The following is a 56162-nucleotide window of genomic DNA, read 5'->3' on the forward strand; positions in this document are numbered from 1 at the left end:
AGCGCGGCCGTGCAGGCCCGCACCTCCCCGAGCACCCCGTGCCCGCGTGCCTCGGCGGCGTGCAGCAGGGCCTGGACGGCGGGCGGGGCGGAGCTGCCCACGCCCTGCTGGGCGACCCGGGCGAGCTGCACGGCCTCGCGTCCGTGGCCGAGGTAGACGGCCTGGCGGCTCATGGTGACCAGCACGTACGCGCCGTACGCCCGGTCGCCGGCCGCCTGTGCCAGCCGCAGCGCCTGGACGAAGTACCGCTGGGCGAGCCCGTGCGCGGCGATGTCGAACGAGGTCCAGCCGGCCAGCCGGGTCAGGTCGGCCGCGGCGGCGAAGAGCCGGCGGCCCGTCTGCTCGCCGTAGGTGCCGCGCAGCATCGGCTCCAGCTCGTGCTCCAGGTACCGCACGAGGGCCTGGCGGGCGTGCCCGCCGCCGTACGCGTCGTCGAGGGTGCGGAACAGCTCGCCGACGGAGCGCAGCGCCGCGATGTCGCCCCCGGTGACCCGGTAGCCGGGCGCGCGGTCGGCCGCCCCGCGCCGGCGGGCGGTGATCTCGGCGGGCGTCACGGGCCGCACCGGCGAGCGGCCCTGGGCGGGCACCCGGACCGGCTCGGCGCGGGCGACCTTCTCGTCGGGCCGTCCGATCAGCCAGTCGCGGCTGGGCACCACGAGCCCCGCCGAGGTGAACGCGATCTTCCGCAGCTCGGCGTGGCTGCCGGAGTCCTTGCGCCACAGCCCGCTGACGATGTCGACGGCCTCCTCGGGGGTGGCCGCGAACTCCAGTCCCGCGTAGACCGGCGCGCAGGCGTCCAGTCCGAGGTCCTGGGCGGTGAGCCGGCGGCCGAGGCGACGGGTGAAGACCTCGGCGATCAGCGCCGGGGTCGTGCCGCGCGGCTGCTGTCCGCGCAGCCAGCGGGTGACGGAGGTCTTGTCGTATCTCAGGTCGAGCCCGTGTTCGAGACCGAGCTGGTCCACGCGACGGGCGAGTCCCGCGTTGGAGAACCCCGCTTCTGCGATGAGCGCGGCGAGCTGGCGGTTGGGGGTGCGCTGCGCGGGTCGTTCCGTCATCTGCGGTGCGGTCTCCTGCCTTCCGGCTGTTGTGTCTGTCCGGATTGCCTGTGAGCAGCCCTTATGGCCTTGGGGTCGGCGCGAATGTAGCGGAGAGTGAACACCCGGTCGCAGAGATCAACGGGCATTCATCCGATCGTGTGAGGATTGATCGGAAGCTGACGGTGCGCGCGCCGGACGGCCCTGGCGGCGGCCGACGGCCGGAGGTCCGTCGAACGGTCGTACAGTGGCGTGGGCGCGTTTCGCGCCTGACGACCTTCGAGGGAGGCGTTTGCCGTGGGTGAGTTGCGGTTCGTCCGGATGGGCTTCGGCGACGAGGCGGTGGACTACCAGGCGGCCTGGGACGAACAGCGCCGGGTGCACGCCGCGCGGTTCGCCGACGAGGTGCCCGACACCGTGATCCTGCTGGAGCACCCGCCCGTCTACACCGCCGGGCGGCGCACCGAGGACAGCGAGCGGCCCCTCGACGGCACCCCCGTCATCGACGTGGACCGCGGCGGCAAGATCACCTGGCACGGGCCGGGCCAGCTGGTGGGCTACCCCATCCAGAAGCTGCCCCGCCCGGTGGACGTGGTCGCGCACGTCCGCCGCCTGGAGGAGGCGCTGATCCGCACCTGCGCGGAGTTCGGCCTGGAGACCACCCGGGTCGAGGGCCGCAGCGGCGTGTGGGTGCTCGGCGACCCGGTCGAGCGGCGCCCGGCGCTCGGAGGCCTCTCCCTGGACTTCGACCCGCGGCTGCACGACGAGGAGTTCGACCCCCGGCTCAACGGCCCGGAGTACGCCCCCTCCAACGCCGGCCAGCGCCGTGAGGACCGCAAGATCGCCGCGATCGGCATCCGGGTCGCCAAGGGCGTCACCATGCACGGCTTCGCGCTGAACGTGAATCCCGACAACAAGTGGTTCGACAAGATCATCCCGTGCGGCATCCGGGACGCGGGCGTCGCCTCCCTGGCCAACGAGCTGGGCCGCGACGTCACGATCCAGGAGGTGCTGCCCGTCGTGGAGCACCACCTGAAGGACGTGCTGGAGAACGCCGACCTGAGGCCGCGGGCGGTCGAGAAGGCCCCGGCGGCCGTCGGCACGTCCGGCGCCTGAGGGCCCTCCGGGCATTCACATCCACGGGCGTACGCTTGAGGACGCCGAAGAATCAATCGCTAGGAGCCGGTCGTGTCCGCAGTCGCACCCGACGGACGCAAGATGCTGCGCCTGGAGGTCCGCAACAGCCAGACCCCCATCGAGCGCAAGCCCGAGTGGATCAAGACCCGGGCGAAAATGGGCCCCGAGTACTCCAAGATGCAGAACCTGGTCAAGAGCGAGGGCCTGCACACCGTCTGCCAGGAAGCCGGCTGCCCCAACATCTACGAGTGCTGGGAGGACCGCGAGGCGACCTTCCTCATCGGCGGCGACCAGTGCACCCGGCGCTGCGACTTCTGCCAGATCGACACCGGCAAGCCCGAGGCCCTGGACCGGGACGAGCCGCGCCGCGTCGGCGAGTCGGTCGTCACGATGGACCTGAACTACGCCACGATCACCGGCGTCGCCCGCGACGACCTGGAGGACGGCGGCGCCTGGCTGTACGCGGAGACCGTGCGCCAGATCCACGCGCAGACGGCGGACCGCGCCGAGGGCCGCACCAAGGTCGAGCTGCTGGCCCCCGACTTCAACGCCGTCCCCGAGCAGCTCGCGGAGGTCTTCTCCTCCCGCCCCGAGGTGTTCGCGCACAACGTGGAGACGGTCCCCCGGATCTTCAAGCGGATCCGCCCCGGCTTCCGCTACGAGCGCTCCCTGAAGGTGCTCACCGAGGCCCGCGACGTCGGCCTGGTCACCAAGTCCAACCTGATTCTCGGCATGGGCGAGACCCGCGAGGAGGTCAGCGAGGCGCTGAAGCAGCTGCACGACGCGGGCTGCGAGCTGGTCACCATCACCCAGTACCTGCGCCCCTCCGTGCGCCACCACCCCGTGGAGCGCTGGGTGAAGCCGCAGGAGTTCGTGGAGCTGAAGGAGGAGGCCGAGCAGATCGGCTTCTCCGGTGTGATGTCCGGGCCGCTGGTCCGCTCCTCGTACCGGGCCGGGCGCCTGTACCAGATGGCGATCGAGAAGCGCGGCGCCTTCGTCGCCTCCCAGGCGGTCTGAGCAGAGCGGGGGCAGGCCCGCCGCCATGCTGTGAATTCACGCACAAGGCCCTACCGGCGGGTAGTGGCCGAGAGAACGCGGTCCCGGCCGTCCTCCCAGTTGAGGGCACAGGCCGGGGCCGCGTCGGCGTCCGGGGTCCCGGCGCGAAGGCTTCATGCCTGTTTGACCGGTCGGTCACGTCCTGGTAACACCAGGCAGTGACCCTGGTATCACCGCACGCCACCATCTGCCCGCCGGCATCGAGGGAGACCGTCACCATGCAGGCCGCGCCCGTCCGCGCCACCGCCATCCCGTCCCTCACCACCGCTCTGCGCGCCGTCGAGTCGCTGCTGATGAGCGGCGGCCAGCGCACCGCACGGCGCAACGCCTGGACGTCCGTGCTGGAGGACCGCCGTCGCGCCAAGGACCGGGTCGAGGCGGAGCGCGTCCTCGGCCAGAGCCTGATCGCCCGCCCCTGAGCCGGCCGCTCCGGGGGCGACCCCGGCACTGCCGTCGAACGCGCTCCGGGGGACACGTAGACTTCATGGCATGGCGAGGAAGGAAACCGCAGCGGACGCTGCGAACCCCGGGCGACTGAAGCAGATCGCCCTGACCTACAAGATGACCCGCAGGGCCGACAAGAAGATCGGTCTTGTACTCGCGGCTGTCGGAATCGTCACCTTCGGTGTCTTCCTCGCGATCGGTTTCTTGATCGGGCACCCCATCTATCTCGGCATCCTGGGCTTCCTGCTCGCCTTCCTCGCGACGGCGATCGTGTTCGGCCGCCGTGCCGAACGGGCCGCCTTCGGACAGATGGAGGGACAGCCGGGTGCCGCCGCGGCCGTGCTCGACAACATCGGCCGAGGCTGGACGACGACCCCGGCGGTCGCGATGAACCGCAACCAGGACGTGGTGCACCGCGCGGTCGGCAAGGCCGGCATCGTGCTGGTCGCCGAGGGCAACCCGAACCGGGTGAAGAGCCTGCTGGCCGCCGAGAAGAAGAAGATGAACCGCATCGTCGCGGACGTCCCCGTGCACGATCTGATCGTGGGCACCGGCGAGGGCCAGGTGGAGCTGAAGAAGCTCCGCACCACGATGCTGAAGCTGCCGCGCGTCCTCACCGGCCCGCAGGTCACCGCGACCAACGACCGGCTGCGCGCGCTGGGCGACCTGATGAGCAACATGCCGCTGCCGAAGGGGCCGATGCCGAAGGGCATGAAGCTGCCGAAGGGCGGCGGTCAGCGGGGCCGCTGAGCCCGCCGGACGTGACACACGAGGACGGGGGCGCCGGGAATCCAAGATTCCCGGCGCCCCCGTCGTCGTATGTGTGCGGGCCGGATCAGACGCGGACCTCGACCGTGCGGGCCAGCCGGTCGTGCAGGCCGCGGCCGTCGCGGTCCCAGACGAGCGCGGGGATCGCGAGGCACAGCAGCACCGAGCGCAGCAGGCCGCGCAGCGGCTGCACCCGGCCGGTGTCGACGCCGACCACGCGCAGTCCGAAGAGCCGCTTGCCGGGCGTGAAGCCGACGGTGCCGACGGTGAGCACGCTCAGCACCAGGAACACCAGCAGCGCCCAGTTGCCGGTGCGGGCGTCGTAGCCGTCGGTGAACAGACCGTATGCGATCAGGAGGCACAGGCCCCAGTCCACGGCGAGGGCGCCGATCCTGCGGCCGGGGCGTGCGATCGAGCCCGGTCCCTGCTCCGGCAGCCCCAGCTGCTCACCCCGGTAACCGAAGTCGGCACCGGCCTCCTCCATGGCCGCGCGCGGGCCGGACAGCCATGATCCGATTGCTTGCCTGTTGTCCACCCGTCCACGGTACTGCGACCGGATATGACCGGGAGACGGCGGGGTGTGCCGGAGCTACCGTGGAAGAGGGGCCGGTTAACTTGCGCGAAACAAACGGGTCACGCCCGAGAAATGACCCGTCCCTAGGGTCGAGTGCAGCGTGTGCCCCCCGCACTGGCCGCACGAACGATCTACCACCCCGGCGGGACGGTCGGGAGTAGGAGGAGCTGGATGTTCCAGAACGCCGACGAGGCCAAGAAGTTCATCGCGGACGAGGACGTCAAGTTCATCGACGTCCGCTTCTGCGACCTGCCGGGCGTGATGCAGCACTTCACGATCCCGGCGTCGGCCTTCGACCCGGCCGAGGAGCTGGCCTTCGACGGCTCCTCGATCCGCGGCTTCCAGGCCATCCACGAGTCCGACATGGCGCTGCTGCCCGACCTGTCCACCGCGCGGGTCGACCCCTTCCGCCGTGACAAGACCGTCAACATCAACTTCTTCATCCACGACCCGATCACGGGCGAGCAGTACTCCCGTGACCCGCGCAACGTGGCGAAGAAGGCCGAGGCGTACCTCGCCTCCACCGGCATCGCCGACACCGCGTTCTTCGGCCCCGAGGCCGAGTTCTACGTGTTCGACAGCGTGCGCTTCAAGACCTCGGAGAACGAGTCCTTCTACCACATCGACTCCGAGGCGGGCGCCTGGAACACCGGTGCGCTGGAGGACAACCGCGGTTACAAGGTCCGCTACAAGGGCGGCTACTTCCCGGTCCCGCCGGTCGACCACTTCGCCGACCTGCGCGCCGAGATCTCCCTGGAGCTGGAGCGGTCCGGCCTGCAGGTCGAGCGCCAGCACCACGAGGTGGGCACCGCCGGCCAGGCCGAGATCAACTACAAGTTCAACACGCTGCTCGCGGCCGCCGACGACCTGCAGCTCTTCAAGTACATCGTGAAGAACGTCGCCTGGCGCAACGGCAAGACCGCGACCTTCATGCCGAAGCCGATCTTCGGTGACAACGGCTCGGGCATGCACGTCCACCAGTCGCTGTGGTCGGGCGGCGAGCCCCTCTTCTACGACGAGCAGGGCTACGCCGGCCTGTCGGACATGGCCCGCTACTACATCGGCGGCATCCTGAAGCACGCGCCGTCGCTGCTGGCCTTCACCAACCCGACGGTGAACTCGTACCACCGTCTGGTGCCGGGCTTCGAGGCGCCGATCAACCTGGTGTACTCGCAGCGCAACCGCTCCGCGGCCATGCGTATCCCGATCACCGGCTCGAACCCGAAGGCCAAGCGCGTCGAGTTCCGCGCCCCGGACTCCTCCGGCAACCCGTACCTGGCCTTCTCGGCGCTGCTGCTGGCCGGCCTGGACGGCATCAAGAACAAGATCGAGCCGGCCGAGCCGATCGACAAGGACCTCTACGAGCTGGCTCCCGAGGAGCACGCGAACGTGGCCCAGGTCCCGACCTCCCTCGGCGCCGTGCTGGACCGCCTCGAGGCCGACCACGAGTTCCTCCTCCAGGGCGACGTCTTCACGCCGGACCTGATCGAGACGTGGATCGACTACAAGCGCCAGAACGAGATCGCCCCGCTCCAGCTGCGTCCGCACCCGCACGAGTTCGAGCTGTACTTCGACGTGTGACCGGACTCCCGCGCGTGTGACGCGTCGGTTCCCGCGCCGCCCCCGTCCCTGGTTCGTCCAGGGGCGGGGGCGGCGGCGTTGTCCGGAAAGCTTCCCTCTGCGCGGGCGGGGAGGGATCCTGGTGATGACACTGCTGTTCGAGAGAAGGTCACGGGGATGTCCGAGCGGGACGACGAGGAGCGCGAGTTCGATCTGAGGTGGGCGGACGGGGCCGCGCACAAGGAGCCCTCGGCCCGCGCGCGGATGCTCGCCGCCCGCTGGAAGGAGAACCCGCCAGGACCGGTGCCGTTCCGCGCCGAGCCCGAGCACCGGGGGCCGGCGGGGCGGTCGTCGTGGGTGTCCACGGCCGTGGTGCTCGGCTGTGTCGTCGCGGTGATCGTCCTCCTCGGGTACGTGAACCTCGGGCGGTACTGACGGGCCGGCCGCCGGGTCAGTCGCCCTGGGCGACGGCGACCGTCGGCGGGGTCCGGGAGGCGCGCAGGGCGGGGACCGTGCCCGCGGCGGCGGTCACCAGGACGAGGGCGGCGAGGACCGCCGCGAGCTGTCCCGCCGGCACGGTGAACGGGGCGCTCGTCTCGGCGACCCGCACCACCAGCCACGAGTACGGCACGCCCAGCGCCAGGCCGAGGATCCCGCCCAGGACGCCGTAGAGCGCGCACTCCAGGGTGACCATGCGGTGCACGGCCGCCCCTGAGAGGCCCAGGGCGCGCAGCAGCCCGAACTCGCGCCGGCGCTCGACCACGGTGAGGCCCGCCGTGGTGGCGACGCCCGCGACCGCCACCAGGACGGTCAGACAGAGGAGCAGGACCACCGTGGTGGCCATCGTCCGCAGGTCGTCGTCCGTTCCCGTCCGGGTGGCCGCGTCCTCGGCGACGACCCGGCCGTCGCCGCGCCCCGGCCCGGTCAGCGTCCCGGTGACGGCCCGGTGCGCGCGGGTGCGGCCCTCGGCCCCGTCCGCCGAGGCGTTGGCGGTGATCAGGGTGGGTGCGGGGTCCGCCCCCATACGGGTGAGGTCCGCCGCCGTCACGAAGAAGTCGCCGCCGTACGGTCCGGCGCCGGGCAGCGTCGCCGCCACGGTGAGCCGTATCGGACGGCCCTCGGACTCCAGGGTCACGCGGTCGCCCGCCGTCACGCCGAGGCGGTGCGCGTGCTCGGCGTCCACGACGACGTGCGCGGGGCCGAGCCGGCCTAGGGCGCCGGTGCGGGCGGTCAGGCCGGTCCCGGAGCGGACGGTGGTGAGGTCCAGGTCGGAGACGGTCGCGCTGCGGCCGTCCTGGACCACCTCGGCGGTGCGGATCGCGGTCACGTCGGCCAGCTCGGGGCGGGCGGCGAGATCGGCGGCGAGCGTGCGGTCCAGCGTCCCCCCTTCCCTCGCGTACAGGCGGAAGTCCGCGGGCGCCTCCAGCGTCTCCTTGTACCGCTCGTAGGCGTCCAGGCTCGCGAGGCAGGTCAGGGTCGAGCCGACCAGGCAGACGCCGAGCGCCACCACGACCGAGACCGAGGCGGCACGGGCGGGCGCTCCCCCGACGCCCGCGACGGCGAGCCGGCCCGCCGCTCCGGTACGGCGCAGCGGCACCGCGAGGGCCGACAGCACCGGCCGGACCAGCAGGGGGCCGAGGGCGATCAGCGCGAGGAAGGCGAGTCCGCCGGAGACCACCACGAGGGTCAGCGCCGTGAACCGGTCGTACGCCGTGTCGCCAGGATCGGGCAGTCCTGCGTACTGCTGCCGGGCGAGGAGCACGGCGCCCGCCGCGCACAGCACGCCCAGCACGGTCCGCCCGGCGCCGCTCACCGTGCTCTCCCCCGAGGCGGCGGTGCGCAGCGCCTGGAGCGGGGAGACGCGGGAGGCGGTGAGGGACGGGGCCAGGACCGCCAGCACCGCGAGGAGTCCGGTGCCGAGCACGGTGAGGGCGGCCTGCGCCGGCGGGAGCGCGGCGGGGGCGGACAGGTCGTGCCCGAACCGGCCGGCGACCGGGGGGACGAGGTGTGCGCAGCCCCACGCGGCGAGCACACCGGCCGCGCCGGCCAGCAGGCCGACCACCGCGCCCTCGGCGACGAGGGCCGCCGCGAGCCGCCTCGACGTGGCGCCGATGGCGCGCAGCAGCGCCAACTGCCGTACGCGGCGGGCGAAGACGATACGGAAGGTGGAGGTGGCGACGAGCACGGCCGCACCGACCGCGACGGCGAGGAACACGCCGGCCAGCTCCAGGGTGTCGCTCGCGTCCGCGACGGCCGCGCGGGCCTCCTCGTCGCGCACCTCGTCCCCGGACCGTACGACCGCTCCGGGCACCGCCCGCCGGATCCGTTCCGCCGCCTCCGTGGCCGCGGCGGGCGCGTCGGTGCGGACGTCGACGCGGGAGTAGCCCTGCGTGCCGAGCAGCTTCAGGAGGTCGGGGCCGGGCGCGTACCCGGTGGGTTCCGCGGCCGCGGTGGCGGCGGAGCGGACGATGCCGGTGATCTCGACCGGGACGCGCCTGGTGCTCTCGCCGTCGGGCGCGGGGAGCAGCAGGGTGAGCGTCGATCCGGGGGCGAGTCCGTACGCCTCGGCGGCGCGGGTGTCGACGGCGATCCGGCGCGGGCCGGAGGGGTAGGCGCCGTCGACCGGCCGGACCTGCGCGAGGGGACCGGCGCCGGGGTCCGCGGCGAGGGCGAGGTAGCGTTCGGCGGCGCTGCCGCCGACCGGGGTGCCCGCGTCGACCCGGCCGACGGCCTCGGTCACCCCGGGCGTCCTCCTGATCGCGTCCAGGCCGGCCTCGCCGATGTCCGCCGCGTCCTTCGGCGTGACGACCAGCGACACCGCGTCGGGGGTGCCGCGGAACCGGTCGACGACGGTCGCGGTGACGATCTGCTGGGCCATGACGGCCCCGAAGACCACGAACGCGGCGATCAGCAGCGACAGCCCGGTGGCCGCGAACCGGCCCGGTCTGCGCAGGAGTTCGGCCGCCTGGGAGCCCAGGACGGTCGCGCGCCACGGGCCGTTCACCGTCGCCTCCCGGGGGTGTCGTCGGGGGTGGTGTGCTCGTCCCGTACGACGCGTCCGTCGGCGAGGGCCAGCACGCGGTCCGCGTACCGGGTGGCGGCGGGGTCGTGGGTGACCATCACGACCGTCTGGCCGAGTTCGTCGACGGCCCGGCGCAGCATGGTGAGCACCTCGGCGCCGGCCCTGGAGTCGAGATTGCCGGTGGGCTCGTCGGCGAAGACCACGGCGGGGCGGGCGACCAGCGCGCGGGCGACGGCGACCCGCTGCTGCTGCCCGCCGGACAGTTCGGCGGGGCGGTGGGACAGCCGGTGGGCGATGCCGAGGACCTCGCACAGGTGGTCCACCCGTTCGCGGTCCGGGCGGCGGCCGGACATGGTGACGGGCAGCACGATGTTCTCGTAGGCGGTCAGCTGCGGCAGCAGGTTGAACGACTGGAAGACGAACCCGATGCGCTTGCGGCGCACCCGGGTCAGCTGCCGGTCGGAGAGCCCGGTGAGCTCCGTGCCGTCCAGGACGACGCTGCCGGAGGTGACGGTGTCGAGTCCTGCGACGCAGTGCATGAGGGTCGACTTGCCGGACCCGGAGGGGCCGACGACGGCGGTGAACCGGGCGCGGCGGACGGCGACGGACACCCCGTCGAGGGCGCGGACCTCGTCGGTGCCCTGGCGGTAGGTCTTGACCAGGGCGGTGGTGGTGATGACGTCGTCGGGTGCGGGGCCGCGTGCGGCGGCGTGGGCGGTCATGAGGTGCGTCCCCCGGTCCGGTCAGGAGCCGAGCGGCGGCAGGGTGAGGGTGACGCCGGAGTCCACGCAGTGGCCCCGCGCCTCCTCCTGAACGCTCTTCACGTCCTTCGCGGACGGCGTCTCCGCGGACTTCTTCGCGGTCTCCAGCGCCCAGCCCTCGTAGCGGGAGATCTTCGCCCCGAGGTAGCCGTCCTCCATCGTGGCGCGGCGCTCGTCGCCGGTCTCCTTCCACCACTTCTCCGCCTCCGGAACCGGGCCCGCGGCGATCCCCGCGGCCTCGGTGACGATCCGCTGCGCCAGCCGGCAGTCCTCGGCGGACGCCTGGCTCAGCTCGTCGCGGTCCTGCCACCAGTACGCGCCCCCGGCGGCCAGGGCGGTGACGACCGCGCCGGCGACGGCGCCGAGGATCAGGCGGTTGCGCGTGCGGTTCGGTCCGGCCGTGGGCGTGCTGGTGATGGTGGCCATGGGGTCCTCCCGTGTCTTCTCGGCCGCGTCCTGCGGCACTGAGAAGTCTGGATCCGGGGGCCTTGAGGCGGATCGGCCACGGATCCGAGATCGGAGGCGGGTGATCCGATACGCCGGGCGGGGCGCGCTCTGCGCCTGAGGGGGCAGAGGGCGGACGCGCCTCTGCCCCCTCAGGGGGATGCGGCTCAGGAGGAGGGGCGCACCAGCCCGGACTCGTAGGCGAAGACGACGGCCTGGGCGCGGTCCCGCAGATGCAGCTTGGCCATGAGGTTGCCCAGGTGCGTCTTCACCGTGGCCTCCGCGACGTACAGTTCGGCGGCGATCTCGGCGTTGGACAGGCCCCGGGCGACCAGGCCGAGCACGTCCCGTTCGCGGCCGGTGAGCAGGTCCAGCCGCTCCGACTGCCCGTTCGCCGGGGCGAGCCGGTCCGAGACGCGGTCGAGGAGCAGCCGGGTGATGCGCGGGGCGACCACGGACTCGCCCGCGGCCAGGACGCGGATGGCGTGGACGACCTCGTCGGCGGGGGCGTTCTTCAGCAGAAAGCCCCCGGCCCCGGCGCGCAGGGCGGCGAAGGCGTCCTCGTCGTCGTCGAAGGTGGTGAGGACCAGCACGCCGGGCGGGTCGTCGCGGCGCATCAGCCGCTCGGTGGCCCGGATGCCGTCCATGACCGGCATGCGGACGTCCATGATGACGACGTCCGCGTCGACCTCGTCGAGCAGGTCGAGGGCCTGCTGTCCGTTCTCCGCCTCGCCGACGACCTCGATGTCGTCCTGGCCGGCCAGCACCATGGAGAAGCCGGCCCGGATGAGCGGCTGGTCGTCCACCACGGCCACCCGGATCGGCCTGTCGGTCCCCGTCATCGCTCCGTCCTCACCGAAGTCTTCGTCGTCACCGGGGCCTTCGTCGCCGCCGGAGTCTTCGTCGTCACCGGCGTCTTCGTCCTCACCGGGATCGAGGCACGTACCTGCCATCCGCTGCCGAGCCGGGGGCCGGCCTCGAAGGCGCCCCCGGCGAGTTCCACCCGCTCGCGCATGCCCACCAGCCCGTTGCCCCCGGACGCCCCGGCGACGGCCCGGCCCGCGAGGGCGCCGGCCCCGTCGTCGGTCACGTCGATCAGCAGGGTGCCGTCCTCCTCGCGGACGCGGATGCCGACGCCCGCCCCGGACCCGGCGTGCCGGAGGGTGTTGGTGAGGCACTCCTGGACGATGCGGAAGGCCGTCATCTCCTCCGCCGGCGACAGCCGTCCCTCGCCCACGTCGACGGACAGGTCCACGGTCAGCCCGGCGCTCCGCGCGCGGTCCGCGACGACCTCGATCTCGTCGAGGGTGACCAGCCGCCGGTCCTCCCCCGCGCCCGCGGACCCCGGCTGTCCCTCGCGCAGCACCCGCACGACGCGGTGCATGTCGTCGATGGCGTCCCGGCCGGTCGCGGCGATGGTCTTCAGCGCGGACTCCGCCAGGTCCGGCGACGTGCGCAGCACGGCCCCGGCGCCGTCGGCCTGGAGGATCATCACGGCCAGGCTGTGCGCCACCACGTCGTGCAGCTCGCGGGCGATCTCGGCGCGTTCGCGGGCCGCGGCGAGCCGGACCCGCTGCTCCTGCTCCCGCTCGGCGTGCCGGGCACGGGCGGCCTGGCTCTCGGCGTAGAGACGGCGGGTGTGCAGGGCGAAGGCGGTGAGCCAGACCGTCAGCGCCAGGCCCCAGAAGACCAGGAGGGACTCGCTGCCGAATCCCTCGACGCCCAGGAACGGCGCTCCGGCCGAGGCGGCCCCCGTCGCCAGCAGCACCGCGCCGCCCGCCGCGTACGGCATCCAGGGGATCCGGGAGTGGTGGACGACCGACATCATGGCGAACAGCACGGCCACGTCGTACGCGGCGGGCGCGTGGGCGGGCGGAGGGTCGGCGGACGGGTCGTGCAGGAGGAACTGCACGAGGGCCAGCGCCATGACGACCGCCATCACGGTGACGGGACGCTTCCTGCGGGCCAGCAGGGCCAGGGCCATCAGGGCGCCCAGGAGCAGGTCGTATGCGCCGGCGTACTGGTACGCCGCCACCAGGACCGCCAGGGCGAGCGCGATGTCGACCGCACGGCCGAGGACGCGTGCGTACCGGCCGGACGGCGTGATCCACGGAACCGGGCCACTGCTCTCCACGGTCAACCGTCCTGCCTCTCTCCTCCACCGGGCGCGGGCAAGTGCCGCGCGGACCGGACGACTTCGGGGCGGTCGGCACCCCCGCCGCCGCCCATACTGCCTCAGCCCGCGGCGGGAGCGGACACGACGGTGCCGGGCGCCCCCGCGCGGGAGGAGCCCGGCACCGGCCGTGGGCTCAGCGGTTGTAGCGCATGAACGCCCGCACCATGTGGCACGTGGTGTCCGACGGCGGGTGGACGCCGATCAGTTCGGCGGCGTCGCGGATCGTGTCGTCGCGCGCCTGGCCCGGGTGGTACACGCCGGAGTCGAGCAGGGCGATGGCGAGGCGCATCGCCTTCAGGCGGCGGTTGTGGGTGATGTACCACTCGCGCGGGCGGCCCGGCGGCAGCGGGCGCTTCTCCACCGGGGCGCAGGGCAGTTCGAGCAGGACGGGTCGCTTCGCGGTGGACTGGACGGGCAGGGGCTTCGGCTTGAGTGCGGCAGCGGGCACGGGCATCCTCCTGTCGCGGTCGGGGCCGTCGTCCGGGGTCCACGGCGACCTCGGCGATTCCCTCGAACACTGCTTCCATTCTACGGGCCGCCACTGACAATGGGCAGGCATGCTTCAGCCATCAAATGCGCAGGTGGAGTTGGGTTTTGACGCTCCGGGACGGGTGGTGCGCGAGGGACACGCGGGTGGCCCATTAATTCGAACAAGCAGGGGTGCGGCGTACCGTGTGCGGCATGGAGATCTGGATCAACCCCGCCTGTTCCAAGTGCCGCAGCGCGATCAGCCTGCTCGACGCGGAGGGGGCGCGGTACACCGTCCGCCGCTATCTGGAGGACGTGCCCACCGAGGCCGAGATCCGGGAGGTGCTGGAGCGGCTCGGGCTGGAGCCGTGGGACATCACCCGGACCCAGGAGGCGGCGGCCAAGGAGCTGGGGCTCAAGGAGTGGCCGCGGGACGCCGGGGCGCGGGACCGCTGGATCGGGGCGCTGGCCGCGCACCCGAAGCTGATCCAGCGGCCGATCATCACGGCGGACGACGGGACGGCGGTCGTGGCCCGCACGGAGGACGCGGTACGGGACGCGCTGTCCCGCTGACTCCTGTCCCCCCTGTCTCGCTGACGGCGCGGCCCGAACCCCCCTGTGACGCAGGCCACTTCGGCGACTTGGGCCGGCCGCTGAGCAACTGCGTTCGGTATCTCGTACATAGCGGCGTACGCTCCCCGACCCCTTGGAGGCGCGCATGTCGCGCAGGAGAACTCTCGGCCCGAAGAAGAAGCTCGCGCTGTTGCTGAGCGCGGCCACGGTGGCGGGCGGCGGCGCCTTCGTCATGGCGACCACGTCCAACGCCAGCCCGCCGGCGGCCACCACCAAGTCGGCGGCGGACTCGACGGTGTGCCAGGGGCTGGCCACCGCGCTCGGCAACAACGAGCGGTTCATCGCGGGCCAGCGGGCCAACCCGGACGCCCAGTCCGAGGCGCGGATCGCCAACCGCGAGGCCGTCATCGCGCAGATCAAGGTGCAGCAGGAGGCGTCCGGGTGCACGGTGGGGGAGTCGGCTCAGGGCTCCCAGCCGGCGCAGCCGGAGCAGCCCGCCCCGTCGCAGCCCGCCGCGGGCGGCCAGGCGGGGCAGGACGGGCAGGCGGGGCAGGACGGCCAGGCGGGGCAGGACGGGCAGGCGGGCGGCGGCGCCGCGGCCGGTGAGCAGGTGTGCAACGGCTCCACGGTCACCCTGTCCGGCGAGGCCGGCGCCCCGGCCGCGTCCAGCAACCAGTTCCCGGCCGGCACCCGGCTCAAGGTCACCAACCTGGACAACGACAAGTCCACGACGGTGGAGGTCACCTCGGTGTCCGGCAGCTGCGTGCTGCTCAACAACGCCGCCTTCGAACAGGTCCGCGAGCCCGGCAAGTTCCTGATCCGCCGGGCCCTGATCGAGAAGGTGGGGTGAGGTCCACAGGGTGAGGTTCCCGCACGGGCGGGGTCCGGGCACGGGTGAGTCCACGCACGCGAGGTGAGGCCCGGCACGCCCGCAGGGGCCCGCCGCTCCGGTGAGGAGCGGCGGGCCCCTGCGCGTCGTCACGCCTTCACGTCGGCACGCCTTCACCTCCCATCGCATACACCCGGCCCCCTCCCCCGCGCCCTCACGGAGTGAGGCCGGGCACACAGGCGCCCGGTAACACGGGGTTCACACATGGGCAACGGACGGGAAATCGCCTGTTGACAAGCTGCGGGGCATCGACGGCGGCGCCCCAGTGCCGCAGCGCCGCAGCATCCGCACCAAGCGCCCAGACCCACCCCCGAAGGATGTGGACCGTGAGCTTCAAGGCCGAGTACATCTGGATCGACGGCACCGAGCCGACCGCCAAGCTGCGGTCCAAGACGAAGATCCTGGGCGACGACGCGAAGGGCGCCGAGCTGCCGATCTGGGGCTTCGACGGGTCCTCCACCAACCAGGCCAAGGGCCACGCCTCCGACTGCGTGCTCAAGCCGGTCTTCATCTGCCCGGACCCGATCCGCGGCGGCGACGACGTCCTGGTGCTGTGCGAGGTCCTCAACACGGACATGACGCCGCACGAGTCCAACACCCGCGCCGCGCTGGCCGAGGTCGCCGAGAAGTTCGCGGCGCAGGAGCCGATCTTCGGCATCGAGCAGGAGTACACCTTCTTCAAGGACGCCTACCCGCTGGGCTTCCCCAAGGGCGGCTTCCCGGCCCCGCAGGGCGGCTACTACTGCGGTGTCGGCTCCGACGAGATCTTCGGCCGTGACGTCGTCGAGGCCCACCTGGACAACTGCCTGACGGCGGGTCTGGGCATCTCCGGCATCAACGCCGAGGTCATGCCCGGCCAGTGGGAGTTCCAGGTCGGCCCGCTGGCCCCGCTGGAGGTCGCCGACCAGCTGTGGGTGGCCCGCTGGCTGCTCTACCGCACCGCCGAGGACTTCGGGATCGCCGCCACCCTCGACCCCAAGCCGGTCAAGGGCGACTGGAACGGCGCCGGCGCGCACACCAACTTCTCCACCAAGGCGATGCGCGAGTCCTACGACGCGATCATCACCGCCGCCGAGTCGCTGGGCGAGGGCTCCAAGCCCCTCGACCACGTCAAGAACTACGGCGCCGGCATCGACGACCGCCTCACCGGCCTGCACGAGACCGCCCCGTGGAACGAGTACTCCTACGGCGTCTCCGACCGCGGCGCCTCGGTCCGCATCCCGTGGCAGGTCGAGAAGGACGGCAAGGGCTACATCGAGGACCGCCGCCCCAACGCCAACGTCGACCCGTACGTGGTGACCCGTCTGCTGGTCGACACCTGCTGCACCGCGCTGGAGAAGGCCGGCCAGGTCTGATCCGCGCCGCACGACCCCGAGGGGCGCCCGCCGGACGGCGGGCGCCCCTCGCGCGGTCTGCCGACAGCAGATCGCCCTTCCCCCGCGCCGCCCGGCGGGGCACAGTCGCCGGTATGAGACTTCTGGTGCTGGGTGGTACGGAGTTCGCGGGCCGGGCGGTCGTCGAGGCGGCCCTCGGACGGGGCTGGGAGGTGACCGTCTTCCACCGGGGACGGCACACGGCGCCGGACGGCGTCCGGGAGCTGCTGGGCGACCGCACCGCGGTGGACGGCCTGGCGGCGCTCGACGAGGACCCGGCGACGTGGGACGTCGTCGTCGACACCTGGTCGTCCGCCCCGCGCGCGGTGCGGGACACGGCACGGCTGCTGCGGGACCGCGCCGGACGGTACGTGTACGTGTCGAGCCGCTCGGTGTACACCTGGGCGCCGCCCGCCGGGTACGACGAGGACGCGCCGGTGGTGGAGGGCGCCTCCCCGGACGCCGGGCCGACGGACTACGCGCGGGACAAGCGGGGCGGGGAGCTGGCCGCCGTGGACGCCTTCGGCGCGGACCGCTCGCTGCTGGTGCGGTCCGGGCTGCTGCTCGGGCCGTACGAGAACGTGGGCCGGCTGCCCTGGTGGCTGAACCGTGCGGCGCGCGGCGGTCCGGTGCTCGCCCCCGGCCCGCGGGACCTGCCCTTGCAGTACGTCGACGTGCGCGACCAGGCGGAATGGATCCTCGACGCGGCGGAGCGGGGGCTGAGCGGGCCGTACAACCTCACGTCGCCGTCGGGGCACGCCACCATGGGCGAGCTGCTGGAGGCGTGTGTGCGGGTGACCGGGGGTCCGGCCGAGCTGCGGTGGACGGCGCCCGAGGTGATCCTCGACGCCGGGGTGGAGCCGTGGACCCAGCTCCCGGTGTGGGTGCCGCCGCACAGCGACCTGCACGACACCCTGCACGCGGCGGACGTCTCCCGGGCGGTCGCCGCCGGACTGCGCTGCCGCCCGGTCGCGGAGACCGTCGCCGACACCTGGGCGTGGCTGCGGGAGATCGGCGGCACGGCCCCGCAACGGCCGGACCGCACGGCCAAGGGACTGGACCCGGAGGTCGAGGCGAAGGTGCTGGCCGCAGCCTCCGGGGTGTAGGTGGCACCACCCCGAGGGCGGGGGCCGGGCCCCGTGTGCGGACCGCCGGTGACGGCCAGACTGGGCCCATGACGACCGGGACGGACGGACACGGCAGGGCGGGCGCGGCGCGGGGCTTCCCGCTCGCGGCGGCACGGGGACTCGCGCTGGCGCTGGTGTCGCTGCCGGGGGCGGTGGTGTGCTTCGTGACGGCCGTGGTGTCGATCGGCCTGATCCCGGTCGGCGTCGGCATCGTCACCACCCCGTACGTGCTGAAGGGGGTGCGGGCGTTCGCGGATCTGCGGCGGGTGCTGGCGGCGGAGTGGGGCGGGGTGCGGATCCCGCGCGCGTACCGGCCGCTGCCGAAGGACGCGAACCCGTGGGGGCGGACGTTCGGCATGCTGGGCGATCCGGCGACCTGGCGGGACCTGCTGTGGCTGCTCGTCGACATGACGGCCGGCTTCGTCACCGCGCTGCTGACGGCCGCCCTGCTCCTCTACCCGCTGGAAGGGCTGGCGGTGGCGGCCGGGCTGTGGCGGGTGCTGCCGGACCCGTGGTGGTACGGGTTCGTGCCGGTGTCCGGGCAGGCGACCGCGCTGGGCGCCGGGGCGCTCGCCCTGGCGCTGCTCGCGGCCGGGCACGTCACCGCCGTACGGGTGCTGCGCGCACACTTCCTGCTCGCCCGGGCCGTGCTGGCCCCGGGCGGGAGCGAGCTGGCCGAGCGGGTGCGGGTGCTGACCGAGACCCGGCGGGACGCGGTGGACTCCTCCGCCGCCGAACTGCGGCGCATCGAGCGGGACCTGCACGACGGGGCGCAGGCGCGGCTGGTCGCCGTGGGGCTCGATCTGGGGACGATCGAGGCGCTGGTCGAGAAGGACCCGGCGCAGGCCCGGGAACTGCTGGCGCGGGCCCGGCAGTCCTCGGCGGAGGCGCTGACCGAGCTGCGGGAGCTGGTGCGGGGCATCCATCCGCCCGTGCTGGCCGAACGGGGGCTCGGCGACGCGGTGCGGGCGCTGGCGCTGCGGCTGCCGGTGACCACGGAGGTGAACGTGTCGCTGCCCGGGCGGGCCGACGCGCCGGTGGAGTCGGCCGCGTACTTCGCGGTGAGCGAGGTGCTCACCAACGCGGTGAAGCACTCCGGCGCGGACCGGATCTGGGTGGACGTGCACCACGCGGAGGGCCGGCTGCGGATCACCGTCACGGACAACGGGCGGGGCGGTGCGGTGGCCGGGGCCGGTTCGGGTCTGGCCGGGGTGGAGCGCAGGCTCGGTACATTCGACGGCGTCCTGGCCGTCAGCAGCCCCGCGGGCGGCCCCACCCTGGTCACCGTGGAGCTCCCGTGCGCGTTGTCCTAGCCGAAGACCTCTTCCTGCTGCGGGACGGACTGGTCCGGCTGCTCGAGGCGCACGGCTTCGAGATCGCGCGGCGGCGGTGGCGTCCGGCCCCGAGCTGACCCGGGCGCTGGCCGAGGAGCATCCGGACGTCGCCGTGGTCGACGTGCGGCTGCCGCCGACGCAGACCGACGAGGGGCTGCAGTGCGCGCTGGAGGCCCGGCGCGGGCGGCCCGGACTGCCGGTGCTGGTGCTTTCCCAGCACGTGGAACAGCTGTACGCACGCGAGCTGCTGGCCGACGGCAGGGGCGGGGTGGGCTATCTGCTGAAGGACCGGGTGTTCGACGCGGAGCAGTTCGTGGACGCGGTGCGGCGGGTGGCGGCGGGCGGCACGGCCATGGACCCGCAGGTGATCCAGCAGCTGCTGGCGCGGCGGTCGGCCGAGGACCGGCCGCTGGAGCGGCTGACGCCCCGGGAGCTGGAGGTGCTGGAGCTGATGGCGCAGGGGCGGACCAACGCGGCGATCGCGGCGCGGCTGGTGGTGACGGAACGGGCCGTCGCCAAGCACACCGCGAACATCTTCGCGAAACTGGGCCTGGAGGTGTCGGACGACGACAACCGTCGCGTGCTGGCGGTTCTCGCGTATCTCGACCACGGCCGGTGAAACCGGACGCCGGGCTTCACGCCGGGTGGAGCACCCACAACTCCCGGTATTCACAGGGCTGTTGAAACCTACGGAACCGCACTGACTTCGCACCGATTCCTGTGACGGGTGAACACCCGTGGGGCGGGCCGCGTACTCATGGGCGCCGCTTCCCCTCACGGGCGCCTCGATGCCCCGCACAGGGATGCCCCGCAAGGAAGTCAGAGGAGTTCCATGGGACGCAACACAAGAAAACGCCGTACACCGCTGGCCACGAAGGTGATAGCCGGGGCGGCGGCCCTGGCGATCGGTGGGGGCGGTCTGGTCTGGGCCAACTTCTACGCCTCGGCGCACGAGGAGAACGGGGGGCACAACGCCACCAAGTCGGGGCAGGTCCGGGTCGCCACGATCAACTGTCCGGACGTGGGCCAGAAGCTGACCAAGGTGCCCCGCAAGGCGCGCTGGGGCGTCGCGCGTGAACTGGCGCGGCTCGACCGCCAGATCACGGACGCGTACACGCGTCTCGCCGAGACGCGCCAGGCGCAGGCGGGCGACGCGAACTACGTCGACAACGCCATCCTCGGTCCGCTGAAGGACAAGCGCGTGGCCACCCTGGACCGCATCAACATCAACATCAAGCGGGCCGGCGGCCAGGAGCGCGACCTCAACCGGTTCGCCCGCTGCCAGGGCGTGCCCGCCGAGCAGCCCGCCGACGGTGACGGCGGCCAGGACGGCGGAGGCCAGAACGACGGCGGCCAGAACGACGGCGGCCAGGACAACGGCGGTCAGGCCGGGAACGGTCCGGTGGCGGACGACTTCATCCGCATCGAGGACGTCCAGCCGGGCACCCGCAACCTGCCCAACGGCCTCCCCGCCAACGGCGACACCGGCTCGACCGGCAGCTTCACCACCGTGTGCGGCACCAACGAGAACGCGCTGCGCAACTCGGACAACGTGATCGTGGCGCCCGGCGTCAGCAACGGCGCCCAGCACCAGCACGACTACGTCGGCAACCAGGCCAACAACGCCTTCGCGAGCGACGAGGACCTGGCGAACGGCGACACGAGCTGCCAGAACCAGGGCGACCGGTCGTCGTACTTCTGGCCCGTGCTCCGGATCCAGGACGGTACGCAGGACATCGACCAGGGCCAGCCGGGCGGCGGCCAGGACGGCAACGTCGGCAAGATCGTCGCGCCCACCGCGGCGGAGCTGAAGTTCGTCGGCAACCGCACGAGCGACGTCGTCGCGATGCCGAGGGCGCTGCGCATCATCACCGGTGACGCGAAGGCCTTCACCAACGGCCTGAACAACGCCAACACGGCCTGGAGCTGCACCGGCTTCGAGGACCGCCAGGTGACGGACAAGTACCCGATCTGCCCGGAGGGCAGCGGCGTGGTCCGTACGACCAGCTTCCAGAGCTGCTGGGACGGCCAGAACACCGACAGCGCCAACCACCGCACGCACGTCGCCTTCGTCGGCGGGGACGGCGCCTGCCCGAACGGCTTCCAGGCCATCCCCCAGCTCCAGGTCCGCCTGGTGTACGACAACATCCCGGCCCCGCAGATCGACAACGGGCAGTTGGTGAACCCGTACGCGGTGGACACCTTCCCGGAGCAGCTGCACAAGCCGATCACCGACCACAACGACTTCATCAACTTCTTCGACGAGGACCTGATGAACGAGATGGTCGAGTGCATCAACAGCGGCCGCGACTGCCAGTAGGCGGTAACGCCAAGGGAGAAGGCCGGCGGTGGGAGATCCCACCGCCGGCCTTCTGTCTGCTGCGCCGGGCGCGTGAGCGGCTCAGCCGTGGTGGCCGCCCTTGTTGTGGCTGCCGCCGGGGTTCATGTGCTCGGAGCCCTCCTCCAGGTCGCCGCCGAGCGTGCTCCGCAGCGCCTCGACCGTCCCCTCCTCGCCGACGGCGACCCACTTGCGGCCGACGAGGTAGTAACCGCCGTAGTCCTTGGCCGTGTTGAGCCACTCGCGCTGGCCGCGGTCGGTGGCGAAGGTGGCGAGGACGTACTTCTCGCCGCCCTTCTCGCACAGCGCCTGCCGGATGGTGTCGGCGTCGGTCTGCATGTCGGGGTCGCACTTCGCCTCGGCGGCCAGCTTCTCCAGGCTGCCGGTGGCGGTGGGCGGCACCTCGTGCCCCCCGTGGCCGCCGGACCCGCAGCCCGCCAGCGCCAGGGCCGCCACCGCGCAGGTCAGCGCGAGCTTCGGTCGGGTCACCCTCATGTGTTCCTCCGGTCCTGACGGCGACATCGTGGGGCGGCGACATGCCGCACGGAGCCCCCGCACGGGGCCCTCGGCATTCGATACGGCTGCGGCGCGCCCGGCGCTCAATCGCCGCGCCGGATCCGCGCGGCAGGTGGCCGGAAGGGGCGCGGGGCCAGGTGACCATCGGCGGATTCGCTCGTTCTGCTGAACGTGCAGTCACAGGATGCCGCCGCCCAGTCCCCCGCGCCCTCCTCCCCGGCCGGTCCGGCCGTGGACGTCGAACAGGCCGAGGCCGCGCTCGTCGAGCATTATCCGCGGCTCGTGCGGCTCGCCTATCTGGTGCTGCCGTCCCGCATGGGCCGCACCCGGCGGGTGCTCACCGCGCACGCCCTGGTCCAGCGGGCGCTGCCCCGGGGCCGGTCCGACGCGCCGCTGATCCCCGCCCAGAGCGCCGGCCGGGACGGCGATCCCGGTTACGCGCTGGTGCGGCTGCACGTGGTGCGGTCGGCGCTGGAGGCGGGCCTGCCGCTGCGCCGCCGGGGCCTGCCGAAGCGGTCCCAGCTGCCGCCGCTGCTGCCGCAGGTGTGGGGCCTGAAGGTGTTCCCGCGGCCGGGCGGCGCCGACGAACTGGCCTTGGACCAGCGGCTGTCGGCGCTGTCCGGGCCGGCCCGTGCCGCGCACGCGCTGCGCGGTCTGGAGCGGCTGCCGGACGCCGACGTGCGCCGGGTGCTGGACGACGCGGGCGTCACGGATCCGGACGCCGCGCTGGCGGAGGCCGACGGCATCCCCGACCCGTACCGGCTGCTCGGGTCCCCCGAGTTCGACCCCTGTTCGCTGCAGGCCCGGCCGACGGACCTGCTGCGCCGCCGCCGGCATCTGAAGGCCTGGCTGGTCGGGGCGGCGGCGCTGGCGGTGTGCGGGGCGCTGCTGTCGATGCCCGGGGACGGCTGGGGCGCCGACGGCCCGGCCGCTCCCCCGTACGCGCGCAACCCCGCCGCGCAGGCCGCGCTGGACCCGGCGCGGCTGACGCGGGTGCCGGCCTCGGCGTGGAGGACGTCGGCGCGCACGGACTTCTCGGTGTGGCCGGCGCGCGGCACGCTCACCGGCGACCGCGCGCTGCTGCGCCGCGCGCTCGCCGTGTGGGCCCGGCCGGGCGAGGGCGTCACGGCGTCGGCCACCCCGGGCACCCCCGCCGGCGGGCCCGCCGGACCGCCCCAGCTGCTGTACGCGGGCACGGTGGACGCCGCGCGCGTGGTGATCCTGTACGACGGCTGGCGTCTGGCCCGGTACGCCGAGCCGCGGGAGGGCGCCCGGGGCGCGGCCCTGGACCTGGCGCGGGTGGACGGGGCCGGGCGGGCCGGGGCGAGCGCGGTGGTGCTGAGCCGCTCGGACGGCAACGTCCGCTTCCTGGTCGCCCCGTGGGTGCGCGAGGCGGGCGAGCGGGACCTGCGGGAGCCGGCCGCGGGCGCGAAGGATCTGCCCCTGGAGGACGGGGTGACCGGGCCGTTCGTCTCGGGGCAGGGACGGGAGCCGTGCACGGCGTGGAACGCGCTGGAGCTGACCGACGGCGCCGGCGCCCGGCTGCTCACCGACCTGGGCGAGCTGGTCCCGGCCCGGCTGACCACCGGCCGACCGGGTGAGGCGAAGGACGTGTCCGGCGCGAAGGCGCTGCGCGCCTGGGAGCCGTACGCGTGCTCGCTGGCGGTGATGCGGTCGGCGGGCGTCCGCAGCGTCAACGCCTGGGCGTACGCGGAGCAGCCGCTGCCCGGCGGCGACGGACGGGCCGAGTGGCTGTGCACGCGCGGCGAGACCTGGCGGGGTACCGGGGCGCGGGTGCTGGCGCAGTTCCACTCGCCGGGCGCGCGGTACGGGGCGGTGGCGGCGCGCGCCGAGGACGTGCCGGCCTGCGGGGAGCGGCAACCGGACGTGCTGGCCGGGGTGTTGTGGAAGTCAGCCGACGGCGCCTGGCACCTGCTCGCGGCCGGCAGCGACGGCGTGGAGTCCGTGGAGGCGACCGGCGGGGTCGAGGGGAAGGCGAAGGACCGGCTGCTGTCGGTGCGTGCCGAGAAGGGTGCGCGGGCCGACCTCAGGGGCACACTTGAGGGCGGGGGGTCGGTCGGCGGGCTGGGGTGATCCGGGGGAACACCGGCGCCCGCTCCGGCCCGTGGGAGGCCGGAATCGATCGGTAAGGTGTTCGTATGGGTACCGGGGTGCGTCGGAGGATGGGAGTCGAGGAGCGCCGGCAGCAGTTGATCGGCGTGGCTCTCGAGCTGTTCAGCAAGCGTTCCCCGGAAGAGGTCTCGATCGACGAGATAGCGTCCCGGGCGGGCATCTCGCGTCCGCTCGTCTACCACTACTTCCCCGGCAAACTGAGCCTGTACGAAGCCGCGTTGAGGCGGGCGGCGGAGGATCTGTCGTCCCGGTTCACCGAGCCGCACGAAGGTCCGCTTGGGACGCGGCTGCGGCGGGTGATGGCGCGCTTCTTCGACTTCGTGGAGGAGCACGGCCCCGGCTTCTCCGCCCTGATGCGCGGCGGCCCCGCCGTGGGCTCCTCGACCACCAACGCGCTGGTGGACTCGGTGCGTCAGGCCGCGTACGAGCAGATGCTGGCGCACATGGGCGTGGTGGGCCCGGCTCCGGCCCGGCTCGAGCTGGTGGTGCGCTCGTGGATCTCGCTGGTGGAGTCGACGGCGCTGATCTGGCTGGACGGGCGGCGGGTGCCGCGCGAGGAGCTGGAGACCCAGCTGGTGCAGGACTTCGCGGCGCTGGCCGCGGTCGCCGCGGCCCGGGACGAGGAACTCGCCACGCTGCTGCGGGGACTGGTCAAGCAGGAGCCGGGCGACGGCCCGTTCACCGACCTCGCCGCCCGGCTGATCTCCCTGGCCGGGGAGTGAGCCCGGCTACTCGCCCTCGAACTTCCGGTAGGACGGGTCGAGGTCGCGGATCTCGGCGGAGGCGTGCAGCGTCCGGCCGTCGGCCGGCTTGACGTACTGCCGCAGCAGGTCCAGGGCCGCCTCGGCGAGGCGGGCCTTGGTCTCGTCGGTGCGGCCGGCCAGCAGGGCGATGTGCACGTGCACCAGCGCATGCCCCTCGATGTCGGGGCCGACCACCGGGTCCTCGGTGCGCCGGAACCGCGTCTTGCACGCGGGCGGTTTCGCCGCCGCGATCTCCACCACGGCCACGTGCAGGTCCCGCGCGAAGGCGGGCCGGTCGAAACCGTCCGCCAGGTTGTCCGAGTAGTCGACGGTGATCTGCGGCATGGGCCCTCCTGGTGCAGGTCAGGAGGGCCCACCTTAGCCGCAGCCGGTCAGCCGGTCATCCGGCGGTGAACACCGCCACCGTGCGGGCCGGCACGGTGAACGTGCCGGTCGCCTTCGCGTAGGACGAGGTCTTCACGACCGCGTCCCCGCCCGCCGCCTGCACCGGGTGCAGGCGGTGGCCGGTCCCGGCGAGCGCGGCGACGCGCTGCTGCTGCCGCTCGGGCGTGGCGTTGAAGACCACGACCAGGTCTCCCAGCCGCATGGTGATCACGCCGGGCGTCTCGTCCTTCCCGGACAGCGGGAACGACAGCCGGGACTGCACCTGGTCCGTCGTGTCGAGGGAGAACACCTTCTCCGTCGTACGGATCCGCAGCAGGTCCCGGTAGGCGGCCGAGGCGCCCTCGATCTGCGGGCAGCCCACCGTGACCGAGCCGAGCAGCGGCTTGGCGTACGGCCACTTGTCCTTGTTGTCGGCGGCCGGCGGCAGACCGCGGCCCATGCCGTTGCCGTCCGCGCAGTTCCAGTGGATGGCGTTGAACCAGTCGCCGCTGTCGTAGGAGTTGCGGTCCAGGGACTTGGAGCGCAGCAGGTCGGTGCCCGCCTGGGAGAGCGCCGGGCCCTGCGAGAGGGCGGCGGTCGCCATGGCGAGGACCTGCATGCGCGCGCGGTCCGCGGCCGGGGTGTCCTGCGGCAGCTTGAAGGCGAGCGCGTCGAACAGCGACTCGTTGTCGTGCGCGTCGGCGTAGGCGAGGGCGTCGCCGGGGGCGGCCGCGTAGCCGGCGGGGGCGCCGTTGTAGTCGACCTGGGAGCCCTTGACCTCCTTGCCGTCGGTGTCGGTGAAGGTGTAGTCGGCGAGGTTGCCGCTCAGGCCCACCTTGATCAGGTCCTGGTAGTGCAGCAGCCGGGCCTTCTGCTCGGCCGGGGTGCCGTTGGCGGCCGAGGAGTTGGGGTCGGTGTAGAGACCGGAGGCGAAGCCCTGCACGCCGGGGTCCTCGTCGAAGGGTCCGCCGCCGCGCACGGCGTCACGGGCCCGGTCGGAGAAGGTGGCGATGCCGGTGCCGGCCATGTTCTGCTGCGTGGCCTGCTCGAAGCGGGCGTCGTCGGCGATCTCGCCGAAGTTCCAGCCCTCGCCGTACAGGATGATCTTCTTGCCGTCGACGCCGTCCTTCTTCAGGGTGAGGGCGTCGAGGGCCTTGCGGACGGCGAGGATGTTCTCCTTCGGGTGGTGGCCCATGAGGTCGAAGCGGAAGCCGTCGACCTTGTACTCCTTGGCCCAGGTGACGACCGAGTCGACGACCAGCTTGCCCATCATGGCGTTCTCGGGCGCCGTGTTGGAGCAGCAGGTGCTGTTGGCGACGGAGCCGTCGGCGAGCAGCCGCTGGTAGTAGCCGGGGACGATCCGGTCGAGCACGGAGGTCTTCGCCTGGCCGTGGGCGGCGGTGTGGTTGTAGACCACGTCCATCACCACGCGCAGGCCGTCCTCGTTGAGCGCCCTGACCATCTTCCGGAACTCGACCGTGCGGGCCGTGCCGTCCGGGTCGGTGGCGTAGGAGCCCTCGGGGACCGTGTAGTGGTACGGGTCGTAGCCCCAGTTGTAGGCGTCCTTGGCCGCGGCCTTGGCGACGCACTCCTGCTGCTTGTCGGAGTCGGCCGGGTAGGAGGCGAGGTCGCAGTCGACGGTCGCCTGCTCGGACTTCCGCTCGGGGATGGTGGCGATGTCGAAGGCGGGCAGCAGGTGCACGTACGAGGTGCCGGCCCGCGCCAGCTTCCGCAGGTGCCTGCTGCCGTCGCTGTCCTTGTCGGTGAAGGCCAGGTAGGTGCCCGGGTTCTTCGCCGTGCGGTCCTCGACGGAGAAGTCGCGGATGTGCAGCTCCTGGATCTGCGCGTCCTTCAGCGGCACGGCCTTGGGCTTGGTGTAGCTGTCCCAGCCGCGCGGCTGGAGGGACCGGTCGGCCAGGTCGACGACGAGGCTGCGCTCGGAGTCGGTGGTCAGGGCGGTCGCGTACGGGTCGGTGACCTTGTTGGTGACGACCTCGCCGGCGGCGGGCGCCCACACGGTCACCGCGTACCGGTACTCCTTGCCCTTCCAGGAGGCGGGGCCGGTGACGGACCAGACGCCGGTGGCGTCGTCGCGGCGCATGGCGACCGTACGGCCGCCGATCTCCAGGGCGGCCTTCCGCGCGGTCGGCGCCCACACGGACAGGGTGGGCCGGCCGTGGTGGAACACCGGGCCGAGCCGCGCCTCGGTGGCGCCGGCCGCGTACAGGTCGTCGAGGACGCCCGCGATCTGCACGCCGGTGGCCGCGAGGACCGCTCCGTTGGCGGCGCGCTGGGTGGCGACGACCTGGCCGCGCAGGGCCTCGCGCACCCGGTCGCGGTCACGCGGGTCGACGGTCCAGGCGGTGCCCTGGGCGAGGTGGGGGAACTCGGCCTTCTGGGCGTCGGTGAGGGCCGACTTCGACAGGCGGATCCAGCGGGCGTCGCCGGTGTCCAGCTTGCCGTCCTTCACCGTGACCGAGCCGGTGCGGGAGGCGAGGAGCTGGGTGGACGCGGCCGCGGCGGAGCCGTCCCAGACGAGGGTGGAGCGGTCGATCCAGACCGCCTTGGAGGTGGTCAGGTCGAGAGCGGCCGCGGACCCGGCGGGCTGCGGCAGCAGGTACTTCTCCTGCCCGCTCACCAGCCACACCTCGTGGCCGTTCGCCCTGAGGTCGAGCGACTGGTCGGTGGGCAGGTCCTTCTCGTCGCCCTTGTGGAGGATGTAGCTGAGGCTGGTGGCACCCTCGGCGAGCGGCACCTCGAAGACAGCGCCATAGGCATCAGTCTTCACCGGCTCCAGCGGCTTCGACCAGTCGGTGGGGTTCGCGGCTCCGGTCCAGGTGTGCAGGCCCCAGCCGTCGTAGTTCCCGTCGGCGCGGTGGTAGTGCAGGACGGCCTTGGTGGTGTCCTGCGCCGGGTACTCGGGCCGCTCGGTGGCGACGGTCTCGTCGCCCTGCTTGATCCAGACCTCGCCGGTGCGGGTCACGTCGATCGTGCGGTCGGCGGCGACGTCCTTGTTGCCGTCCTTGTCGACCACCACGAAGCCGACGTCGGAGGCGCCCGGCTTCAGCTTGACCCAGGCGAAGGCGCCGTAGGCGTCACGGCCGGTGAAGGCGTGGCCCGCGGGCCACTCGGTGGCCTCGCCGTCCGCGAGGTCGCCCCAGGCGTACAGGCTCCAGTCCTCGTAGTCGCCGTCGGGGCGCTGGTAGTGGACGATCGCGTAGTCGCGGGAGGCGGCGGTGGGCTCCTCCTCGGCGGGCGGGGCGCCGGTCGTGGAGGCGGCCAGGGCGCTCGCGGTGCGGCCGGCCGAGTCGATCACCACGGCCTTGTAGCGCAGGGCGGTGCCGGCGGGCACGTCCGCGCCGATGGTGTGGGTGACCTGGTAGGGGGCGTGGTCGGCGGAGCCGAGCGTCCGCCACGTCCCGTTGCCGGTCTGGGCGGCGAAGACGACCCGGTTGAGCTGACCGCCCTGGACGTCGGCGGTGAGCTCGACGGTGCCGGTGGCGCCCGCCTCGGGGGCCTTCAGGGTGAGCGTGGGCTTCGCCTCGGGCGTGCCGAGCGGGGCGGCGGCCTTCAGGACGATCGCGGAGCGGGCCGGGACGGAGACGGTGATCTTCTTGTCGGCGTCGCTGCGCACGGTCGCGTCGGTGCCGTGGATGCCCTGGAAGGTCGTCCGGGCGGATCCGGTCGCGAAGGTGGCCTGCTCGGTCTCCGCGGCGTTGTTGAAGGCGACGACGTACTCGGTGGTGTCCTTGCCGGTGGCGGTGCGCGAGAAGGCGTAGACGCCGGGGCCGTCGTCGGCGTACCGCTCCTGCTGGACGCCGTCGGTCAGCGCGGGGTGCGCCTTCCGCAGCTGGGCGAGTGCGCTGATCTGCCGGTAGAGCGGGGAGCGGGTGTCGTAGGCGTCCTCGGCGTGGGTGCGGTCGGTGCCGATCAGGTCGTCGTCGAGGTAGTCGGCGGTGCGGGACGCGAAGAGGGTCTGGCGGGCGTCCTTGTCGCCGCCGGCGCCGGTGAAGCCCTGTTCGTCGCCGTAGTAGACGACCGGGTTGCCGCGGCTGAGGAACATCAGCTCGTTGGCGAGCATGTCCCGCCGCAGCAGCTCGGCGTCGGACGCCTCCGGGTTGTCCTGCTTCAGGAACGTCCCGATGCGGCCCATGTCGTGGTTGCCGAGGAAGGTGACCTGCTCGTACGCGTTGGCCTTGTCGGTCGTGTACTTGTAGTCGTCGCCGAAGACCGAGGCGAGCTTCCTGGCGCTGCCGCTCTGGGAGGCGTAGGAGCGGGCGGCCTCCTGGAAGGGGAAGTCGAGGGTGGCGTCGAGCCGGCCCTGTGTGACGTAGGGGGCGGTGACGTTCGTGTCGGAGGAGTACACCTCCCCGAACATGAAGAAGTCGTCCCGGCCGTGCTTCGCCGCGTAGGCGTCGAGCGCGGTGGCCCACTGGGTCCAGAACTCCATGTTGACGTGCTTCACGGTGTCGATCCGGAAGCCGTCGATGTCGAAGTCCCTGACCCAGCGCTGGTAGATCCTCTCCATGCCGTCGACGACCTCGGGACGCTCGGTCCACAGGTCGTCGAGCCCGGAGAAGTCGCCGTACTCGGCCGACTCGCCGGCGAAGGTGGAGTCGCCGCGGTTGTGGTACATCGACGGGTCGTTGAGCCAGGACGGCACCTTGAGCCGCTTCTTCGCGGCGGGCACCACGGGGGTGCGCGGGAAGGTGCCGGCGTCCACGCGCGGGAACGTCTTCGCGCCGTCGGCGTAGTCGGCGTCGTCGAAGGGCACCCCGTCCTTCGTCAGGTACGGGAAGGCGCCCTTGGAGAGGTAGCCGTAGGACTTCTCCTCGTAGTCGACGACGTCGGCGGTGTGGTTGGTGATGACGTCGAAGAAGACCTTCATGCCCTTGGCGTGGGCCTTGTCGATGAGGGTCTCGAGGTCCTGGTTGGTGCCGAAGTGCGGGTCGACCTGGGTGAAGTCGGTGATCCAGTATCCGTGGTAGCCGGCCGACGCGTCCTTGCCGCTGCCCTGCACGGGCTGGTTCTTGAAGATCGGCGCCAGCCAGATGGCGGTGGTGCCGAGCCCCTTGATGTAGTCGAGCTTCCTGGTGAGGCCCTTGAGGTCGCCGCCCTGGTAGAAGCCCTTGTCGGTGGGGTCGTAGCCGTGGGTGAGGCGCGAACCGGTCAGTCCGCCGCGGTCGTTGCCGGTGTCCCCGTTGGCGAAACGGTCCGGCAGGACGAAGTAGAACTGCTCCCGCGTCAGGTCGTGGCGCGCCGGGGAGGCGGCGAGCTTCGCGTCCGAGGGGGGCGCGGGCGGGGTGGCGGCTCGGGCGGCGACCGGTTGCACGAGTGCCGCGGCGAGCGCGGCCACCGTGACGGCGGCGACGCGGCGGCCCCGCGCGGTGCGGCGCCCCGGGGGCGCGGGCCATCTGGGTATCAAGGCGTGAACTCCTTGCGCTTACGGCTCATTGGGTCCGACCCCACGCCCCGGCGGGGCCTGTTTCGGCCACATCACCGGAGCGTCGGCGTGACCGTACCGTCGTTGAAAGCCTTACAGCAATAGTCGTGAAACTGTCGGCAAGAACTTCCAGCGGGAGCTTTCCGGCAGGAGCGGACGAGTCCGGCGGGCAAGGAGGGGGAAACGGCGCGCCGCCGGTCTCCTGTCGGGGAGACCGGCGGCGCGGAGTGCGGGTGGCGGATGGCCCGTCAGGCCGCCGCGGTCGCGCAGATGTAGTCGTACGGACGGCCGATCGCGAGCGTCAGCTTCAGCGGGTCCGTGGTGCCCGAGGGGCACTCGGCCTCCGTCTTGGTCAGGTCCAGGACCTTGTAGTCGGCGGACCCGGCCTGAGCGCAGGCGATCTCCTGGGCGCCCGCGTCGATGCAGTCACCCTTCACCAGCTGCCCGCCGCCCGCGCCCGCGTCACCGGGGTGGTCGCCGGACAGATTGCGCCCGCAGACGGTGCTGTTGGGGATGCCGCCGCTCTCGGAGCCCCCGAAGGACAGGGACACCTGGATGATGATGTCGGTGCCGGCCGGGCACTGGATGGAGTCCGGCAGGATGGCCGCGTCCATGATCTCGAGGGCCTTGAAGGTGGCGCCGGGGTCGTCGCAGTCGAACGCCTGGTAGCTGTCGCCGGAGCCTTCGGGGTCCGGGCCGCCGCAGTCGCCGACCTTCCAGTCGCCGGACTTCTCGTCCGGCGCCGTGGACGACGACGAGGACGACGGCAGCGGCGAGGAGGCGGACGAGGAGTCGTCGTCGTTCTTGTAGACGTTGTAGCCGACGATCGCGCCGAGGACGATCAGCGGGACCAGCAGCGCCCGCAGGCGTGCCGCGACACGTCCGGGCGGGCGTCCGGTGGTGTTGTTGTAAGCCATTGGACGGCTCCCCCTGCGGCGCGGAAGACGGACGCGTGGAAGGGATCGCGCCGCCTGTCCTCACCCAGCGGGGGCCGGTGCGGACCCCGTGATCACGCTAACGTCCGGCGGCCACGGAACCGGCCGCCGGACGTCACAGTTGTGCTTCAGCAGGCGCTCTTGCCCGCGTACACGGCGAGGGCGGTGTTGCTGCCGAGGGTCGCCGTGAGCCGGCCCGAGCCGTCCACCGTCACCGGCTTGTCGCTCTGCACGTCGCAGTACGTGCCCGCCGGGAGGGAGGTCTGGTAGGTGCGGGTCAGGGAGCCGGACTCGTGGTTGATCGCCACGAAGCCCTTGCTGCCCCGGCCGAAGGCGATGGCGTCACCGCCGTTGTCCCACCAGTTGGTGACCGCCTGGCCCCGGGTGGCGTTGCGGAAGCCGACCATGGACCTGATCTCCCGCCAGTTGTGCTGGCACTTCCAGCCGTTCTGCCAGCAGGCGTCCACCCGGCCGCCGTTGGGGGGACCGGCGTCGTGGTCGGTGAACTCGTAGCCGGAGTTGATGTCCGGGGCGCCGTAGGGCCAGGCCAGCATGAAGACGTTGGCCAGGGTGTAGGTGGCGTTGTCCTTGTAGCTGAGCGTGGAGCCGTTGCGCTCGGTGTCGTGGTTGTCGACGAAGACGCCGGCCGAGCCGCTCGTCAGATAGCCCCAGCCCTCGCCGTAGTTCTTCAGGTAGGCCAGGTTCTCGTTGTTGAAGACCCGCTTGAGGTCGTAGGCGTAGCGGAACTCCTGGACGTCGCCGGTGCCGGTGTACTCGGTGGGCTGGACGGCCTCGCCGGCGCCGAAGATGACCTCGTGCTTCCAGTAGGCGGAGGGGTTGGTCAGACGCGACTTGATGTTGGCCAGGTCGGCGGCGGGGATGTGCTTGGCCGCGTCGATGCGGAAGCCGTCCACGCCGAGGGAGAGCAGGTCGTTCATGTACCGGGCGATGGCTCCGCGGACGTAGTCCTCGCCGGTGTCGAGGTCGGCGAGGCCGACCAGTTCGCAGTTCTGGACGTTCCAGCGGTCGCCGTAGTTGTTGATCTGCGACGTGCAGTTGTCGAAGTCGTACGAGGAGTAGAGGCCGGGGTAGGTGTACTTCGTGTACGACGAGCCGCCGGTGCCCGTGCCGCTGCCGGCGGACATGTGGTTGATGACGGTGTCGGCGACGACCTTCACGCCGGCCGCGTGACACGTGTCGACCATGTTCTTGAAGGCGGCGCGGTCGCCCAGACGTCCGGCGATCTTGTAGCTCACCGGCTGGTACGACGTCCACCACTGGGAGCCCTGTATGTGCTCGGCGGGCGGGGAGACCTGCACGTAGCCGAAGCCCGCGGGGCCGAGGGTGGTGGTGCACTCGCGGGCGACCGAGGCGAAGTTCCACTCGAAGAGGACGGCCGTGACGTCCTTGGAGCCGGGCGGGGAGGCCTCCGCCGCCGTCGGGGTCATGACAACCGAGGCGGCCGCGAGGGCGGCGATCCCGGCGAGGGTTCTGCGTGCCATGTGGGGATCCTTCATCGTCGAAGGGTGTGGGGAGTACCGGCAGGGGCTGCTTGAAGCTTCTTGCAGAAAACTTCAGCAACCTTGCGGCAACGCAGATGTTAGAGGCCCGCAACCCGAAAGGGCAGCGGGCCGTACCAACTTGAAGGAAAAAAGTTGCCGGGCGTACGACCGTCAGGCCGTCGTCCACCACACGGTCGTGTCCGCCGCGACCACGGCCTCGCCGCCCGTCTCCTCCACCTCGCCGCTGGTGATCAGGACCCGTCCGTACCCGGGCACGGTCACCGGCGCGCCCGTGGTGTTGGCGACGCACACGAAGTCCCCGCGGCGGAAGGCCAGCACACCCTCGGGCGCCGTCAGCCACTCCACCGCGTCGCCCGCGCCCAGGTCCGCCTGCTCGCGGCGCACGGCGAGCGCGGAACGGTACAGCTCCAGGGTGGAGCCGGGCACGCCGGTCTGCGCCTCGACGCTCAGCTCGCCCCAGCCCTCCGGCTGCGGCAGCCAGCTGCCGCCGTCGCCGAAGCCGTAGCTCGACCCCTCACGGGTCCACGGGATCGGCACCCGGCAGCCGTCGCGGAAGCCGTCCTGGCCCGCGCCGCGGAAGTAGGCCGGGTCCTGGCGCACCTCGTCCGGCAGGTCCACGACGTCCGGCAGGCCCAGCTCCTCGCCCTGGTAGACATAGGCCGAACCGGGCAGCGCCAGCATCAGCAGGGTCGCCGCGCGGGCCCGGCGCAGGCCCAGCTCACGGTCGCCGGCCTCGCGGATCTGCGTGCCGAGGCCCGCCGGGTTGGCGAACCGGGTGGCGTGCCGGGTGACGTCGTGGTTGGACAGCACCCAGGTGGCCGGGGCGCCCACCGGGCGCATCGAGTCCAGGGTGCGGTCGACGACCTCGCGCAGCTCGGCCGCGTCCCAGTGGGTCGCCAGGTACTGGAAGTTGAACGCCTGGTGCAGCTCGTCCGGACGGACGTAGTTGGCGGTGCGCTCCACGGTCGGGGTCCACGCCTCGGCGACGAAGATACGGTCGCCGGAATATTCGTCGAGGATCAGACGCCACTGCCGGTAGATGTCGTGCACGCCGTCCTGGTCGAAGAACGGGGTGACATCGTTGCCCAGCAGCCGCATCTCGTCGTGGGCGCCCAGGTCCGGCAGGCCCGCGGCCTTCACCATGCCGTGGGCCACGTCGATGCGGAAGCCGTCCACGCCCATGTCCAGCCAGAACCGCAGGATGGAGCGGAACTCGTCACCGACCGCCGGGTGCTCCCAGTTGAAGTCGGGCTGCTCGGGCGCGAAGAGGTGCAGGTACCACTCGCCGGGGGTGCCGTCGGGCTCGGTGACCCGGGTCCAGGCCGGGCCGCCGAAGATCGACTCCCAGTCGTTGGGCGGCAGCTCGCCGTTCTCGCCCTTGCCGGGGCGGAAGTGGTAGCGCTCGCGCAGCGGCGAGCCGGGGCCCTCCGCGAGGGCGCGCTTGAACCACTCGTGCTGGTCGGAGGAGTGGTTGGGCACCAGGTCGACGATGATCCGCAGGCCCAGCGCGTGGGCGTCACGGATCAGCGCGTCCGCGTCGAGCAGGGTGCCGAACATCGGGTCGACGGCGCGGTAGTCCGCGACGTCGTAGCCGGCGTCGGCCTGCGGGGAGGCGTAGAAGGGGCTCAGCCACACGGCGTCCACCCCGAGGTCGCGCAGGTAGGGCAGACGGGAGCGGATGCCTTCCAGGTCGCCCATGCCGTCGCCGTTGCTGTCGGCGAAGCTGCGCGGGTACACCTGGTAGATCACCGCGTCCCGCCACCAGTCACGGCGCCGCGCGACGGTGGCGACGGCCGAGTCGGTCGTGGGGGTCGGGGCCGGGGCGGCGGAGTGCTGGCTCATGTCGTCCTTGATACGAGTTCGGGCAGGAAAGCGGGTGGGGGCGGGCGGCGAAACGAGGCGGTTGCGGTGACAGCGGGGTCGGATGGCCACCGCAACCGCCTCGGACCCGGGGAGGGGGCAAGCGCCCCCGAAGGGGCGCGGGGCTCTGCCGATGTGCGGCTCCGCCGCGAGGGCGCGACCAGCCACGACGATGCCGCAGCCGGCCGACGGCAGTCACCCCGAACGGCGTTACCCCTTGGTGCCACCGGCCGTAAGACCGGCAACCAGGTTCTTCTGCACGAGATAGAAGAACGCGGACACAGGTATCGCGATCAGCACAGCCGTCGCGGCCATCAGATTCCGCTGGGCGTCGTGCTCACTGACGAAACTCTGCAGACCCACCGCCAGTGTGTACTTCTTGTCGTCGAGCATGAACGTGGTGGCGAAGGCGACCTCGCCGAACGCGGTGATGAAACTGTAGAACGCGGCGACCGCGAGCCCCGGCTTGGCGAGCGGCAGGATCAGCCGCGCGAACGTGCCGATCGGGCTCAGCCCGTCGACGCGCCCCGCCTCGTCGATCTCGAACGGGATGGTGTCGAAATAGCCCTTCATCAGCCAGGCGCAGTACGGCACCGCCGTGGAGCAGTACACGAGGATCAGGCCCAGGTAGCTGTCGATGAGCTGCAGATCCGACAGGATCTGGTACATCGGCACCATCAGCACGGCCACCGGGAACATCTGGGTGACCAGCAGCACCCACATGAACTTCTTGTAGCCCGGGAAGCGCATGCGGGAGACCGCGTAGCCGGTGGTGGCCGCCACCAAGACGCCGATGACCGTGGTGCCGAGCGACACGATCAGCGAGCTCTTCAGCCAGTGGAAGAAGTTCGTGTTCTGCAGCACGAACGAGTAGTTGTCCAGTGTCATTTTGCCCCAGATGCCGCCGGGACGCAGATAGTCGTCCTTGTCGGGGCCGAGGGACAGGAAGACCAGCCAGGCGACCGGGAACAGCGCGATCAGGCTGGCCACGATCAGGATGCCGTGGGAGGTGAGGCGGCCCAGGGGGCTGACCTCACCGCGCCGGCGGCCCTTGCGGGGCGCGGCGGTCCGCTCGTCGGCGGGCCGGCCGGCCTCGGCGGCGGTGGGGAGGGTCGAGGTGCTCATGGGGACTCCCGCCTCAGATCGCGAGCTGCTGGTCGTTGCGGTTCAGCCAGCGGCGGTAGAAGGACGTGAAGACGATCAGGATGGCCAGCAGCAGCATGCCGTAGGCCGCGGACTCGGCGAACTCGCGCGGCTGCTGCCCGAAGCCGAGGTAATAGGCCCAGGTCACGAGGATCTGCGCGTCCGGCGCGGTGTTGCCGAACAGCAGGAAGATGATCGCGAACTGGTTGAACGTCCAGATGACGCCGAGCAGCACCACGGTGGAGCTGACCGAGCGCAGACCGGGCAGGGTGACGTGGCGGAACCGCTGCCAGGCGCTCGCGCCGTCCATCTCGGCCGCCTCGTAGAGGGTGCTGTCGATGGACTGCAGTCCGCCGAGCAGGGAGACCATCATGAACGGCACACCGCACCAGGTGTTGACCATGATCGCGGCGAACCGCTGCCAGAAGGAGTCCTCCAGCCACGCCGGGGTGGGCAGGCCGAGGAAGTCGAGGCCGGAGTTGATGATGCCGGCGTCGGCGAGCATGAAGCGCCAGCCGAAGACGGTGACGAAGGTCGGCACGGCCCACGGCAGGATGAGGACCAGCCGGTAGAAGGTGCGGCCGCGCAGCTTCTGGTTGAGCAGCAGCGCGAGGCCCAGGCCGATGCCGTAGTGCAGGGCGACACAGGCGGCCGTCCACACGATCGTCCAGATGAAGTGCGACCAGAACCGGTCGTAGGCGGTCTCGCCCCACAGGATCTCGGCGTAGTTGTCGATGCCGATGAACTTGTAGGTGGCCGCGATCTCGTTGACGCCGATGGTGCGCGCCGAGTTGAGGCTGTCCGCGTCGGTGAGCGTGAGGTAGAAGCCGTAACCCAGGGGGTACAGGACGATGACGCCGAGCACCAGGGCCACCGGCGCGATCATGGCGTAGGCGTACCAGTGCTTCTGGTAGGAGTGCTTCAGGCGCTGGCCCAGCCCGGGGCGGGGCGCGCGGTCACCGCGGCGCTTGCCGGTCGCGCGGTCGATGGCGACTGTCATGGTTCGGCACCTTCTGGATGATCAAGGAGTACGGCACACAGGCCGGCGGCCGCCGGACCTCCCCTCCTGGAACGGGTCCGGCGGCCACACGGGCATTACTTGGAGAAGTCCGGCACCAGCTTGGTGAACGCGGCCTCCGCGTCGCTCAGACCCTTGTCCAGGGACTCCTTGCCGCTGGCGATCTGCGGCAGCTCGTCGTCCATCGGGCCCCACAGGGAGCTGTACTCGGGCAGCGCCGGGCGCGGCTGGGCGGCCGAGAGGACCGTCTGGTAGCCGGCGATGCCGGGGTCGGCCTTGACCTGCTCGGTGTAGGCGTCGTCGCGCGTCGGCAGCGTGGAGTTCTTCAGCGCGATGGTCTCCTGCGCCTTCGCGGAGGTCATGAACTTCACGAACTTCAGCGCGGCCTCCTGCTTCTCCTTGCTGGAGCCGGCGTAGACGGAGAGGTTGTGACCGCCGGTGGGGGCGCCCGCCTTGCCCGCGGAGCCGGCCGGGACGGTGGCGATGCCGAGGTTGTTCTTGTCCTTGAAGGCGGAGCCCTTGTAGAAGTTGGTGATCTCCCACGGGCCCTGGATGATCGAGGCGACCTTGCCGTTGACGAACGCGTCCTGGATGTGGGCGTAGGCGTCGGCGGTCACGTCGGCCTTGTGCAGGCCCTTGCCCTCGAAGAGGCTCAGCCAGGTGCCGTAGCCCTTCTTGGCCTCGGCGGACTTGATCGTGATCTTCTTGGCCTCGGCGTCGACCATGTCGGTGCCCTCGCCGTAGAGGAACGGCTGGGCGTAGTAGCCGGCCGTGGAGCCCCAGTAGCCGTCGACGCCGGTCTTCGCCTTGATCGTGGCGGCGGCCTTCTTCAGGTCGTCCCAGGTCTTGGGGGCCTCGACGCCGGCCTTGGCGAACAGCGCCTTGTTGTAGACGAACGCGAGGGTGTCCGTGGTGAAGGGGACGCCGTAGGTCTTGCCCTCGTACTTGGCCTGCTCGAGCAGGTTGGGCTTGAACTTGTCCTGCTCGGCGAGCGCCTCGGTGCCGTCGAGGGGCAGGAAGAAGCCCTTCTTGGCGAAGGCGGGCGTCCAGCCGACCTCGGAGCGCAGCACGTCGGGGGCGCCCTTGGAACCGGCGGCGGTGTCGAACTTGTTCTGCGCCTGGTCGAAGGGGACGTTGACGAAGTTGACCTTGATGTCCTTGTTGGCGGCCTCGAACTCCTTGACCAGGGCCTGGTAGGTCGGCGCCTCGTTGGTCGCGTTGGAGGTGTCCCACCAGGTGATGGTGACCGGGCCGCCGGCCTTGTCGCCGCTGTCGCTGTCGCCGCCGCAGGCCGTCGCCGCGAGGGCGAGGGACGCCACCAGCGCGGTGGCCGCTATGCCACGCCGCATGAGGTTCTCCTTGAGGGTTAAGCCCGTGAGGCGGGAACGGCCCCGTCTGCCGTCCCGCGAGGTGCCGACTGCGCCGTTGCGGCGGCCGGGCGACGTGAACGTAACAGCGTTGGAACGTTTCCGAAAGACCTTGCAGAAAAGTTTTGCAAGGGCCCGCGACAGTTATGGCGCCGTGACCCGTTCTCGACCGTCGCGCAACCCTGGTTTCCGCCCGTACCCCGGGGGTTCGGACTGTTGTGCAAGACTCTGCAAGCACTTGCCTTCCGTTGTCGCCGGGGGAATCATCCCTTGCGGAGCGGACGCCGACCACGACTTGAGGGATCGCGATGAGCCAGCAGCCCACCACGGGCCGTCCCACGGCGCGCACCAGGCGTCCGATCGGTGTGCAAGGCGACACCCGGCAGATACAGTCCGGTCCTGTGACCACACGGCTTGCTGATATCGCTGCTCAGGCGGGGGTGAGCGAGGCGACCGTCAGCCGGGTCCTGAACGGGAAGCCGGGCGTCGCCGCCACCACCCGCCAGTCCGTGCTCGCCGCCCTGGACGTGCTGGGCTACGAGCGCCCGGTGCGGCTGAGGCAGCGCAGCGAGGGTCTCGTCGGGCTCATCACGCCCGAGCTGGAGAACCCGATCTTCCCGGCGCTGGCCCAGGTGATCGGGCAGGCGCTGACCCGGCAGGGCTACACCCCGGTGCTCGCCACCCAGACCCCCGGCGGCTCCACCGAGGACGAGCTGACCGAGATGCTCGTGGACCGCGGGGTCGCCGGCATCATCTACGTCTCAGGACTGCACGCCGACACCACCGCCGACATGCAGCGCTACGAGCGGCTGCGGGCGCAGGGCGTGCCGTTCGTGCTCGTGGACGGTTTCTCGCCGAAGGTGCAGGCGCCGTTCATCTCCCCCGACGACCGGGCCGCGATGGCGCTGGCCGTCACCCACCTCGCCTCCCTCGGGCACACCCGGATCGGGCTGGCGCTCGGGCCGAAGCGGTTCGTGCCGGTGCAGCGCAAGATAGAGGGCTTCGTCCGGGCCGTGCAGGAGCAGTTGGGGCTGAGCGCGGAGACGGTCGAGACGGAGCTGATCCAGCACTCGCTGTACACGCTGGAGGGCGGCCAGGCCGCGGCCAGCGCGCTGATGGACCGGGGCTGCACGGCCGTGGTGTGCGCGAGCGACATGATGGCCCTGGGCGCGATCCGTGCGGCCCGGCAGCGCGGCCTCGAGGTGCCGGACGACATCTCCGTGGTCGGCTTCGACGACTCGCCGCTGATCGCCTTCACCGACCCTCCGCTGACCACGGTCCGCAAGCCGGTCCCGGCGATGGGGCAGGCGGCGGTGCGCACGCTGCTGGAGGAGATCGGCGGAACGCCCGCGCCGCACAGCGAGTTCGTGTTCATGCCCGAGCTGGTGGTGCGCGGTTCCACGGCGTCGGCGCCCGGGGACCGCAATCGTCCGTGAGGCGGAGAGCGGGCGCCGGTGCGCCCTGCCCGGGGAGGAGCCGCAGGGCCTGCTCCCGGGGCAGAACATGCGGGTCGGACCCGCCCGGGGGATGATCTGACCAAGAGGTCTTTTCTGGCAGACTCTGTGCCCATGGGTGACTCGACCGTGACCACGCTGGAAGGCCGCGAGCCGGCCGCAGCGAGCCCCGTCGCGGAGACGGCGGGGACGGGTCGCCTGCGCCGTCTTCGCGCTCCCCGCCGGCCCCGGCTGTGGTTCGAGATCCTGCTCATCGCGGTGAGTTACGCGACGTACTCGCTCGTGCGCAACGCGGTGCCCGAGCAGCGGGCGGAGGCGTTGCGCAACGCCGATCTGATCTGGGAACTGGAGGGCCGGCTCGGCACGGCCTTCGAGGAGTCCGTCAACCACGCGGTGAACTCGGTGACGTGGCTCGTCGTCGGGATGAACTACTACTACGCCACCCTGCACTTCGTGGTGACGCTGGGCGTGCTGGTGTGGCTCTACCGCAGACACCCCGGCCGGTACGCGGCGACGCGGCTGGTCCTGTTCGTCACCACGGGCTTCGCCCTGGTCGGCTTCTACCTCTTCCCGCTCGCCCCGCCGCGGCTGATGCACGGCCAGAACTTCATCGACACCGTGCTGGTCCACCAGACCTGGGGCTCGATGGCCTCCGGCGACCTGAAGAACGTCTCCAACCAGTACGCGGCGATGCCGTCCATGCACATCGGCTGGTCGCTGTGGTGCGGGCTCACGCTCTTCGCGCTGGCCACGGTGCCGTGGGCGCGGGTGCTGGGGCTGCTGTACCCGGTGCTCACCCTGGTGGTCATCGTCGCCACCGCCAACCACTTCTGGCTGGACGCGGTCGGCGGCGTGCTGTGCCTCGCCGTCGGCTACGGCGTCGCCCACGCCTGGTACGGCCGCCGCCCTTCCGCCCTCCCCCGCCACCTCCCGGACGTCGGCACGAGACGGCCGGAGCCGGCCGCCCCGGAGCGCGTGCCCCTGCAGAAGCAGGTCTGACGCCCGGGCGTGTGTGGGGTGCGGGTGGCTACAGCCCGCCGTAGAACAGCTCCTCCACCACGCCACGGGCGCGGCGGGCCGTGCGGCGGTAGGCGTCGAGCATGTCGCCGGCGTGGCCGGGGCCGTAACCCAGGTAGCGGCCGACGGCGGCCAGCTCGCGCGGCACCGTCGGGAAGGTGTCCCCCGCCCGGCCGCGGACCAGCATCACCGCGTTGCGGACGCGGGTGGCCAGCACCCACGCCTCGTCGAGGAAGGCGGCGTCCTCCTCGGACAGCAGCCCGGCCTCGCGCGCGGCGGCCAGCGCCTCCCGTGTGCGGGTCGTCCGCAGCCCCGGCACCTCGGCGCCGTGCCGCAGCTGGAGCAGCTGCACCGTCCACTCCACGTCGGACAGCCCGCCCGGCCCCAGCTTGGCGTGCAGCTTGGGGTCGGCGCCGCGCGGCAGCCGCTCTGCCTCCATACGGGCCTTCAGCCGCCGGATCTCCCGGACCGCGTCCTCCTCAAGACCTCCGGCCGGGTACCGCAGCGGGTCGATCAGCTCCACGAAGCGGCGGCCCAGGTCCTCGTCCCCGGCGACGGGCTCGGCCCGCAGCAGGGCGTGCCGCTCCCACACCAGCGCCCAGCGCCGGTAGTACGCCTCGTAGGAGCCGAGGGTGCGCACCAGCGGGCCCGACTTGCCCTCCGGGCGCAGGTCGGCGTCGATCAGCAGCGGCGGGTCGGCGCTGGGCGCCTGGAGCAGCCGGCGCATCTCCGCGACCACCTTGTTCGCGGCCTCGGACGCCTCCCGCTCGCCCACGCCGTCGCGCGGCTCGTGCACGAACAGGACGTCCGCGTCGGAGCCGTAGCCCAGCTCGTGCCCGCCGAAGCGGCCCATGCCGATGACCGCGAACCGGGTGGGCAGGGTGTCCCCCCAGCCCTCGCGGACCACCGCGCGGAGCGTGCCGGCGAGGGTGGCGGCGGTCAGGTCGGACACCGCGCCGCCCACCAGGTCCACCAGGGCGCCCTGGTCGGCCTCGGCGGGCTGCGACTCGGTGCCGTAGGAGCCGACGATGTCGGCGGCGGCGGTGCGGAACAGCTCGCGGCGGCGCACCCCGCGGGCGGCGGTGACGCCCTGGACGGCGTTGTCGGCGCGGCGGACCGCGGCGAGGACCTCCTGCTCCAGGGCAGCGCGGGAGCGCGGGGCGAGGCCGCCGCCGTCCCCGTCGCCGAGCAGCGCGACCGCCTCGGGGGCGCGCATCAGCAGGTCGGGGGCGAGCCGCCCGGCGGACAGCACCCGGGCGAGGTTCTCCGCGGCGGCGCCCTCGTCACGCAGCAGCCGCAGGTACCAGGGGGTCTTGCCGAGGGCGTCGGAGACCTTGCGGAAGTTCAGCAGGCCGGCGTCGGGGTCGGCGGAGTCCGCGAACCAGCCGAGCAGCACCGGCAGCAGGGTCCGCTGGATCGCGGCCTTGCGGGTGACGCCGGAGGCGAGGGCCTCCAGGTGGCGCAGGGCCGCGGCGGGGTCGGCGTAGCCGAGGGCGACCATGCGTTCGCGGGCGGCCTCCGCGCTGAGCCGGGCCTCGCCGGGGGCGAGCGCGGCGACGGCGTCGAGCAGCGGCCGGTAGAACAGCTTCTCGTGCAGCCGCCGCACCACGGTGGTGTGGCGCCGCCACTCACGGGTCAGTTCGGCGACCGGGTCGGTGCGCAGGCCCAGGGAACGGCCGAGGCGGCGCAGGTCCGCCTCGGCCTCGGGGACCAGGTGGGTGCGGCGCAGCCGGTGGAGCTGGATGCGGTGCTCCAGGGATCGCAGGAAGCGGTACGCCTCGTCGAGCTGGGCGGCGTCCGCGCGGCCGACGTAGCCGCCGGCGGCGAGGGCCTTGAGCGCGTCGAGGGTGGTGCCGCTGCGCAGGGAGGCGTCGGCGCGGCCGTGCACCAGCTGGAGGAGCTGCACGGCGAACTCGACGTCCCTGAGTCCGCCGGGGCCGAGCTTGAGCTGGCGCTCGACCTCGGCGGCGGGGATGTTCGCCACGACCCGGCGGCGCATCTCCTGCACGTCGGCGACGAAGTTCTCCCGCTCGGCGGCCTGCCACACCAGCGGCCGGAGGGCGGTCGTGTACTCCTCGCCGAGCGCGAGGTCGCCGGCGACCGGGCGGGCCTTGAGCAGCGCCTGGAACTCCCAGGTCTTGGCCCAGCGCTGGTAGTAGGCGAGGTGGGAGGCGAGGGTGCGGACCAGCGGGCCGTTGCGGCCCTCGGGGCGGAGGTTGGCGTCGACGGGCCAGATGGAGCCCTCGACGGTGGTCTCCGAGCAGATCCGCATCATGTGCGAGGCGAGCCGGGTCGCGGCGCGCAGCGCCTTGCCCTCGTCGGCGTCGCCGGCCGCCTCGCCGACGAAGATGACGTCGACGTCGGACACGTAGTTCAGCTCGTGGCCGCCGCACTTGCCCATCGCGATCACCGCGAGCCGGCACAGCGCGGCGTCCTCGGGCGCGGCGGCCGCGGCCAGGGCGAGGGCCGCGCGCAGGGTCGCGGTGGCGAGGTCGGCGAGTTCGGCGGCGGTCTGGGAGACGTCGACGGTGCCGCACACGTCGCGGGCGGCGATGGACAGCAGGCAGCGGCGGTAGGAGACGCGCAGGGCCACCGGGTCGGCGGCGTCGGCGAGGCCGCGTTCGAACTCCTCGACGCCGGGGTGCAGGTCGCGCGGCTCGTAGGTGACGAGGGCCTTCCAGTCCCGGGGGTGCCGGGCCAGGTGCTCGGCGAGCGCCTCGGAGGCGCCGAGCACCCCGAGGAGGCGGTCGCGCAGCGGCTTGGCCGCTATCACCGTGTCCAGCAGCTCCTGGCGGTCGGTGGCGCCGTCCTGCGCCTCCAGCAGCCGCACCAGGCCGTGCAGGGCGAGGTCGGGGTCGGCGGTGCCGCCGAGGGCGTCCAGCAGCACGGGGTCGTTGCGGACGGTCGCCAGCTCGGGGCTGTCGAGGAGGCGTTCGGCGGCCGACGGATCGGTGAAGCCGTGCCGCAGCAGCCGCGTGAAGATACTGCTCCTGCGCCCCGGCGCCGACGTCATCCCCGGCCTCCCTCGTGCCTCGGTTCAGGGTCGTACGGTCGTACGGCCCTGAGCCTAACCGGAGGACGCGATCACGGCCCTGGGGCGGCCCGCGGTGAATTCCGGGGCCGGACGGGGTCTGATGAGGAGACCGCGGTCCCGCGGTGCGTCCTTCCGACCGTCCAGGAGTTCCCATGACCGGCGTTCCCGACACCCCCGTGGGCCGTCTCGACCCGCGTTACAGCGACCCGACGGCCGGGGCGCCGCCTTGGACGGAGGTGGAGCGGCTGATCGCGGAGGCGGAGCTGTTCTGGATCTCCACGGTCCGTCCCGACGGCCGGCCGCACGTCACCCCGCTCCCGGCGGTCTGGTCGGCCGGCGCGCTGCACTTCTGCACCGGGCCGGAGGAGCGCAAGGCCCGCAACCTGGCGGAGAACCCGCACGTCGTGCTGACCACCGGCGTCAACACCTGGGCGGAGGGCTACGACGTGGTCGTGGAGGGCCGTGCGGAGCGCGTCGCGGACGACGCGCGGCTGCGCGGGCTGGCCGCGCTGTGGGAGGAGAAGTACGGCGACTTCTGGCGCTTCGAGGTGCGGGACGGCCATTTCCACCACGGGCCGGGCCGGGCTGTGGTGTTCTCGGTGGCGCCGCACACCGTTTTCGGATTCGGTAAGGGAGAGCCGTTCAGCCAGACCCGGTGGCGGTTCGCCTGACGCGGTACCCCGACGAAGGAGCCGGAGGCTCTCATGTTCATGACCCTCGAAGTGATCCCGCTGCCGGTGAGCGACATCGACCGCGCCCGGGACTTCTACCGGGACAAGGTCGGCTTCCACGTCGACATCGACGAGGAGGTCATGCCGGGCATGCGCATCGTCCAGCTGACCCCGCCGGGTTCGGGCTGCTCGATCGCCCTCGGCGAGACCCTCTGGGAGATGACCCCCGGCCCCACCCCGTCCCCCGGCGCCTACCAGGGCCTCCAGCTCGTCGTCGCGGACATCGAGAAGGCCCACGCGGACCTGGTCGCGCGCGGCCTGGACGTCTCCGAACCGGTCCGGTACTCGGAGGCCGACGGCGCCACCTTCATGTACTTCACGGACCCGGACGGCAACGGCTGGGCGGTGCAGGAGTACCGCCGCCGCGCGACGGAACCGCTGCACAAGCTCCTGTCGGAGCAGGCGGGGGCCTGACTCGTCGACGAGCGGTCAGAGATCGTCGGGGAGGATCCGGAAGCAGGAGTATCGGCCCCCCGTGGGACGCAACGCCCGGAAGTCCCTGTCTCTGGTGAGGATGGCGTCCGTGCCGTATTCGGCGGCGAGAGCAACGTTGACCGAATCCACCAGGTCCAGATCCATTGACGCGTACCGGGCCCGGACGGCCAGCGCGGCTTCCATGACCTCCGGAGTCGGCGGAGCCAGGACCAGCCGCATTTGCCGGACGCGTTCGGTGAGGGAACGAACGATCGCGTCGGCAGCCCCTCGCCCGGCGCGGCTGGTGGCCACCTGGTGTACCTCGGTGAGCGCGAGCGGGGTGGCGACAAGGAAGCCGCACTGGTCAGCGGCCTTCCTGACAGCGTGGTGATCCGGGTCGGACCGGTTGAACAGGGTGAGAATGCCGGACGTGTCGGCGACGGCGATCACGCAGCGTTGCCCTGGTTCCGGCGCTCGCGCTCCTCATACCCTCGAGTCACTGCCGAACGGATTTCGTCCTTGTCCACGGAACCGCCGAGGTCGAAGGTCTCCTCGTCGGAGACGAACGGCTCGTCCCACACACGGTGGGCCAAAGCGATGCGGTGGATGCCCTCGCGGATTATCTCCGCTTCCGACACCCCCAGACGGGCCGCCGCCTCCTTGATCAGGAGCAGGTCGCTGTCATCCGCGTAGACATTGGTGCGCTTCAGAGCCATGCCGCCATGGTACAGGACCTGTACCATGGCGGCTTTCATCGAGGGCCTCCTCACCCAATCGCGGGCCTTCATCGAGCAGATGCTTGGAGAGTCATGACCCACACCCCTGAGCGGGACGCTCCGGCACTGCCGTGGTTCCGGAGCAGCTACAGCAGCAGCGGGGACGGAAACGGCTGCGTGGAGGTCGCGATAACCCCCGGTACCGTCCACGCCCGCAACTCCAAAGCCCCCGACGGCCCCCGGGTGCGTCAGCTCGCGTAGGTCTCGTACTCGGCGACCTTCGGGGTGCCGGACGAACCGGTGATCTCGAGGGTGATCTTCTTCAGCGAGGTCCTGCGCACCAGCCCGTGCAGGGTGAGGTCGGGATCGGCGGTGGCGCCGAGGGCGTCCAGCAGCACGGGGCCGTTGCGGACGGTCGTCGGCTCGGGGGCTGTCGAGGAGGCGTTCGGCGGCCGAGCTCCCATGGACATGACCCTGGAAGTGATCCCGCTGCCGGTGAGCGACATCGACCGCGCCCGGGACTTCTATCGGGACAAGGTCGGCCATCGTCCGGCTGACCCCGCCCGGCTCCGGCTGCTCGATCGCCCTCGGCGACACCCTCTGGGAGACCGCCCCGGGCCCCACCCCGGCCCCCGGCGCCTATCAGGGCAGCCGACATCGAGAAGGCGCACGCGGAGTTCGTCTCATGCGGCCTGGAGATCTCCGAACCGGTCCGCTACGCCGACGCCGACGCCGCCACGTTCATGCTGTCCCGCGAGCGGTCACGCTCCCCTCGCAGGCGGGAGCGGCACCGCTCCCCTCGCAGGCGCGCGCCCGCGCACGGCCGCCTCACGGAACGTCTGCAGTGAATCCCCTCGATATGTGTCAGATCACCCCAAATGGCCACCCGTGTAACAACGGACGGCCACGTGTGCGGCCCGGGACGCGATCTCGGTCCACACCGGGCCCACGGGGGCACGGGCCGCACGCACCCAGTCGATGAGGGGAACACGCCGATGAGTGAGTCCGTACGAACCGGCCCCGCCGGCACCGGGGAGAAAGTGAAAGCAGAGACCTCCGCGACGGCAGGACAGGCCAAGCAGGCCGCCGGACAGGTCGCCGGGACCGCGGCGGAGCAGGCACGTGCCGTCGTGGGCGAGGCACGGGAACAGGCCGGCACGGTCGTCCAGGACCTGCGGACCCGCGCCGTCGAGGAGGCGGACGGGCAGACCCGGCGGGCTGCCGGCACGCTGCGGCAGTGGGCGACCGACCTCACCGAGCTGGCCGCGCACGCCGAAAGCGACTCCCCCGCCCGCAGCCTGGCGGTCAGGGCGGGAGACAGGGGACAGCGGGCGGCCGACTATCTGGAGCGCCAAGGTGTCGAGGGCATCGTCGCCGACCTGCAGAGCTTCGCCCGACGGCGTCCCGGCGCCTTCCTCGGCGGCGCGCTGCTGGCCGGGCTGGCCGTGGGACGTCTGGCGAAGGTGACGCAGGCGGCTTCGCAGTCGAACGGAAACGGCACGGCCCAGGTCGGCGCGGCGCCGGGTGAGGGCGAGCTGACGCCGCCGGTCGGTCCGGCACCGGTCGGGACGGCACCGCCCGCGCCGTCCGCTCCACCGAGCCTGGGCACGCCGTCCGCCGGCACCCCGGGCCGTGCCTTCCCGGAGGCATGAGATGGCCACGATGTCACCCCTGTCCCGGGTTCGCACGGCCGAGCCCGCGGTCCGCGAGGAGTCCACCGGCCAGTTGCTGTCCGACATCACCTCCGACCTTCAGACGCTCTTCCGTCAGGAGCTGGAGCTGGCCAAGGCCGAGCTCAAGGAGGAGGGCATCAAGGCCGGCAAGGCTGCCGGGATGTTCGGCGGCGCCGGTTTCGCCGGCTACATGGTCCTGCTGTTCCTGTCGCTGGCGGCCGTGTTCGGCCTGGCCCAGGTGATGGACGAGGGATGGGCCGCGCTGATCGTCGCCGCGCTGTGGGCGATCGCCGCGGCCGTGCTGTTCCAGAAGGGCCGCGCGGGGATGCGAACCGTCTCACCGAAGCCCGAGTACACCGTCCAGACGCTGAAGGAGAACGCGGAATGGGCACGTCACCCGACCAAATGAGGGCCGAGATAGCGGCCACGCGGAACCAGTTGACCGCGGACGTGGACCGGCTCGCCGACCGTGCCAGCCCGCGCCGCATGGCCCACCGTCGCAAGGCGAGGGTGCGCCGTACGGTGACGGGCGTGCGTGACCGCGTCATGGGCACGGCCTCGAACACGGCACACGGCATGGCCGGCAGTGCCCGGTCGGCGGCCGACTCGATGCAGTCGGCGGCGGGCTCGGCGGCCGGCACCGTCCAGGAGGGCACCGAGCGCGCGGCCGACACGGCGCGCGAGGTCGCCGAACAGGCCGGACAGGCCGTCCAGCAGACGCCCGAGATGGCCCGGCGTCAGACGCAGGGCAACCCGATGGCCGCCGGGCTGGTCGCCTTCGGTCTCGGCTTGCTGGCCGGCTCGATGGTGCCCGCCTCCGAGAAGGAGCAGCAGAAGGCGTCCGAGCTGATGGAGCGCGGCGCCGAAGCGCTGGAACCGGTGAAGGAGGCGGCCACGGAGTCGGCCCAGCATCTGAAGGAGGGAGCCACGGAGGCGACCCGGAGCGCGGCCATGGAGGTCAAGGACACCGCCCAGCAGGCGGCCCGCACCACCCAGGACGAGGCACGAGACCAGGCCGGCCAGGTCACCGAGCAGGCGCGGGATTCCGGTCGCACCCTCAAGGACGAGGCCCGGAACCGCTCCGGCCCGGCCGGCTGAGACCGGCATACCACGGAGCAAGGGTCTGCCCCCGGCCGCGCGGCCGGGGGCAGACCTTCGGCCCGGCACGTCACCGGGCGCGGATGCTCGGTGGCGTACCGGGCCGATGCCGAATGGGCGCCGGCGTCGGGCCGTCCGGGTCAGAGAACGAAGATCAGGATGAGGATCAGCGTGGCGACCATGCTGATGGCCAACGACCCGAGACAGCCGACGCGGTTGCTGAAGAAGAAAAACATGCACTCCGGGTACCCCGTCGCACCTCCTGACGCAGACGCGTCGGAAAGCCGGCGCCTGCCGGGGGCCGCCTCCATCGCGGCCGCCCCCGGGGGCGGTCAGCTCGCGTACGTCTCGAACTCCGCGATGCGCGGGGTGCCCGAGGCGTTGGTGATCTCGAAGGTGATCTTCTTCAGCGAGGTCGGGGCGAACCCGATGACGCCCGCTCCGCTGCCGGAGCCCAGCACCGCACCGGTGTCGTGGTTGACGACGCGGTACGCGCCGATGGTGCCGGAGCCGGAGGCCAGGCGGATGTTGACCTTCGACACGGTGGTGGCGGAACCCCACTTCACCGAGACCGAGCCGGTCGAGCCGGACGGCGACCAGTACGTGCCCGTGTTGCCGTCGACCACGTTGCCGTAGCTGGTGCCGGAGGCCTTGGAGGAACCGTCCGCACCCGCGCCGAGGCTCAGGTTGGTGCCGGCCGGCGGGTCGGTGGGACCGGGGTCGGTCGGCTCACCCGGGTCCGTCGGGCCGGGGTCGGTCGGGTCGGGGCTCTGCGGGGTGCAACTGCCGTCCGACACCTTCAGGCCCTTGTTCGCGCCCGCCGTCTGCGCCACCACGTTCGGCACGCAGTTCGCCCCGTCGAGGGTGAAGCCGTACGGGATGCTCACGGACGTGTTCGACGTCGGGTTGGGACCGGCCGGATTGTGGTCGCCGCTGCGCGAGGACCAGGTGACGTTGTCGAAGACGTTGCCGCTGACCTGCCAGTAGCCGGCCGCGTCGGTGTAGAAGGTGCCGAGGACGTCCTTGGAGTCCTCGAAGTAGTTGTTGTCCACCTTGGCGCGGGCGCCGGCGCGGGAGTTGATGCCGGACTCGTTCAGCCGCTTGTAGTGGTTGTTGTACATGTGCGCTATGCCGCCGCGCAGCAGGGGCGCTCGGGAGTCGATGTTCTCGTACAGGTTGTGGTGGAACGTGACGTACCCGTTGGAGGTGTCGCTCTCGCTGGAGCCGATGAGGCCGCCGCGCCCGGAGTTGCGCAGGATGCTGTACGACAGCGTCACGTACTGGGTGTTGTCCTTCATGTCGAACAGGCCGTCGTAGCCCTCGGACTCACCGCCGGACGCCTCCAGCGTGACATGGTCCACCCAGACGTTCCTGACACCGCTTTCCATGCCGATGGCGTCGCCGCCGTTCGACGTGGGCGAGCCGGACTTCTTGACGTTCCGGACGGTCACGTTCTGGATGATGATGTTCCTGGACTCCCGGATGTGGATGCCCAGCTGGTCGAAGACCGCGCCGTTGCCGACGCCGACGATGGTGACGTTGCTGATCTGCTTGAGCTCGATCACGCCGGCCGCGGTGTTGCAGCTGCTGCCGGACACCTTGGCGGTGTTGCCGTGGTTGATGGTGCCCTCGACCTGGATGGTGATCGGGGTCGAGCTGCTGGCCCGGCTGCAGAGGGCCTGGTGGATGGCGGTGCCGGTGGTGGCGCGGACCGTCTGCCCGCCCGCCCCGCCGGTGGTCCCGCCGTTCTGGGTCGCGTAGCCGGTGACCCCTCCGGCGGCGGCGGATGCGGTGGTCGTGGACAGCGCCACGCCGGTGGCGGCCGTCAGGGCTCCGGCGGCCAGTAACGCGGAGAGCCGCACGGCGACTGCTCGTCTCATGGTCGTCTCGCCTTTCGTCGTTCACTGTCACGGTTGCTGTCAGGGGCATGTCAGTGGAACCGATGAGGGAGGGCGGGGGTGGGCCTCACCCATCGATGCGAGAAAGCGCTTTCTGTCTGTGTGTCGCGACAGTAGAGGCGCGACCGCGGGCTGGCAAGGTCCCGTGCGAGAACGGAGCGGGGTCTTCCGAATCACGGTGCGGAGGGGCCGCCGCACTAGGACGTGATCCGACCTACATGGCTCCTAACGTGTCTCTCGTCGCGCCGGACCGAACGGCACGGAACGACGAAGCGGATCACCGAACCGACGAAGGCGGAGCCATGACCGTGAACCAGCCGACCACCGACCAGTCCGCCGAGGCCCCCGCCGTCACGGGTGAGCACGCCGACCTGCTGAGGACGCTCGCCGAGCACCGGCGCTTCCTGCGGTTCACCACGCGTGACCTCACCGACGAGCAGGCGGGCCTGCGGACGACGAAGAGCGCGCTGTGCCTCGGCGGCCTGATCAAGCACGTCACCTCGATGGAGCGGACCTGGGTGCGCTTCATCCTGGAGGGCCCGTCGGCGATGCCGGACTTCACGGAGATGACGGAGGAGGACTTCGCGCGCCGGGAGGCCGAGTTCCAGATGCAGCCCGGTGAGACGCTGGCCGGCGTCCTGGAGGCCTACGCGGAGGTGGCCCGCCACACGGAGGAGGTCGTCGCCGGCCTGCCCGACCTGAACGCGTCGTGGCCGCTGCCGAAGGCCCCGTGGTTCGAGGGCCGGCCCGAGTGGAGCGCGCGGAGGGTGCTGCTGCACATCATCGCCGAGACGGCCCAGCACGCGGGCCACGCGGACATCATCCGGGAGTCGCTGGACGGGGCGAAGACGATGGGGTGACGACCCGAGCCGTCGAAGAGGCGAACGGGGCCGGCGGTCGTCGACCGCCGGCCCCGTGGCCTCTGTTCGGCGGAGGGTGCGGGCCTCAGCCCGCGCTCACAGCACCGGCAGCAGGTTCTTCAGCTCGAACGCCGTGACCTCCGACCGGTAGGCCTCCCACTCCTGCTTCTTGTTGCGGAGGAAGAAGTCGAAGACGTGCTCGCCGAGGGTCTCGGCGGCCAGGTCGCTGCGTTCCATCAGGGTGAGCGCTTCGCCCAGGTTCTGCGGGAGCGGCTCGATGCCCAGGGCGCGGCGTTCCGCGTCGGAGAGGGCCCAGACGTCGTCCTCGGCGCCCGGCGGGAGCTCGTAGCCATCCTCGATGCCCTTGAGGCCGGCCGCGAGGAGCAGGGCGTAGGCCAGGTAGGGGTTGGCGCCGGCGTCGAGGGAGCGGACCTCCACGCGGGCCGAGCCGGTCTTGCCGGGCTTGTACATGGGCACGCGGACCAGGGCCGAGCGGTTGTTGTGGCCCCAGCAGATGTACGAGGGGGCCTCGCCGCCCGCGCCGGCCGTGCGCTCGCTGCCGCCCCAGATGCGCTTGTAGGAGTTGACCCACTGGTTGGTGACGGCGGAGATCTCCGCCGCGTGCCGCAGCAGGCCCGCGATGAAGGAGCGGCCCACCTTGGAGAGCTGGTACTCCGCGCCGGACTCGTAGAAGGCGTTACGGTCGCCCTCGAAGAGGGAGAGGTGGGTGTGCATGCCCGAGCCGGGGTGCTCGGAGAACGGCTTCGGCATGAACGTCGCCTGCACGCCCTGCTCCAGCGCGACCTGCTTCATGACCAGGCGGAACGTCATGATGTTGTCCGCCGTGGACAGCGCGTCCGCGTAGCGCAGGTCGATCTCCTGCTGGCCGGGGGCGCCCTCGTGGTGGGAGAACTCCACCGAGATGCCCATCGACTCCAGCATGGTGATCGCCTGGCGGCGGAAGTCCATGCCGACGTTCTGCGGGGTGTGGTCGAAGTAGCCGGAGTTGTCCGCCGGGGTCGGGCGGCTGCCGTCGACCGGCTTGTCCTTCAGCAGGAAGAACTCGATCTCCGGGTGGGTGTAGAAGGTGAAGCCCAGGTCGGAGGTGCGGGCGAGGGCGCGCTTGAGGACGTAGCGCGGGTCCGCGAAGGACGGGGAGCCGTCCGGCATGAGGATGTCGCAGAACATCCGGGCGGTGCCGGGCGCCTCGGCGCGCCAGGGCAGGATCTGGAACGTCGACGGGTCCGGCTTGGCGATCATGTCGGACTCGTGCACGCGGGCGAAGCCCTCGATGGCGGAGCCGTCGAAGCCGATGCCCTCGTCGAAGGCCTGCTCGAGCTCGGCCGGGGCGACGGCCACGGACTTGAGGAAGCCCAGGACGTCGGTGAACCACAGGCGTACGAACCGGATGTCGCGCTCCTCCAACGTCCGGAGCACGAACTCCTGCTGCTTGTCCATCTTCCGCTTCCCCATTCCTGCCGGTCAGGCCGCCCGTTCCTCCCGGTCCACGGGAGACGGTCCGGCACTCGTGCATCCCACCACACCAGCGTTTCACACACGTTGCCGGGCCCGGTCGGGCGACCGGCCGCGGACTGAACCGCCGGGGCCGTCGGACGCACGGCTCCTGGGTTCATCCTGCCCGGTCGGAGCGGCCGCCACGACAGCGGGCGGACTCCGGATCCCCTCCCCGTCCCCTCCCCCGGTCACGCCGGCCGGTCCCGCGAAACCACCCCCCGCCTAAATTGGTATCGAGGATGCAAGTTTTAATGAGGGCGCAGGCATCCGAGCACAACGAGGAGACCCGATGCTGTCCGAGCAGTCCGCTGCCACCGTCCGCGCCACCCTTCCCGCCGTGGGCGCGTCCCTCGGCGAGATCACCGAGCGTTTCTACGCCGGGATGTTCGCCGCCCGCCCCGAGCTGCTGCGCGACCTGTTCAACCGCGGCAACCAGGCCGCCGGCACCCAGCGCCAGGCCCTCGCGGGCTCCATCGCGGCCTTCGCCACCCATCTGCTGGACCACCCCGACGACCGGCCCGACGCGATGCTGTCGCGCATCGCCCACAAGCACGCCTCCCTCGGCGTCACCCCGGACCAGTACGCGATCGTCCACGAGCACCTGTTCGCCGCGATCGCCGAGGTGCTGGGCGACGCCGTCACGCCCGAGGTCGCCGCCGCCTGGGACGAGGTCTACTGGCTGATGGCGAACGCCCTGATCGCCGTCGAGAAGCGGCTCTACGAGGAGAGCGGCGGCGCCGCCTGGCGGCCCTGGGAGGTCGTCGAGCGGATCACCGAGACCGCCGACGTGGTGACGTTCCGGCTGCGTCCGGCCGACGGCGGCCCGGTGCGCGGCTTCCGCCCGGGCCAGTACGTCTCCGTGCGGGTCCCGCTCGCGGACGGCGCCCGCCAGATACGGCAGTACAGCCTCTCCGGCGAGCCCGGCCCCGGCCTGCGGCAGTTCAGCGTCAAGCGGGTGCACGAGGGCCCGGCGCCCGACGGCGAGGTGTCCTCCCACCTCCACGCGCACGTGCGCGTCGGCGACGTCGTGGAGCTGTCCGAGGCGTACGGCGACCTGGTGCTGGACGCGGACGACGACACCCCGCTGCTGCTGGCCTCCGCCGGGATCGGCGTGACCCCGATCGTCGCGATGCTCGGGCACCTCGCCGACTCCGGGCACCGCGCCCCGGTCACCGTCGTGCACGGCGACCGCTCCCCCGCCGACCACGCCCTGCGCACGGATCACGAGGCCTACGCGGGGAAGCTGCCGGACGCCACCGTGCGGTTCTGGTACGAGCAGGACGCCCCGGCGGGCGCGGGCACCGGATACGTGGACCTCGCGGACGTGCCGGTCGCGCCCGGCACGCGCGCCTACCTGTGCGGTCCGCTGCCGTTCATGCGGATGGTCCGCGAGCAGCTGATCGCCAAGGGCGTGGCCCCGGCGGACGTGCACTACGAGGTGTTCGGTCCTGACCTGTGGCTCGCGCGGTGAGCGGGCGGGCCGTCAGCGCACGCGCGGGACGCCCAGCAGCAGGGGGCCTGTCGGGTTTGCGGTGAGGTCCGCGATCGTCAGCGGGTCCAGCGAGGCGTAGAACGCCTCCTGGGCCCGCCGCAGCGCGCCGCGCAGCCGGCAGTCGGAGCGCAGCGGGCAGGGCGCGGTGGTGGCGGCGCCGTCGCAGTCGACGACGTCCCCCTCTCCCTCGAAGGCGCGGACCAGGCCGCCCACGGAGGCCCCGCGGCCCTTCTCGGTGAGGGACAGCCCGCCGCCCCGGCCGCGCCGGGCGGTGAGCAGGTCCATGTGCCGCAGCTCGGCGACGACCTTCGCGGCATGGGTGTACGGCACGTCCATGGCCGCCGCGACGTCCCGTGTCGTCGGATTGGTGTCACCGGCCACGGCGAGGCGCATGAGGACCCGCAGGGCGAGGTCGGTGGAGCGCAGCAGCCGCATACCGGCAGCGTAGATAATCGGAATCGTGGCTCAAAATTTACGGCCGGACCTTCACCGGGTCTCCCCAGGAACCCCGGCCGGGCCGTCGTCGCCGCCGCCCCCTACGACTGGCCCGTCTCCGCCATTACGATCAGCTGACCCGATCACCACTCCGGCCCCACCTCCTCCGACCCGAAGGACACCTCCATGGGCTCCGCCAAGAAGAGCAGCGCGGCACGCACGGCACGCATAGAGGAGATGCGGCGCGCCGAGCAGGCCCGCGAGCGCCGCAACCGGATCCTCACCGTCGCCGCCTCCGTGGTGGTCGTCGCGGGCCTGGTCGTCGGCGGGGTGGTGCTGATCCAGTCGCAGTCGGACGACGGCGGCGGCAGCGCGGCGGACGACGCGAAGAGCGCGGGGAAGTTCGTCACCGACGCGGACGGCGTGCGCGCCTGGAAGGGCACGCTGGGCCGTGAGCACGTCACCAAGTCCGTGGACTACCCGGTGACGCCTCCGGTGGGCGGCGACCACCACCCCGTGTGGATGAACTGCGACGGGGACGTCTACGAGGACGAGATCAACCCCACCAACGCCGTTCACTCGCTGGAGCACGGCGCGGTGTGGGTGACGTACAACGGCGACGCGCCGAAGGCCGACGTCGAGGCGCTGGCGGCGAAGGTGAAGAAGACGCCGTACACGCTGATGAGCCCGGTCGACGGACAGAAGGACCCGATCGTGCTGACCGCGTGGGGGCACCAGCGCACGGTGACCGGCGCCGCCGACCCGGCGGTGGACGCGTTCCTGGCGAAGTTCGTGCAGGGCCGGCAGACGCCCGAGCCGGGTGCGGCCTGCACCAACGGGCTGTCGAAGTGAGGCGGCCCGCCCTGGCCGCCTCGGCGGCCGTGGCGGTGCTCGCCGCGGCCGCCGCGACCGGGTGGGCGGTGGCCTCGGCGGACGACGGCGAGGGGCGCGCGGCGCCGGTCCCGGCGGCGGACTCCGCGGACGCCGGGTTCGCCCGGGACATGGCGGTGCACCACCAGCAGGCCGTGGAGATGTCGTACGTCGTGCGCGACCGCACCGACGACGAGGAGGTGCGGCGGCTCGCCTACGACATCGCCCAGACCCAGGCCAACCAGCGGGGCATGCTGCTGGGCTGGCTCGATCTGTGGGAACTGCCCAAGGTGTCCGCCGACCCGCCCATGACCTGGATGGGGATGGGGGACGCGGCCGCCGGCGAGGACGGCGCGCTGATGCCGGGCATGGCGACGGACGCGGAGATGGCGCGGCTGGGCCGGCTGAACGGCAGGCAGGCCGAGGTGTTCTACCTCCAGCTGATGACGGACCATCACCGGGGCGGTGTGCACATGGCCGAGGGCTGTGTGCGCGCCTGCGAGGTGGAAGCGGGGAAGCGGCTGGCGCGCGGGATGGTCGAGGGCCAGGAGTCGGAGATCCGGCTGATGGCGGCGATGCTGAAGGCGCGGGGAGCGGCCGCGCGGCCGTGACGGCCGGGCGCCCGGCGCTCCGGGGCGGCGGGTCCGCGGTCCTGCCGCCCCCCATCGCGTCGCTCTGACGATTACACTGGCCGGGTGCCTCAACTACGACTCGCCCTGAATCAGATCGACTCGACCGTCGGCGACCTCGCCGGCAACGCGGAAGCGATGGTCCGCCGGACCCGGGAGTCCGCCGGCCAGGGGGCGCATCTC

51 protein-coding genes and 2 pseudogenes (2 of these 53 running past the window's edge) are annotated in these 56162 nt (G+C 72.1%); 29 read left to right on the plus strand and 24 right to left on the minus strand.

Annotated elements, in window-relative coordinates:
* Positions 1 to 1055: the 5' portion of a regulator gene (locus tag ACP7TJ_RS08650; protein ID WP_093767920.1), read on the minus strand. The gene continues 409 nt to the left of window position 1, outside the view; the window shows 1055 of its 1464 coding nt (coding positions 1-1055); it begins with the start codon at positions 1053 to 1055; its stop codon lies off the left edge, out of view.
* Positions 1056 to 1331: 276 nt separating this feature from the next.
* On the opposite strand from ACP7TJ_RS08650, the gene lipB reads away from it, so the two are divergent.
* From lipB to ACP7TJ_RS08670, 4 genes are all read left to right on the plus strand, one after another.
* Positions 1332 to 2150, plus strand: coding sequence for a lipoyl(octanoyl) transferase LipB (lipB, locus tag ACP7TJ_RS08655; protein WP_093767919.1), 819 nt, complete (start codon positions 1332 to 1334; stop codon positions 2148 to 2150).
* Between the two features lie 72 nt (positions 2151 to 2222).
* Positions 2223 to 3188, plus strand: coding sequence for a lipoyl synthase (gene lipA, locus ACP7TJ_RS08660; protein WP_093767918.1), 966 nt, complete (start codon positions 2223 to 2225; stop codon positions 3186 to 3188).
* Between the two features lie 257 nt (positions 3189 to 3445).
* Positions 3446 to 3646, plus strand: coding sequence for a hypothetical protein (locus ACP7TJ_RS08665; RefSeq protein WP_093767917.1), 201 nt, complete (start codon positions 3446 to 3448; stop codon positions 3644 to 3646).
* Between the two features lie 70 nt (positions 3647 to 3716).
* On the plus strand, positions 3717 to 4421 hold the full coding sequence (locus ACP7TJ_RS08670; protein ID WP_093767916.1) for a DUF4191 domain-containing protein: 705 nt from the start codon (positions 3717 to 3719) through the stop codon (positions 4419 to 4421).
* Between the two features lie 85 nt (positions 4422 to 4506).
* Here ACP7TJ_RS08670 and ACP7TJ_RS08675 read toward each other — a convergent pair whose 3' ends face one another.
* Entirely contained in the window at positions 4507 to 4974 is a 468-nt protein-coding gene (locus ACP7TJ_RS08675; RefSeq protein ID WP_093767915.1) for an RDD family protein, read from the minus strand.
* Between the two features lie 210 nt (positions 4975 to 5184).
* Here ACP7TJ_RS08675 and glnA (ACP7TJ_RS08680) point away from each other — a divergent pair, with 210 nt between their 5' ends.
* Positions 5185 to 6594: a type I glutamate--ammonia ligase gene (gene glnA / locus ACP7TJ_RS08680; RefSeq protein ID WP_093767914.1), complete on the plus strand. Its 1410-nt coding sequence runs from the start codon at positions 5185 to 5187 to the stop codon at positions 6592 to 6594.
* A 156-nt stretch (positions 6595 to 6750) separates the two neighbouring features.
* A complete protein-coding gene (locus ACP7TJ_RS08685; RefSeq protein WP_167742867.1) occupies positions 6751 to 7008 on the plus strand; it encodes a hypothetical protein in 258 nt (85 codons plus the stop codon).
* 16 nt (positions 7009 to 7024) lie between these two features.
* Here the strand turns inward: ACP7TJ_RS08685 and ACP7TJ_RS08690 are convergent, their stop codons facing one another.
* The 6 genes from ACP7TJ_RS08690 to ACP7TJ_RS08715 all read right to left on the minus strand — a co-directional run bounded on the left by ACP7TJ_RS08690 (position 7025) and on the right by ACP7TJ_RS08715 (position 13424).
* Entirely contained in the window at positions 7025 to 9577 is a 2553-nt protein-coding gene (locus tag ACP7TJ_RS08690; protein WP_427762686.1) for an FtsX-like permease family protein, read from the minus strand.
* Positions 9574 to 10317, minus strand: a complete 744-nt coding sequence (locus ACP7TJ_RS08695) for an ABC transporter ATP-binding protein (RefSeq protein WP_167742869.1) — start codon at positions 10315 to 10317, stop codon at positions 9574 to 9576. The genes ACP7TJ_RS08690 and ACP7TJ_RS08695 overlap by 4 nt, the downstream gene beginning before the upstream one ends.
* A 21-nt stretch (positions 10318 to 10338) precedes the next feature.
* A complete protein-coding gene (locus ACP7TJ_RS08700) occupies positions 10339 to 10782 on the minus strand; it encodes a hypothetical protein (RefSeq protein ID WP_427762689.1) in 444 nt (147 codons plus the stop codon).
* 185 nt (positions 10783 to 10967) lie between these two features.
* Entirely contained in the window at positions 10968 to 11642 is a 675-nt protein-coding gene (locus ACP7TJ_RS08705) for a response regulator (RefSeq protein WP_167742870.1), read from the minus strand.
* Positions 11639 to 12934, minus strand: a complete 1296-nt coding sequence (locus tag ACP7TJ_RS08710) for a sensor histidine kinase (RefSeq protein WP_427762691.1) — start codon at positions 12932 to 12934, stop codon at positions 11639 to 11641. Before ACP7TJ_RS08710 ends, ACP7TJ_RS08705 begins: the two co-directional genes overlap by 4 nt.
* A gap of 175 nt (positions 12935 to 13109) precedes the next feature.
* Complete coding sequence (locus ACP7TJ_RS08715) at positions 13110 to 13424, minus strand: hypothetical protein (RefSeq protein ID WP_093767908.1); 315 nt, start codon at positions 13422 to 13424, stop codon at positions 13110 to 13112.
* Between the two features lie 233 nt (positions 13425 to 13657).
* Here ACP7TJ_RS08715 and ACP7TJ_RS08720 point away from each other — a divergent pair, with 233 nt between their 5' ends.
* From ACP7TJ_RS08720 to ACP7TJ_RS08750, 7 genes and pseudogenes are all read left to right on the plus strand, one after another.
* Entirely contained in the window at positions 13658 to 14017 is a 360-nt protein-coding gene (locus tag ACP7TJ_RS08720) for an ArsC/Spx/MgsR family protein (RefSeq protein ID WP_093768020.1), read from the plus strand.
* 145 nt (positions 14018 to 14162) lie between these two features.
* Positions 14163 to 14867 (plus strand): hypothetical protein, encoded by a 705-nt coding sequence (locus ACP7TJ_RS08725; protein ID WP_386003067.1) that lies wholly within the window; start codon positions 14163 to 14165, stop codon positions 14865 to 14867.
* A gap of 365 nt (positions 14868 to 15232) precedes the next feature.
* Positions 15233 to 16261 carry a glutamine synthetase gene (gene glnII, locus ACP7TJ_RS08730; RefSeq protein WP_093767906.1) on the plus strand — a complete coding sequence of 343 codons (1029 nt, stop codon included), beginning with the start codon at positions 15233 to 15235 and terminating at the stop codon, positions 16259 to 16261.
* Between the two features lie 113 nt (positions 16262 to 16374).
* Positions 16375 to 17385: an NAD-dependent epimerase/dehydratase family protein gene (locus tag ACP7TJ_RS08735; RefSeq protein ID WP_320584776.1), complete on the plus strand. Its 1011-nt coding sequence runs from the start codon at positions 16375 to 16377 to the stop codon at positions 17383 to 17385.
* Positions 17386 to 17453: 68 nt separating this feature from the next.
* The gene (locus tag ACP7TJ_RS08740) at positions 17454 to 18719 is read left to right on the plus strand and encodes a sensor histidine kinase (protein ID WP_093767904.1); all 1266 of its coding nucleotides are present in this window, start codon (positions 17454 to 17456) and stop codon (positions 18717 to 18719) included.
* Positions 18704 to 19359: pseudogene (locus ACP7TJ_RS08745) on the plus strand (response regulator transcription factor). Before ACP7TJ_RS08740 ends, ACP7TJ_RS08745 begins: the two are co-directional and overlap by 16 nt.
* 213 nt (positions 19360 to 19572) lie before the next feature.
* Complete coding sequence (locus ACP7TJ_RS08750; protein ID WP_380875539.1) at positions 19573 to 21060, plus strand: DUF1996 domain-containing protein; 1488 nt, start codon at positions 19573 to 19575, stop codon at positions 21058 to 21060.
* A gap of 81 nt (positions 21061 to 21141) precedes the next feature.
* Here the strand turns inward: ACP7TJ_RS08750 and ACP7TJ_RS08755 are convergent, their stop codons facing one another.
* Entirely contained in the window at positions 21142 to 21573 is a 432-nt protein-coding gene (locus tag ACP7TJ_RS08755; protein ID WP_189910261.1) for a hypothetical protein, read from the minus strand.
* 192 nt (positions 21574 to 21765) lie between these two features.
* Here ACP7TJ_RS08755 and ACP7TJ_RS08760 point away from each other — a divergent pair, with 192 nt between their 5' ends.
* Together ACP7TJ_RS08760 and ACP7TJ_RS08765 are read left to right on the plus strand one after the other, a co-directional pair.
* Positions 21766 to 23688 (plus strand): hypothetical protein, encoded by a 1923-nt coding sequence (locus ACP7TJ_RS08760; RefSeq protein ID WP_387789330.1) that lies wholly within the window; start codon positions 21766 to 21768, stop codon positions 23686 to 23688.
* 65 nt (positions 23689 to 23753) lie between these two features.
* Positions 23754 to 24449, plus strand: a complete 696-nt coding sequence (locus tag ACP7TJ_RS08765) for a TetR/AcrR family transcriptional regulator (RefSeq protein WP_093767899.1) — start codon at positions 23754 to 23756, stop codon at positions 24447 to 24449.
* Positions 24450 to 24455: 6 nt separating this feature from the next.
* Here the strand turns inward: ACP7TJ_RS08765 and ACP7TJ_RS08770 are convergent, their stop codons facing one another.
* The 8 genes from ACP7TJ_RS08770 to ACP7TJ_RS08805 form a co-directional block, all read right to left on the minus strand.
* The gene (locus ACP7TJ_RS08770; protein ID WP_189910259.1) at positions 24456 to 24815 is read right to left on the minus strand and encodes a 5-carboxymethyl-2-hydroxymuconate Delta-isomerase; all 360 of its coding nucleotides are present in this window, start codon (positions 24813 to 24815) and stop codon (positions 24456 to 24458) included.
* Positions 24816 to 24870: 55 nt separating this feature from the next.
* Positions 24871 to 30279, minus strand: coding sequence for a pullulanase-type alpha-1,6-glucosidase (gene pulA, locus ACP7TJ_RS08775; RefSeq protein ID WP_427762697.1), 5409 nt, complete (start codon positions 30277 to 30279; stop codon positions 24871 to 24873).
* Between the two features lie 266 nt (positions 30280 to 30545).
* Positions 30546 to 31214 carry a hypothetical protein gene (locus ACP7TJ_RS08780; protein WP_427762699.1) on the minus strand — a complete coding sequence of 223 codons (669 nt, stop codon included), beginning with the start codon at positions 31212 to 31214 and terminating at the stop codon, positions 30546 to 30548.
* A gap of 146 nt (positions 31215 to 31360) precedes the next feature.
* A complete protein-coding gene (locus tag ACP7TJ_RS08785) occupies positions 31361 to 32734 on the minus strand; it encodes an alpha-amylase (protein WP_093767895.1) in 1374 nt (457 codons plus the stop codon).
* 171 nt (positions 32735 to 32905) lie between these two features.
* Positions 32906 to 34597: a glycoside hydrolase family 13 protein gene (locus tag ACP7TJ_RS08790; RefSeq protein WP_427762702.1), complete on the minus strand. Its 1692-nt coding sequence runs from the start codon at positions 34595 to 34597 to the stop codon at positions 32906 to 32908.
* Positions 34598 to 34825: 228 nt separating this feature from the next.
* On the minus strand, positions 34826 to 35740 hold the full coding sequence (locus ACP7TJ_RS08795) for a sugar ABC transporter permease (protein WP_093767893.1): 915 nt from the start codon (positions 35738 to 35740) through the stop codon (positions 34826 to 34828).
* Positions 35741 to 35753: 13 nt separating this feature from the next.
* Positions 35754 to 36758 (minus strand): carbohydrate ABC transporter permease, encoded by a 1005-nt coding sequence (locus tag ACP7TJ_RS08800; RefSeq protein ID WP_093767892.1) that lies wholly within the window; start codon positions 36756 to 36758, stop codon positions 35754 to 35756.
* A 95-nt stretch (positions 36759 to 36853) separates the two neighbouring features.
* On the minus strand, positions 36854 to 38125 hold the full coding sequence (locus ACP7TJ_RS08805; protein ID WP_093767891.1) for an extracellular solute-binding protein: 1272 nt from the start codon (positions 38123 to 38125) through the stop codon (positions 36854 to 36856).
* Positions 38126 to 38544: 419 nt separating this feature from the next.
* Between ACP7TJ_RS08805 and ACP7TJ_RS08810 the strand changes: the two genes are divergently transcribed.
* Both ACP7TJ_RS08810 and ACP7TJ_RS08815 read left to right on the plus strand, forming a co-directional pair.
* On the plus strand, positions 38545 to 39579 hold the full coding sequence (locus ACP7TJ_RS08810) for a LacI family DNA-binding transcriptional regulator (RefSeq protein ID WP_093768019.1): 1035 nt from the start codon (positions 38545 to 38547) through the stop codon (positions 39577 to 39579).
* A 132-nt stretch (positions 39580 to 39711) separates the two neighbouring features.
* Positions 39712 to 40596, plus strand: coding sequence for a phosphatase PAP2 family protein (locus ACP7TJ_RS08815; RefSeq protein WP_189910255.1), 885 nt, complete (start codon positions 39712 to 39714; stop codon positions 40594 to 40596).
* A 28-nt stretch (positions 40597 to 40624) separates the two neighbouring features.
* Here the strand turns inward: ACP7TJ_RS08815 and ACP7TJ_RS08820 are convergent, their stop codons facing one another.
* Positions 40625 to 43627, minus strand: coding sequence for a bifunctional [glutamine synthetase] adenylyltransferase/[glutamine synthetase]-adenylyl-L-tyrosine phosphorylase (locus tag ACP7TJ_RS08820; protein WP_427762706.1), 3003 nt, complete (start codon positions 43625 to 43627; stop codon positions 40625 to 40627).
* 173 nt (positions 43628 to 43800) lie between these two features.
* Here ACP7TJ_RS08820 and ACP7TJ_RS08825 point away from each other — a divergent pair, with 173 nt between their 5' ends.
* Positions 43801 to 44319 carry a pyridoxamine 5'-phosphate oxidase family protein gene (locus ACP7TJ_RS08825; RefSeq protein WP_093767888.1) on the plus strand — a complete coding sequence of 173 codons (519 nt, stop codon included), beginning with the start codon at positions 43801 to 43803 and terminating at the stop codon, positions 44317 to 44319.
* Positions 44320 to 44352: 33 nt separating this feature from the next.
* Complete coding sequence (locus ACP7TJ_RS08830; RefSeq protein WP_320584790.1) at positions 44353 to 44793, plus strand: VOC family protein; 441 nt, start codon at positions 44353 to 44355, stop codon at positions 44791 to 44793.
* 15 nt (positions 44794 to 44808) lie between these two features.
* On the opposite strand, the gene ACP7TJ_RS08835 is transcribed toward ACP7TJ_RS08830, so the two are convergent.
* Both ACP7TJ_RS08835 and ACP7TJ_RS08840 read right to left on the minus strand, forming a co-directional pair.
* Positions 44809 to 45243, minus strand: a complete 435-nt coding sequence (locus ACP7TJ_RS08835; protein WP_228919918.1) for a type II toxin-antitoxin system VapC family toxin — start codon at positions 45241 to 45243, stop codon at positions 44809 to 44811.
* Positions 45240 to 45509 carry a CopG family transcriptional regulator gene (locus ACP7TJ_RS08840; RefSeq protein ID WP_093768018.1) on the minus strand — a complete coding sequence of 90 codons (270 nt, stop codon included), beginning with the start codon at positions 45507 to 45509 and terminating at the stop codon, positions 45240 to 45242. The genes ACP7TJ_RS08835 and ACP7TJ_RS08840 overlap by 4 nt, the downstream gene beginning before the upstream one ends.
* A gap of 93 nt (positions 45510 to 45602) precedes the next feature.
* Here ACP7TJ_RS08840 and ACP7TJ_RS08845 point away from each other — a divergent pair, with 93 nt between their 5' ends.
* A complete protein-coding gene (locus ACP7TJ_RS08845; protein ID WP_427762710.1) occupies positions 45603 to 45770 on the plus strand; it encodes a DUF397 domain-containing protein in 168 nt (55 codons plus the stop codon).
* Here ACP7TJ_RS08845 and ACP7TJ_RS08850 read toward each other — a convergent pair.
* Positions 45758 to 45973 (minus strand): hypothetical protein, encoded by a 216-nt coding sequence (locus tag ACP7TJ_RS08850; protein WP_427767537.1) that lies wholly within the window; start codon positions 45971 to 45973, stop codon positions 45758 to 45760. The genes ACP7TJ_RS08845 and ACP7TJ_RS08850 overlap by 13 nt on opposite strands.
* Between ACP7TJ_RS08850 and ACP7TJ_RS08855 the strand changes: the two are divergent.
* From ACP7TJ_RS08855 to ACP7TJ_RS08870, 4 genes and pseudogenes are all read left to right on the plus strand, one after another.
* Positions 45972 to 46357 (plus strand): annotated as a pseudogene (locus ACP7TJ_RS08855) (VOC family protein). The gene ACP7TJ_RS08850 and the pseudogene ACP7TJ_RS08855 overlap by 2 nt on opposite strands.
* Before the next feature lie 192 nt (positions 46358 to 46549).
* On the plus strand, positions 46550 to 47161 hold the full coding sequence (locus ACP7TJ_RS08860) for a hypothetical protein (protein WP_228919922.1): 612 nt from the start codon (positions 46550 to 46552) through the stop codon (positions 47159 to 47161).
* 1 nt (position 47162) lies between these two features.
* On the plus strand, positions 47163 to 47591 hold the full coding sequence (locus tag ACP7TJ_RS08865) for a phage holin family protein (RefSeq protein WP_228919924.1): 429 nt from the start codon (positions 47163 to 47165) through the stop codon (positions 47589 to 47591).
* Positions 47567 to 48280, plus strand: a complete 714-nt coding sequence (locus ACP7TJ_RS08870) for a DUF3618 domain-containing protein (RefSeq protein WP_427762712.1) — start codon at positions 47567 to 47569, stop codon at positions 48278 to 48280. Before ACP7TJ_RS08865 ends, ACP7TJ_RS08870 begins: the two co-directional genes overlap by 25 nt.
* Before the next feature lie 332 nt (positions 48281 to 48612).
* Here ACP7TJ_RS08870 and ACP7TJ_RS08875 read toward each other — a convergent pair whose 3' ends face one another.
* Positions 48613 to 50160: a pectate lyase gene (locus tag ACP7TJ_RS08875; protein WP_427762714.1), complete on the minus strand. Its 1548-nt coding sequence runs from the start codon at positions 50158 to 50160 to the stop codon at positions 48613 to 48615.
* A 320-nt stretch (positions 50161 to 50480) separates the two neighbouring features.
* Here ACP7TJ_RS08875 and ACP7TJ_RS08880 point away from each other — a divergent pair, with 320 nt between their 5' ends.
* Positions 50481 to 51038, plus strand: coding sequence for a DinB family protein (locus tag ACP7TJ_RS08880; RefSeq protein WP_427762716.1), 558 nt, complete (start codon positions 50481 to 50483; stop codon positions 51036 to 51038).
* Positions 51039 to 51134: 96 nt separating this feature from the next.
* Here ACP7TJ_RS08880 and glnA (ACP7TJ_RS08885) read toward each other — a convergent pair whose 3' ends face one another.
* A complete protein-coding gene (glnA, locus tag ACP7TJ_RS08885; protein ID WP_427762718.1) occupies positions 51135 to 52496 on the minus strand; it encodes a type I glutamate--ammonia ligase in 1362 nt (453 codons plus the stop codon).
* 346 nt (positions 52497 to 52842) lie between these two features.
* Between glnA (ACP7TJ_RS08885) and ACP7TJ_RS08890 the strand changes: the two genes are divergently transcribed.
* On the plus strand, positions 52843 to 54024 hold the full coding sequence (locus tag ACP7TJ_RS08890) for a globin domain-containing protein (RefSeq protein WP_093767881.1): 1182 nt from the start codon (positions 52843 to 52845) through the stop codon (positions 54022 to 54024).
* 12 nt (positions 54025 to 54036) lie between these two features.
* Here the strand turns inward: ACP7TJ_RS08890 and ACP7TJ_RS08895 are convergent, their stop codons facing one another.
* A complete protein-coding gene (locus tag ACP7TJ_RS08895; RefSeq protein WP_167742888.1) occupies positions 54037 to 54480 on the minus strand; it encodes an RrF2 family transcriptional regulator in 444 nt (147 codons plus the stop codon).
* 186 nt (positions 54481 to 54666) lie between these two features.
* Here ACP7TJ_RS08895 and ACP7TJ_RS08900 point away from each other — a divergent pair, with 186 nt between their 5' ends.
* From ACP7TJ_RS08900 to ACP7TJ_RS08910, 3 genes are all read left to right on the plus strand, one after another.
* Positions 54667 to 55332 (plus strand): DUF3105 domain-containing protein, encoded by a 666-nt coding sequence (locus ACP7TJ_RS08900; protein WP_189910249.1) that lies wholly within the window; start codon positions 54667 to 54669, stop codon positions 55330 to 55332.
* Positions 55329 to 55961, plus strand: a complete 633-nt coding sequence (locus ACP7TJ_RS08905) for a DUF305 domain-containing protein (RefSeq protein ID WP_167742890.1) — start codon at positions 55329 to 55331, stop codon at positions 55959 to 55961. The genes ACP7TJ_RS08900 and ACP7TJ_RS08905 overlap by 4 nt, the downstream gene beginning before the upstream one ends.
* A gap of 84 nt (positions 55962 to 56045) precedes the next feature.
* On the plus strand, positions 56046 to 56162 hold the beginning of the coding sequence (locus ACP7TJ_RS08910; protein WP_427762719.1) for an NAD+ synthase. The gene runs 1650 nt beyond the window's last position; only the first 117 of its 1767 coding nucleotides appear in the window; its start codon is at positions 56046 to 56048; the stop codon falls past the right edge of the window.

Source organism: Streptomyces sp. DSM 41931 (assembly GCF_050271085.1).
GTDB lineage: Bacteria > Actinomycetota > Actinomycetes > Streptomycetales > Streptomycetaceae > Streptomyces > Streptomyces albogriseolus.

Coding starts and splice junctions, on each gene's coding strand:
- ACP7TJ_RS08695 (WP_167742869.1), bottom strand. CDS start 10,317: ATGACCGCCCACGCCGCCGCACGCGGCCCCGCACCCGACGACGTCATC.
- ACP7TJ_RS08805 (WP_093767891.1), bottom strand. CDS start 38,125: ATGCGGCGTGGCATAGCGGCCACCGCGCTGGTGGCGTCCCTCGCCCTC.
- glnA (WP_427762718.1), bottom strand. CDS start 52,496: ATGGACAAGCAGCAGGAGTTCGTGCTCCGGACGTTGGAGGAGCGCGAC.
- ACP7TJ_RS08750 (WP_380875539.1), top strand. CDS start 19,573: ATGGGACGCAACACAAGAAAACGCCGTACACCGCTGGCCACGAAGGTG.
- ACP7TJ_RS08780 (WP_427762699.1), bottom strand. CDS start 31,214: ATGGCTTACAACAACACCACCGGACGCCCGCCCGGACGTGTCGCGGCA.
- ACP7TJ_RS08685 (WP_167742867.1), top strand. CDS start 6,751: ATGTCCGAGCGGGACGACGAGGAGCGCGAGTTCGATCTGAGGTGGGCG.
- ACP7TJ_RS08830 (WP_320584790.1), top strand. CDS start 44,353: ATGTTCATGACCCTCGAAGTGATCCCGCTGCCGGTGAGCGACATCGAC.
- ACP7TJ_RS08815 (WP_189910255.1), top strand. CDS start 39,712: ATGGGTGACTCGACCGTGACCACGCTGGAAGGCCGCGAGCCGGCCGCA.
- ACP7TJ_RS08845 (WP_427762710.1), top strand. CDS start 45,603: ATGACCCACACCCCTGAGCGGGACGCTCCGGCACTGCCGTGGTTCCGG.
- ACP7TJ_RS08735 (WP_320584776.1), top strand. CDS start 16,375: ATGAGACTTCTGGTGCTGGGTGGTACGGAGTTCGCGGGCCGGGCGGTC.
- ACP7TJ_RS08895 (WP_167742888.1), bottom strand. CDS start 54,480: ATGCGGCTGCTGCGCTCCACCGACCTCGCCCTGCGGGTCCTCATGCGC.
- ACP7TJ_RS08705 (WP_167742870.1), bottom strand. CDS start 11,642: ATGACGGGGACCGACAGGCCGATCCGGGTGGCCGTGGTGGACGACCAG.
- ACP7TJ_RS08900 (WP_189910249.1), top strand. CDS start 54,667: ATGGGCTCCGCCAAGAAGAGCAGCGCGGCACGCACGGCACGCATAGAG.
- ACP7TJ_RS08740 (WP_093767904.1), top strand. CDS start 17,454: ATGACGACCGGGACGGACGGACACGGCAGGGCGGGCGCGGCGCGGGGC.
- ACP7TJ_RS08875 (WP_427762714.1), bottom strand. CDS start 50,160: ATGAGACGAGCAGTCGCCGTGCGGCTCTCCGCGTTACTGGCCGCCGGA.
- ACP7TJ_RS08800 (WP_093767892.1), bottom strand. CDS start 36,758: ATGACAGTCGCCATCGACCGCGCGACCGGCAAGCGCCGCGGTGACCGC.
- ACP7TJ_RS08880 (WP_427762716.1), top strand. CDS start 50,481: ATGACCGTGAACCAGCCGACCACCGACCAGTCCGCCGAGGCCCCCGCC.
- ACP7TJ_RS08870 (WP_427762712.1), top strand. CDS start 47,567: ATGGGCACGTCACCCGACCAAATGAGGGCCGAGATAGCGGCCACGCGG.
- ACP7TJ_RS08725 (WP_386003067.1), top strand. CDS start 14,163: ATGTCGCGCAGGAGAACTCTCGGCCCGAAGAAGAAGCTCGCGCTGTTG.
- ACP7TJ_RS08850 (WP_427767537.1), bottom strand. CDS start 45,973: ATGGGAGCTCGGCCGCCGAACGCCTCCTCGACAGCCCCCGAGCCGACG.
- ACP7TJ_RS08865 (WP_228919924.1), top strand. CDS start 47,163: ATGGCCACGATGTCACCCCTGTCCCGGGTTCGCACGGCCGAGCCCGCG.
- ACP7TJ_RS08820 (WP_427762706.1), bottom strand. CDS start 43,627: ATGACGTCGGCGCCGGGGCGCAGGAGCAGTATCTTCACGCGGCTGCTG.
- ACP7TJ_RS08785 (WP_093767895.1), bottom strand. CDS start 32,734: ATGGCACGCAGAACCCTCGCCGGGATCGCCGCCCTCGCGGCCGCCTCG.
- ACP7TJ_RS08755 (WP_189910261.1), bottom strand. CDS start 21,573: ATGAGGGTGACCCGACCGAAGCTCGCGCTGACCTGCGCGGTGGCGGCC.
- ACP7TJ_RS08670 (WP_093767916.1), top strand. CDS start 3,717: ATGGCGAGGAAGGAAACCGCAGCGGACGCTGCGAACCCCGGGCGACTG.
- ACP7TJ_RS08770 (WP_189910259.1), bottom strand. CDS start 24,815: ATGCCGCAGATCACCGTCGACTACTCGGACAACCTGGCGGACGGTTTC.
- ACP7TJ_RS08665 (WP_093767917.1), top strand. CDS start 3,446: ATGCAGGCCGCGCCCGTCCGCGCCACCGCCATCCCGTCCCTCACCACC.
- glnA (WP_093767914.1), top strand. CDS start 5,185: ATGTTCCAGAACGCCGACGAGGCCAAGAAGTTCATCGCGGACGAGGAC.
- ACP7TJ_RS08700 (WP_427762689.1), bottom strand. CDS start 10,782: ATGGCCACCATCACCAGCACGCCCACGGCCGGACCGAACCGCACGCGC.
- ACP7TJ_RS08795 (WP_093767893.1), bottom strand. CDS start 35,740: ATGAGCACCTCGACCCTCCCCACCGCCGCCGAGGCCGGCCGGCCCGCC.
- ACP7TJ_RS08890 (WP_093767881.1), top strand. CDS start 52,843: ATGCTGTCCGAGCAGTCCGCTGCCACCGTCCGCGCCACCCTTCCCGCC.
- ACP7TJ_RS08825 (WP_093767888.1), top strand. CDS start 43,801: ATGACCGGCGTTCCCGACACCCCCGTGGGCCGTCTCGACCCGCGTTAC.
- ACP7TJ_RS08720 (WP_093768020.1), top strand. CDS start 13,658: ATGGAGATCTGGATCAACCCCGCCTGTTCCAAGTGCCGCAGCGCGATC.
- ACP7TJ_RS08790 (WP_427762702.1), bottom strand. CDS start 34,597: ATGAGCCAGCACTCCGCCGCCCCGGCCCCGACCCCCACGACCGACTCG.
- ACP7TJ_RS08765 (WP_093767899.1), top strand. CDS start 23,754: ATGGGTACCGGGGTGCGTCGGAGGATGGGAGTCGAGGAGCGCCGGCAG.
- ACP7TJ_RS08840 (WP_093768018.1), bottom strand. CDS start 45,509: ATGGCTCTGAAGCGCACCAATGTCTACGCGGATGACAGCGACCTGCTC.